Origin of the sequence: Shinella zoogloeoides (assembly GCF_020883495.1) — a bacterium.
Classification (GTDB): Bacteria; Pseudomonadota; Alphaproteobacteria; order Rhizobiales; family Rhizobiaceae; genus Shinella; species Shinella zoogloeoides.
Map to the genome: position 1 here is coordinate 2,888,701 of NZ_CP086610.1, position 55,250 is coordinate 2,943,950.

A 55,250-nucleotide genomic window follows, 5' to 3' on the forward strand; every position below is an offset into this window, starting at 1 on the left:
GTACGGTTGCTGCACTACGGGCTGCTGGCCGTGCTCTCGCTTGTCGTGGTCGGCGCGCTGAAGGCGGTCGGCATCATCCTCGCCGTCGCCATGCTGGTCGCGCCCGGCGCGATTGCCGCCCTTCTCACCCGGCGGTTTCCGAGCATGCTGATGGTTGCGGTCGCCGTCGCCGTCGGCGCATCCTTCTTCGGCATCTGGCTGAGCTTCATCCTCGACAGCGCCCCCGCGCCGACCATCGTGCTGCTCATGTCCGCGCTCTTCGTCTTCGCCTTCCTCCGGCGCATGCTGGAAAATCGCCGCCCCGCGCCGCAGATGTGAACGCCGCCGCCGTTCGGTCGACACGGGTCCGGTTTCCGTCTATCGTCCGGCGCAAACGGCCGGCCTGCTTCGGCCCAAACGAACGAAAACGGCACGGGACGGCATGGCGCATATCGGTATCGTCGGCGGTGGCCTCATGGGCTGCGCCACAGCGCTCAATCTCATGGAACAGGGCCACAGCGTCACCATCCTCGAGCGGGATGCGGGCGGCCTGCCGGCCTCGGTCGGCAATGCGGGCATCCTCGCCGTGCCCGAGATCGACCCGCTGGCCCGCGCGGACATGCTGCTTTCCATGCCGAAATGGCTGCTCGATCCACTCGGCCCGCTGACGCTGCGCTGGCAGGACCTGCCGGCGCTGACGCCCTGGCTCATCCGCTTCCTGCGCTCCGCCCGCCCCGGCACGGCGGCGGCCGGCCGCGACGCGCTGCTGACACTGATGAAGACGGCCGAGGCCGACCATATCCGCCTCGGCAATTTCGCCGGCATTTCCGGCCATATCCGCGACACCGGCGCGCTGACCGTCTTCGACAGCGTCGCCGCCCGCGACAAAACCTTCGCCCACGAAACCGAAAACGCGAAGCTGATCGGCTGCAATGTCGAGAAACTGGATGTGGAGGAAGCCCGCCGCCGCGTGCCCGCCCTGCAAGGCGCTTTCGCCGGCGCCGTCTTCAACGACGGCCACAAGACCTTCGACTATCCGCTAACCTTCCTGCGCCGGCTGCAGGCTTCGCTACGCGAGCGCGCGACGCTGGTCGACGCCACCGTCTCCTCGGTGGCGCAAGCGCAGGACGGCGTCGTCGTGCGCACCGAGGGCGGCCGGGAATTCACCTTCGACAGGCTGGTCATCGCGGCCGGCGTCTGGTCGCGCCGCTTCGTCGCCGATCTCGGCCTGAAGGTTCTGCTGGAGACCGAGCGTGGCTACAACACGACCTTCATGAACCCCTCGACCACGCTGGAAATGCCGGTCTTCTTTTCCGAACACGGCTTCGTCGCGACACCCTTCGAAAATGCCCTGCGCATCGGCGGCGCGGTGGAGCTTGCCTCGCCGGACGCCCCCGCGAACTACAAGCGCGCCGCCGCCATGCGGAAGAGGATGCGCCGCTACGTGCCCGATCTCCAGGAAGAAGGCGGCACGGAATGGATGGGTCGGCGTCCTTCGACACCCGACTCGCTCCCCGTCATCAGCCTGCATCCGCGCGACCCGCGCATTGCCTTCGCCTTCGGCCACGGCCATGTCGGCCTGACGCTTTCGGCAACAACCGGCCGCCATGTCGCGCGCCTTCTTTCCGGCGAGAGCGATGCCGCGCTCGCCCCCTTCTCCATCGCCCGCTTCCAGTAAGCACCCCAAACGACATAGAAAGAACCCACCGTGCACAAGGTCATTTTCGATACGGACCCCGGCGTCGACGACGCCATGGCGCTTCTCTTCCTGCACAATCATCCCGAAATCGACCTCATCGGCATCACCACCGTCTTCGGCAATGCCGCCATCGAGACGACGACACGCAACGCGCTGTTCCTGAAGCGCGAATGGGGCATCGGCGCGCCGGTCGCCCGCGGCGAGGGCAAGACCTACAACCCGATGCGCAACCCCACCGACTGGCCTGTGATGATCCACGGCCATGACGGCCTCGGCAATATCGACGTGCCCGAGACGATCGACCTGCCCGTCGATCCGCGCCCGGCGCACCGCTTCATCATCGAGACCGTGCGCGCCAATCCGGGCGAGGTGACGCTGATCGCCGTCGGCCGCATGTCCAACCTCGCCTATGCGCTGAAGGAAGACCCGGAGATCGCCGGCCTCGTCAAACAGGTCATCATCATGGGCGGCGCCTTCGACGTGCCCGGCAACATCACGCCCGCCGCCGAGGCCAATATCCACGGCGACCCGGAAGCCGCCGATGTGGTGATGGGCGCGGCCTGGAAGGTGGTCGTCGTCGGCCTCGACGTGACGATGAAGACGGTGATGACGCGCAAGCGCCTCGCCGAACTCACCACGAAGAACGGCAAGCACCTCAAGCTGCTCTCCGACATCTCGCAGTTCTATATCGACTTCTACGGCCAGCACGTGAAGGACGAGGGCATGGTCGTGCACGATAGCTGCGCCTGCATCTATCTCGTCGCGCCGGACCTCTTCACCACGCGCCCCGGCGCGATCCGCGTGGTCGCCGGCGGCATCGCCGATGGCCAGACCATCCAGAAACCCGACGCCCGCAGCTTCCCGCCCGGCAACTGGGACGGCCTGCCGAGCCAGCACGCCTGCATCGGCATCGATGCGGAAAAGGTTATGGCGCTGCTGGATGAGACGCTGGTGCGGTAACGGGAGCGGCACCGGCCAACCAAGCCCCTCACCTGCCTGCCGGCATCCTCTCCCCGCAAGCGGGGCGAGGAGCGATGGGCGCGCTGTTTTCCTCCGTCTCCCCGCTTGCGGGGAGAAGGTCCCGGCAGGGGGATGAGGGGCCGTTTCCTCCTTACTCCACCGTTGCCGGCAGTTGCCAGTCGATCGGCGTGCGGCCGTGCTTTTCAAGGAATTCGTTCGCCTTGGAGAACGGCCGCGTGCCGAAGAAGCCGTTATGCGCCGAAAGCGGCGAGGGATGCGGCGAACGCAGCACGAGATGGCGGCTCTTGTCGACGAAGGCCGCCTTCTTCTGCGCATAGGAACCCCAGAGGATGAAGACGACGGGCTTTTCCTGCTCGTTGACGGCGCGGATGACCGCATCCGTGAACCGCTCCCAGCCCCGGCCCTGATGGGAGGCCGCACGGCCCATCTCCACCGTCAGCACGCTGTTGAGCAGCAGCACGCCCTGCCGCGCCCAATGTTCGAGAAAGCCGTGGCGGGCCGGCGCAATGCCAAGGTCAGACTGCATTTCCTTGTAGATATTGACGAGCGAGGGCGGCGTGCGCACACCCGGCTGCACGGAAAAGCACAGGCCATGCGCCTGCCCCTCGCCGTGATAGGGATCCTGCCCGAGAATGACGACGCGCACCTCGTCGAGCGGCGTCAGGTCCAGCGCGCGAAAATATTCCGCCCCCTTCGGGAAAATGCGCCGCCCCTCCTGCTTCTGCTCCAGAAGGAAGCTCTTCAGCTCGGCCATGTAGGGGCTGGTGAATTCCGCCGCGAGCGGGGCCTTCCAGCTCTCGCCGATCTTGATATCCGTCGCTGCCATCGCTCTCTCCTTGACGAAGGAGAGTTTAGCGCCGTGCGACGGCAAGGACCGGGCAAACCGCCGGTCATCCACAGCTAATCTCAGGCGACGCCCAGCACCGTCATCAGGCTTTTCATGCGCGCGGCGGCAAGTTCCGGCCTGTCGAGCACATTCGCACGGTCGGCGAGGCGGAAGACATCGGCATAATGCACGACGCCGCGCGCCGACTGCATGCCGGCCGGCATGGTGAAATGATCCTGATGGCCGTTCAGCCAGGCAAGGAAGACGACGCCCGCCTTGTAATATTGCGTCGGTGCCTCGAAAATCTTTCGCGAGAGCGGCACGGTCGGCTCGATGACGGCGCGGAAGGTGGCGACATCGCCCGCCGCCAGCGACGCCAGCGCCTTCGAGGCCTGCGGCGCGACCGCATCGAAAATGCCGAGCAGCGCGTGGCTGTATTTCCGCCCGTCGCCCTCGATCAGTTCGGCATAGTTGAAATCGTCGCCCGTAAAGCAGAGCACGCCCTCCGGCAGGCGGTCGCGCAGCGCTACCTCACAAGCGTTGTCGAGCAGGGAAATCTTAATGCCTTCCACCTTGTCGCGGTTCTCCGCGATGATCGACAGAACCGCATCGAGCGCCGGCTCGAAGCTTTCCGAACCCCAGTAGCCCCTGAGCTGCGGATCGAACATGTCGCCGAGCCAGTGCAGCACGACCTTGTCCTTCGCCTGACCGAGAATGCGGCCATAGACCTTGCGGTAATCGTCCGGCGACTGCGCGATACGGGCAAGCGCGCGGCTCGCCATCATGATCGCCCGGCCGCCGTGTTTTTCCACGAAGCCGACCTGCTCCTCGTAGGCCTTGACGACATCGTCCAGCGAACGGGCGTCGGCAGGGTTGAGATGGTCCGTGCCCGCGCCGCAGGCAAGGCCCGCACCCGGCACCGTCTTCGCCTCGGCAAGCGAGCGGCGGATCAATTCCTGCGCGCCGGCCCAGTCGAGACCCATGCCGCGCTGGGCCGTGTCCATCGCCTCGGCGATGCGAAAGCCGAGCGACCAGAGATGATGGCGGAAGGCCATGGTGCGCTCCCAGTCGACCGCCGGCGCTTCCCATGGCCGCGTATCGCGACGCGGATCGGAAACCACGTGGGCGGCGGCATAGGCGATGCGGTTGAAATGCGGGACAGCGGCAGGGCGCTCGGTCGGCATGCCAAGAAGGGAATAGGCTTCGAGACCGCCATCGGCACGCGGCAGGGAAAGGCTGATCGGCATGAAATCCTCCCGAGGTTTTGAAGGGAAATAATTTAGATCGTTCCAAATTTCAAGCATGAATCTCGCGAGCACATCCGCTTAATAGCGCGCAATTCCCCGGAAATGGTGTGTCCAGAACAAGCTTGACAAATTTGGAACGATCCAATTTACTGCATCTCAACAAGCGGGACCGACACCCCGCAAAGGGAGGATGATCGTGAACAAGGGCCGGGTGACCGTCGTCGATATTGCGCGCGCCGCCGGCGTGTCGAAGTCGACCGTCTCGCTCGTCCTGCAGGCCAGCCCCCTCGTCAACGAGGCGACGCGGGCCAAGGTGAACGCGGTCATCCGCGAGCTTGGCTATGTCTACAATCGCGGCGCGGCGAACCTGCGCCAGTCCGCCTCCTCCCGGATCATCGGCATCATCGTCAACGACCTCACCAACTCCTTCTTCGCGGAGCTGGCCGTCGGCATGGACATGGTCATGCAGTCGGCCGGTTATGTGCAGTTCCTGTCGAATTCCGGCGAAAGCGTCGACCGCCAGCGCGAGGTCATCGCCTCCATGCGCGAGCACGGCATTGCCGGTCTCATCCTCTCGCCCGCCCGGGGCACGGAAGCGGCGGACCTGAAGCAGCTTACCGCCAGCGGCATTCCCGTCGTCGCCGTGGTGCGCAATGTGGTGGGCGCGAAGGTCTCCTCGCTCTTTTCCGACAATTATGCCGGCGCGAAGGATGCCGTGCGGCACCTCATCTCGCTCGGCCACCGCCGCATCGCCTTCCTCGGCGGCATTCCCAACACGACCGTCTTTGCCGAGCGTGTCGAAGGCTGGCGCGATGCGCTGGCCGAAGCCGGCCTCGATGCGCCGGATGCACTGGTCATCGGCACGACGGCCTCGCGCGCCGGGGGCGTTGCGGCCATCGAGCGCGCGCTGCTCTTGCCCGGCCAGCCGACCGCCGCCCTCTGCTTCAACGATGCGGCCGCCTTCGGCGTCTGCGACGGCCTGCGTGCCGGCGGCAAGGAACCGGGCCGCGATTTCGGCGTGGTCGGCTTCGACGACGTGATCGAGGCCGAGACCGCCGTACCCGCGCTGACGACCGTTTCCGTCGATCCGCAGGGCATGGGCCGGCGGGCGGCGCAGCTTCTCCTGAAACAGATCAATGCCGGCCGGGTGGAACCCGAAGCCATCGTCAGCTCCGTGCGCCTCGTCGTGCGCCAGAGCTGCGGCGCCGGCCAGAAGACGAAGAGGATGTCGGCATGACACGGTGGGGACTGATCGGGGCGAGCACGATCGCGAAGGAATGGGTGATCGGCGCGATCCGCGCGACGGGCGGCGAAGTCGTCTCCGTCATGAGCACCAGCGCCGAGCGCGGCAAGGCCTATGCGGCCGAGCAGGGCATCGCCAAGTCGGTGACGACGCTGGATGCGCTGGTGAACGACCCCGAGATCGACGCCGTCTACATCTCCACCACCAACGAGCTGCACCGCGACCAGACGCTCGCCGCCGCCAGGGCCGGCAAGCATATCCTCTGCGAAAAGCCGCTCGCCATGGCGCTCGGCGATGCGCGGGCCATGGTGAAGGCCGCCAAGGATGCCGGCGTCGTCATGGCGACCAATCATCACCTGCGCAATGCCGCCACGCATCGGGCGATGCGCGAGGCCATCAAGGCCGGCCGCATCGGCACGCCGCTTGCCGCCCGCGTCTTCCACGCCGTCTATCTCCCGCCGCATCTGCAGGGCTGGCGGCTCGACAAGCCGGAAGCCGGCGGCGGCGTGATCCTCGACATCACCGTGCACGATGCCGATACGCTGCGCTTCGTGCTCGACAGCGACCCGGTGGAGGCCATCGCCTTCGCGCAGGCCGGCGGCATGGGCCAGGCCGGGCTTGAGGATGCCGCGATGGGCGTGCTGCGCTTCGAAAACGGCGTCATCGCCCAGTTCCACGACGGCTTCACCACGAAATTCGCCGAAACGGGCCTAGAGGTGCACGGCACGGACGGCTCGCTGATCGGCCGCAACGTGATGACGCAGCGCGCCACCGGCACCGTGACGCTCCGCGATGCGCAGGGCGAACACGACCTGCCGCTCGACCACCAAAATCTCTATGAGACCGCCCTTTCCGCCTTCCACGCCGCCCTCGCCGGCAAGGGGCAGCCCTCCGCCACGGGCGAGGACGGCGTCTGGTCGCTGGCGACCGGCCTTGCCGTCGTCGAGGCGGCCCGCACGGGCAAGACCGTCCGCATCGAAACCGGATTCTGAAGCATCATGAGCAAGCATATCACCCCGCGCCAGGCCGCAGACCTCATACCCGACGGGGCCGTCGTCTCAGTCTCCTCCTCCTCCGGCCTCGGCTGCCCGGACCTGACGCTGAAGGCCATCGGCGAGCGCTTCGACGAGACCGGCCACCCGCGGAACATCACGACGCTGCACCCCATCGCCGCCGGCGACATGAGCGGTATCAAGGGCATCGACTACATCGCCAAGCAGGGACTGCTCGCCAAGGTACTGGCCGGTTCCTATCCATCCGGCCCCTCCTCCTCCGAGCCACCGCTGATCTGGCAGATGATCACCGGCAACGAAATCCCGGCCTACAACATCCCCTCCGGCATCCTCTTCGACATGCACCGCGAGGCCGCCGCCAAGCGCCCCGGCGTCATCACCAAGGTCGGGCTGGATACATTCGTGGACCCCACCCGGCAGGGCTGCGCCATGAACGACAAGGCCGGGGCGGAACCGATCGTCGAGAAGATCACCTTCGCCGGCGAGGAATGGCTGTATTTCAAGGCCATCGCGCCGCAGGTCGCCATCATCCGCGCCACCACGGCGGACGAGCGCGGCAACCTGACCTATGAACATGAGGGGGCCTATCTCGGTGGCCTCGACCAGGCACTCGCCGCGCGCAACAATGGCGGTATCGTCATCGCGCAGGTCAAGCGCCTCGCCAAGGAAGGCTCGCTGAAGCCGCATGACGTGCGCGTACCGGGCGTGCTGGTCGACTACGTCGTCGTCGATCCGGAACAGAAGCAGACGACGCAGACGCTCTACGATCCCGCCATTTCCGGCGAAATCTTCCGCCCGCTCGACAGCTTCCGCGTGCCGGAATTCAACATCCAGAAGGTCATCGCCCGCCGGGTGGCCGAGGAGCTCGAGACCGGCAGCGCCGTCAATCTCGGTTTCGGCATCTCCGCCAACGTGCCGCGCATCCTCATGGAAGAGGGCCTGCACGGGGCCGTCACCTGGGTGATCGAACAGGGTGCCGTCGGCGGCGTGCCGCTGCTCGACTTCGCCTTCGGCTGCGCCTCCAATGCCGACGCCTTCATGCCCTCGCCCTACCAGTTCACCTATTTCCAGGGCGCGGGCTTCGATGCCTCGCTGCTCTCCTTCCTGGAAATCGGCAGGGACGGTTCGGTGAATGTCTCCAAACTCTCCTTCCGCCCGCATGTGACGGCCGGCTGCGGCGGCTTCGTCGATATCACGGCACGGGCGAAGAAGGTCGTCTTCTCCGGCATGTTCAATGCCGGCGCGAAGCTCACTATTGCGGATGGCAAGCTCGTCATCGAGAAGGAAGGAAAGCTGAAGAAGCTGGTCAACGAGGTCGAGCACGTCACCTTCTCCGGCCCGCGCGGTGTGGCGCAGGGACAGGACATCACGTATGTCACCGAACGCTGCGTGATGAAGCTGACGCCCGAAGGCATCCTGCTCACCGAGATCGCGCCGGGCGTCGATCTTCAGGCGCATATCCTCGACCAGTCGGAGTTCCCCCTGATCGTCTCGCCGGACCTCAAGGTGATGGATGCGCGCCTCTTCACCGATGCGCCCATCGGCCTGACGCTGCCGGCAAAGGCGCCGCGCCGGCTTGCGGAGGCGAACCATGGCTGAGCCGCGCATCCGCATCGACATCGACGGCCCTGTCGCGACGATCACCGTCGCACGGCCGGAAAAGCTGAACGCCTTCGACATCGACATGCTGAAGGAGCTTTCCGCCGCCTGCGATACGGTGGAAGCCAATGCCAGCGTGCGCGTCGCCATCCTCACCGGCGAGGGCAAGGCCTTTTCCGCCGGCGGCGATATCCGCGCCTGGGCGGGCATGGAAGCCAATGAATTCGGCCATGCCTGGGTGCGCTTCGGCCACCGCGTCTTCGAACGGCTGGCGACGTTGCGCATGCCGCTGGTCGCCGCCGTCAACGGCCATGCGCTGGGCGGCGGGCTGGAACTGGCCGCCGCCGCCGATATCCGCATCGCCGAGACGCAGGTGAAGATCGGCCTGCCGGAAGCCGGTCTCGGCATGGTGCCCGGCTGGTCCGGCACGCAGCGGCTGGTGAAACGTTTTGGTGCGCAGGCGGTGCGACGCATGCTGCTCGGCGGCGAGGTGCTGACGGCGGCGGAGGCGGCAACGCTCGGCATTGTCGATCAGGTCGTGGAAACGGGCACGGCGGTCGAGGCCGCAAGGGCCTATGCGGCGCGCATCGCGGCGCGCGGACCGGCGGCGACGGAGATTTCCAAGCTGATGATTGCCGTGGCAAACGGCGAGGACAACGGCGCGGCGGTGGAAGCCCTCGGCTCCATCCTCGTCGCCAAGACCGGGGACCTCAAGGAAGGCGTCGCCGCCTTCACGGGAAAACGCCCCGCAGACTTCAAGGGAGAATGGTGATGACCGCGCATGTGAAACCCAAGGCGATCGACAATTTCAAGGTGCGCGATTTCCGCATGCTGATCGATGGCGTGTGGACGGAAGGTTCCGGCAACGCGCTCGAACGCGTGGCCCCCGGCCATGGCGTCGTCGTCAGCCGCTATCCGGCCGGCACGAAGGCCGATGCCGAGCGCGCCATCGCCGCTGCCCGCAAAGCCTTCGATGACGGCCCGTGGCCGCGCATGACCGGCGCGGAGCGATCCAACATCCTGCTGAAGGCCGCCGATCTCATCGCCGCGAAGGCCGACGAGCTTGCCTTCCTCGACTGCATCGAAAGCGGCAAGCCGATCAGCCAGGCCAAGGGCGAGCTTGGCGGCGCGGCCGATATCTGGCGCTATGCGGCGGCCCTTGCCCGCGACCTGCACGGCGAGAGCTACAACACGCTCGGCGAAGGCACGCTCGGCGTCGTACTGCGCGAGGCGATCGGCGTCGTCTCGATCATCACGCCCTGGAACTTCCCTTTCTTGATCGTAAGCCAGAAGTTACCCTTCGCGCTCGCCGCCGGCTGCACGACGGTCGTAAAGCCATCGGAACTGACCTCCGGTTCAACGCTGCTTCTCGGCGAAATCCTCATCGAGGCCGGCGTGCCGGCGGGCGTCGTCAACATCGTCACTGGCACCGGCCCGGAGGTCGGCGCGCCGATGACGACGCATCCCGATGTCGACATGGTCTCCTTCACCGGCTCCACCGGCGTCGGCCGCCTGACCATGGCGAATGCCGCCCAGACGCTGAAGAAGGTGTCGCTGGAACTTGGCGGCAAAAACCCGCAGATCGTCTTCCCCGACGCCAATCTCGACGAATTCATCGACGCCGCCGTCTTCGGCGCCTATTTCAACGCCGGCGAATGCTGCAATGCCGGCTCGCGGCTGATCCTGCACAAATCCATCGCGGCGGAGGTGACCGCGCGCGTGGCGGAACTCGCAAAGAAGGTGAAGGTCGGCGATCCGCTCGATCCGACGACGCAGGTCGGCGCGATCATCACGCCGCAGCATCTCGAAAAGATCGGCTCCTATGTCGATGGCGCGGCGAAGGCCGGCGCATCCGTCGCGCTCGGCGGGGCGGCGCTCGATCTCGGCCTCGGCCAGTTCATGGCCCCGACGATCCTTTCCGGCGTGAAGCCGGACATGGCGGTCGCCCGCGAAGAAGTCTTCGGCCCGGTCCTCTCCGTGCTGACCTTCGAGACGACGGACGAGGCGATCCGCATCGCCAACGCCATCGACTATGGCCTTTCGGCCGGCGTCTGGAGCCGCGATTTCGATACGTGCCTGTCCATCGGCCGCAAGGTGCGCGCCGGCACGATCTGGATGAACACCTTCATGGACGGCGCGTCGGAGCTGCCCTTCGGCGGCTACCGCCAGTCCGGCCTCGGCCGCGAACTCGGCCGCCATGCCGTGGAGGACTATACGGAGACCAAGACGCTCAACATGCATATGGGCGTGCGCACCGGCTGGTGGATGCCGCGATGAGCAAGCCCTTCCCGACAACCATGACTGGGACCGGCTCCGCCGCCCGCTCAGGGCGTCGGGAAGCTGAATTGTGGGCTCTGCAGCAGGGTGAGTTCTTCCACCGGCTCGCCGGCGATGCGCCGCAGCAGCAGCCGGCCCATGGCCTCGCCTGCCGCCGGCAGGTCCTCGTGGATGGTCTCGACCTTCGGCTGGATCTGGCTGAGCAGGCGCGAGGTCTGCTTGCCGACGATGTCATATTCGACACCGAGCGAAAAGCCGTTGTCGCTCATGCCGGTAATGGTGGCGAGCGCGGAAACCTCGCCGGGACAGGTAATGCCATCCGGCGGGTCGGGCTCGCCGCTGCGACGGCGCATGGTGTCTCGGATCGTATCGGCTGGGCTGTCGAGGTCGAGCGTATCGGGAATCTCGTAGGCGACGCCGGCCTCGCGCACGGCGGTCATGAAGCCGTGCAGCATGTGCTGGTGGAAGGTCAGGCGCCTCGGCGGCAGGATGATCGTCACCTTGCGCCGGCCCTTGGCGATCAGGCGCTTCGTCGCCTCGTAGGCGAAGGCGAAATTGTCGTAGTCGACGAAGGCATGCGGGGTGGAGAATTCCGTGCGGCCGTGGGTCACGAAGGGAAAGCCGTTTTCCAGAAGCAGCCGCACGCGCGGATCGAACGGCTCGGTGCGCGAGAAGATCAGGCCGTCGGCCATGCCGTTGCGGATGATGTAGTTGACCGCATCGACATTGCTGCCGTCGAGGAAATTCGGCGTGACGATGAGATGGTAGGGCGTCGCCTGCAGGGCGCGGGCAAGGCCATGCATGATGGACGTGCCGAAGCCGAGGATTTCCTCGTGCGGGTCGAGCAGCACGGAAATGACATTGGTGCGGCCGGTCTTGAGGCGCTGGGCCGCGCGGTCCGGCAGGTAGCCGATCTCGGCGGCGACCTCGTGCACCCGGCGGCGCGTCGCCTCGGAAATCTGCGGCGCATTGCCGAGCGCACGGGAAACCGTGGTGATGGCAAGTCCCGTCATTTCCGCAATGGTCTTCAGCGTCGGCTTGCCGGCTCGAAGCGTGCTGCGGGCGGGATCGTGGTCGGCGGGCTTGTCGATGCGGGACACGGATACGCTTCTTCGGATGGCGTCAGTCAATGGGCGGCACCATATCGGCGCACCTGGCATTCGGCAATCTTGCGCCGCACAGAATTTAAAACGATTTCAGTGCAGCGCACAAACCAGCAGAAAGCGGTGGATACGCCCGCATTCTCCGAATTTACCGCGTTTTTGAAGAGAGCCGGCGCGACATGCCGTCCCGGCTTGACTCCGCAAATTTACAACGTTTTAAATTGGCGCGGCGCTTTGAGCCATGGACCAAATTCCGACGCCCCTTCGGGCCTCGGGGAAATCGGCGGGAGGAGGCTCTCGCCCATGAACTTGCAAACGGGAGGAATACGATGCGCAAGTTTCTGACGACCACTGCAGCGATTGCGGTGCTGATGGGTATGGGCGGCACGGCCGCCCGCGCAGCCGAGAACGTGGAAGTCCTGCACTGGTGGACCTCGGGCGGTGAAGCCGCCGCGCTCGACGTGCTGAAGAAGGACCTCGAATCCAAGGGCATCTCCTGGACCGACATGCCGGTTGCCGGCGGCGGCGGCACGGAAGCGATGACCGTCCTGCGCGCCCGCGTCACGGCCGGCAACGCGCCGACCGCGGTGCAGATGCTCGGCTTCGACATTCTCGACTGGGCCAAGGAAGGCGCGCTCGGCAACCTTGACGAAGTCGCCGCCAAGGAAGGCTGGGACAAGGTGATCCCGACCGCCCTGCAGCAGTTCTCCAAATATGACGGCCACTGGATCGCCGCGCCGGTCAACGTCCACTCCACCAACTGGATGTGGATCAACAAGGCCGCGCTCGACAAGGCCGGCGGCAAGGAACCGGCGAACTGGGACGAACTCGTCGCCCTTCTCGACAAGTTCAAGGAACAGGGCATCACGCCGGTCGCCCATGGCGGCCAGCCGTGGCAGGACGCGACGATCTTCGACGCGGTCGTGCTCTCCTTCGGCAACGACTTCTACAAGAAGGCCTTCATCGATCTCGACCCGGAAACGCTGGGCGGCGCCCAGATGAAGGAAGCCTTCGACCGCATGACGAAGCTGCGCTCCTATGTGGACGACAACTTCTCCGGCCGCGACTGGAACCTGGCCTCGGCCATGGTGATCGAAGGCAAGGCCGGCGTGCAGTTCATGGGCGACTGGGCGAAGGGCGAATTCATCAAGGCCGGCAAGAAGCCGGGCGCTGACTTCGTCTGCATGCGCTTCCCGGGCACGCAGGGCTCCGTCACCTTCAACTCCGACCAGTTCGCAATGTTCAAGGTCGCGCCCGAGAAGGTTCCGGCCCAGCTCGTCATGGCCTCGGCCATCGAAAGCCCGACCTTCCAGTCGGCCTTCAACGTGGTCAAGGGTTCGGCCCCGGCCCGCACGGACGTCTCCGACGAAGCCTTCGACGATTGCGGCAAGAAGGCCATCAAGGACCTTGCCGAAGCCAACACCAACGGCACGCTGTTCGGCTCCATGGCGCACGGCCACGCAAACCCGGCCTCCGTCAAGAACGCGATCTACGACGTCGTGACCCGCCAGTTCAACGGCGAGCTGACCTCCGAGGAAGCCGTGACGGAACTGAAGGCCGCCGTCGAGGCCGCGAAGTAACCAGGGATCGAGGGGTTCGCCCCTCATCCGCCTGCCGGCACCTTTTCCCCGCAGGCGGGGAGAAGGAAGAATGCCGCACCGCCCAGTTCCCTCTCCCCGCTTGCGGGGAGAGGGTCAGGGTGAGGGGCTACCGCCCTTGAACCGCAAACCGCACACTAACGGTGGTATCGACCATGGATAGCCGAAGCCGGCTGCAGGAGCTTCTGCCGAAGCTCGTGCTGGCGCCCAGTTTCCTCATCGTGCTCGTCTTCGTCTACGGCTTCATCGCCTATACGGGCTTCCTGTCGCTGACGGACAGCAAGATGCTGCCCTCCTACAATTTCGTGGGCCTCAGCAACTATTCCAAGCTCTGGGCGCTGCCGCACTGGTGGCGGGCGATCTCGAATCTGGCGATCTTCGCCTCGCTCTATATCGTCATCTGCTCGGTGCTGGGTCTGGCGCTCGCCATCCTGCTCGACCAGAAGATCCGGGCGGAAGGCATCCTCAGGCCGATCTACCTCTACCCGATGGCACTCTCCTTCATCGTCACCGGCACCGCCTGGAAATGGTTCCTCGACCCCGGCATCGGCCTTGAGAACACCATGCATCTGTGGGGCTGGGAGAGCTTTTCCTTCAACTGGATCAAGGACCGCAACTACGCCATCTACTGCGTGGTGATCGCCGCCGTCTGGCAGTCCTCCGGCTTCGTCATGGCCATGTTCCTCGCCGGCCTTCGCGGCGTCGACAACGAGATCATCAAGGCCGCGCAGATCGACGGCGCGACGACGGGCACCATCTACCGCCGCATCATCATTCCGCTGATGCGCCCGGTCTTCCTCTCCGCCTTCGTCGTGCTCGCCCACCTCGCCATCAAGGCCTACGACCTCGTCGTGGCGCTCACCGGCGGCGGGCCGGGGCAGGCGACCGAACTGCCGGCGACCTTCATGTATTCCTACACCTTCACCCGCAACCAGATGGGCATCGGCGCGTCCTCGGCGATCATCATGCTGATCATGATCTTCTCGATCATCGTCCCCTATCTCTATTCCGAAATCCGCGGAGGCAAAGGCCGATGAGCGCGCAAAGCCCCGACAACATCATCACCCACAGCCGCCTGACACGCGCCCTCATCTACACCGCGCTCATCCTCTTCGCGATCTACTACCTGCTGCCGCTCTATGTGATGCTGGTGAACTCGCTGAAGCCACTGGAGGAAATCCGCCAGGGCGGCATGCTCAACCTGCCGCAGCAATGGACGATCGAGCCGTGGCTTTCCGCCTGGTCGACGGCGCAGATCGGCGTGCAGCCGACAGGCCTGCGGCCCTTCTTCATCAACTCGATCCTGATGGTCGTGCCGGCCGTCGCCATCTCCACGATCATCGGCGCGCTGAACGGCTACGTGCTGACCAAGTGGCAGTTCAAGGGCTCGAACGTCTTCTTCGGCCTGCTGCTGCTCTCCTGCTTCATCCCGTTCCAGATCGTGCTCATTCCCATGGCGCGCATCCTGGGCATGCTGGGGCTGGCCGGCTCCCTCTGGGGCCTCATCTTCGTGCACATCATCTACGGCCTCGGCTTCACGACGCTCTATTTCCGCAACTACTATGAGAACTTCCCGACCGAGCTGGTGCGCGCGGCGCAGATCGACGGCGCAAGCTTCTTCCAGATCTTCTACCGGATCCTGCTGCCCTCCTCCGGGCCGATCATCGTCGTCTCGGTCATCTGGCAGTTCACCAATATCTGGAACGACTTCCTGTTCGGTGCCTCCTTCTCCGGCGCGGACACGACGCCGATGACCGTCGCCCTCAACAACCTCGTCCAGTCCTCGACGGGCGTGAAGGAATACAACGTGCATTTCGCGGGCGCGATCCTCGCGGCGCTGCCCACCCTCATCGTCTACATCGTCTCCGGACGCTATTTCGTGCGCGGCCTGATGTCCGGCGCCGTGAAAGGATAACGCTCATGTCGTTCCTGAAGATCAGCAACCTGCGCAAGTCCTACGGCGCGCTCGAAATCCTGAAGGACATCAACCTGGAAATCGAACAGGGCGGCTTCCTCGTGCTCGTCGGCCCCTCCGGCTGCGGCAAGTCCACCCTGCTCAACACCATCGCCGGCCTCGAGCCGATCACCTCCGGCGATATCGCCATCGACGGACGCTCCGTCTCGGGCCTGCACCCTTCCAAGCGCGATATCGCCATGGTGTTCCAGTCCTATGCGCTCTATCCGAACATGACTGTCGCCGGGAACATCGCCTTCGGCATGGAAATCCGCGGCGTGGCGAAGGAGGAGCGCGACAAGGCGATCAAGCAGGTCGCCGACATGCTGCAGATCGGCCACCTGCTGGAGCGCAAGCCCGGCCAGCTCTCCGGCGGCCAGCGCCAGCGCGTCGCCATGGGCCGGGCGCTGGTGCGCGACCCGAAGCTTTTCCTGTTCGACGAGCCGCTGTCGAACCTCGACGCCAAGCTGCGCGTCGACATGCGCACGGAAATCAAGCGCCTGCACCAGCGCATGAAGACCACCATCGTCTATGTGACGCACGACCAGATCGAGGCGATGACGCTCGCCACCAAGATCGCCGTGCTGAAGGACGGCGTGCTGCAACAGTTCGGCTCGCCGGCCGAAATCTACAACAACCCGGCCAACACCTTCGTCGCCGATTTCATGGGCTCGCCCGCCATGAACCTGCTCAAGGGCAAGGTCGAGACCAACGGCTCCGGCCTTGCCGTCTCGCTCGCCCGTCATCAGGCCGAACCGCTGGTGCTGTCCGTGCCGAATGCGCCGGGCAGCCTGTCGGCCTATAGCGGCAAGGACGTCATCTTCGGCATCCGCCCGGAGGCGCTGACCGACCCCGATGGCGCGGACCGCAACGCCCGCACCGTGGCCGAGGGCGATTGCCTGATCGAGGTGGTGGAGCCGGCCGGCGCCGACACCTTCGCCGTCACGCATCTGGGCGGCAAGGAGATCGTGGCGCGCCTGCGCGCCGACGTGCGCATCACCGCCGGCCAGACCGCGCGTCTTGCCTTCAATCTCGACAAGGCCGTGTTCTTCGACCCGGCAAGCCAGCTTCGCATCGCCTGAGAAAGCCATGACCACGCAGCCGGACATCGTCATCATCGGATCGGGCATCGGCGGCTCTACCATGGCCGCCGCGCTTGCCCCGACGGGCGCGAGGATCGTCATCCTCGAAGCGGGCGATCACCTGCCCGACCGCCCGGAAAACCGCGACCAGCGCGCCATTTTCCAGCGCGGCCATTTCCGCCCGAAGGAGATGTGGTACGAGGCCGACGGAACCGCCTTCAACCCCGGCAACTACTACAATGTCGGCGGCAACTCGAAATTCTACGGCGCGGTGCTGGTGCGCTACCGCCACGAGGATTTCGAGGAGATGCGCCACCGCGACGGCGTCTCCCCCGCCTGGCCCTTCCCCTATGAGGAACTGGAGCCGTGGTATTCCGCCGCCGAAAAGCTCTACAACGTGCGCGGTACGCTCGGCGAGGACCCGACCGAGCCGCACCATTCCGCCCCCTACCCGTTTTCGCCCGTGCCGGACGAGCCGGCCATCGCGAAGGTCCGCGCGAAGATGAAGGCGAACGGGCTGCACCCCTATTCCCTGCCGCTCGGCGTCGATATCGACCGCTGGCTCGCCAAGGCGAAGACACCCTGGGATGCGCATCCGAACTGCAACGACGGCAAGATGGATGCAGAAAGCACGGCGCTTGCCGAAGCGCTGAAACATCCGAATATCGAGCTGCGCACCAATTGCCGGGTGACGCGGCTTGCCACCGCGCCGCACGGCCGCACCATCTCGACCGTGCACTACAGGCGCGGCGACGCGGCGGAGAGCCTTTCGCCGAAGCTGGTGATCCTCTCGGCCGGCGCAGTGCAATCGGCCGTTCTCCTGCTGCGCTCGGCTTCCGAGGCCTTCCCGAAGGGGCTTGCCAACAGCTCCGATCAGGTCGGCCGCAACTTCATGAACCATAATTCGAGCGCCGTGATCGGCCTCTCGCCCTTTTACCGCAACACCTCCGTCTACCAGAAGAGTTTTGGGTTCAACGACTACTACCTCTCGGACGGAAACGGCGGCGCGCCGCTCGGCAATGTCCAGCTTCTTGGCCGCGTTTCGGGAAAGATCCTGAAGGCCAACATGCCCTCTGTGCCGGAATGGCTGCTGGAGCAGGTCGCCGGGCACAGCATCGATTTCTACGCGATGAGCGAGGACCTGCCGCATCCCGAAAGCCGCATCATGGTGGATCGCGACCGGATCGTCATGAAATGGACCCGCACCAACTGGCAGGCCCATCTCGACCTCGTGACGAAACTGAAGAGCGCGCTCAAAAAGGCCGGCTTCCCCATCGTGCTCGCCCGCGCCTTCGACAAGCGCACGCCCTCGCATCAATGCGGCACCGTGCGCATCGGCAACGATCCGGCGAGCGCACCGCTCGACATCTGGTGCCGCGCCCATGACCACCCGAATCTCTTCGTGGTCGACGCCTCGTATCTGCCGACCTCCGCCGCCGTGAACCCGGCCCTGACGGTCGCCGCGCAGGCGCTGCGCGTCGCCGGCCACATCCAATCGAGGGACCTTGCCGCATGACGACCGCACCCCGCCCCGTCGCCATCGTCACCGGCGGCCGCCGCGGCATCGGCCTCGGCATCGCCAAGGCCCTTGCCGCCGAAGGTTTTGACATCGCCGTCACCGGCATCGGCGAGGCGGATGCCACGACCGATGCCATGCTGGCCGACCTTGAAGCGCTCGGCACCCGGGCGATCTATCTGAAGGGCGACCTCGCGGACGTTTCCGGCCACGCGGCAACCGTCGCGGCCATCGAGGATAGGCTTGGAGCCATCGGCTGCCTCGTCAACAATGCCGGCATCGCCTCCGTCGTGCGCGGCGATTTCCTCGATCTCGCGCCGGAGAATTTCGACACCATCGTCGCGACCAATCTGCGCGGCACCGTCTTCTTCACCCAGGCCGTGCTGAAGGCGATGCTGCATTCGAAGCAGGCGGCCGGCCCGCGCTCCATCATCAACATCACCTCGATTTCGGCCGGCCTCACCTCCCCCGAGCGGCTCGACTATTGCATGACCAAGGCGGGACTGGCCGCCTTCAGCCAGGGGCTGGCGCTGCGGCTCGCGGATACGGGCATCTCCGTTTTCGAGATTCGCCCCGGCATCATCCGCTCCGAAATGACGGCCGGCGTCTCGGCGAAATACGACGCGCTCATCGAAAGCGGCCTCGTGCCGATGAAGCGCTGGGGCGAGCCGGGCGATATTGGCAACGCCGCGGCGGCGCTCGCGGCCGGCAAATTCGCCTTCGCCACCGGCTCGGTGATCAATCTCGACGGCGGCCTCGCCATCGGGCGGCTCTAGGCCGCGCATTCTGAGGACAGAGCATGACCTACGACTATATCATCACCGGCGCGGGACCGGCCGGCTGCGTGCTGGCGAACCGGCTCTCGGAAGACCCTGATGTCCGCGTGCTGCTGCTGGAGGCCGGCGGCGGGGACTGGAATCCGCTGTTCCATATGCCGGCGGGCTTTGCCAAGATGACGAAGGGCGTGGCGAGCTGGGGCTGGGAAACCGTGCCGCAGAAGCACATGAAGGGTCGCGTGCTGCGCTATACGCAGGCGAAGGTCATCGGCGGCGGCTCCTCCATCAACGCCCAGCTCTATACGCGCGGCAACGCGGCGGACTATGACCTCTGGGCCAGCGAAGACGGCTGCGAAGGCTGGAGCTACCGGGAGATCCTGCCCTATTTCAAGCGCGCCGAGGACAACCAGCGCTTTGCCGACGACTACCATGCCTATGGCGGGCCGCTCGGCGTTTCCATGCCGGTCTCGGCCCTGCCGATCTGCGACGCCTATATCCGCGCCGGCCAGGAACTCGGCATCCCCTACAACCACGATTTCAACGGCCGCCAGCAGGCGGGCGTCGGCTTCTACCAGCTTACCCAGCGCAACCGCCGCCGCTCCTCCGCCTCGCTTTCCTATCTTTCGCCGATCAGGGAGCGCAAGAACCTCACCATCCGCACCGGCGCCCGCGTGGCCCGTATCGTGCTGGAAGGCACCCGCGCGGTCGGCGTCGAGGTGGTGACGGGAAACAGCATCGAAACGATCCGGGCCGAGCGCGAAGTGCTCGTCACGTCCGGCGCCATCGGCTCGCCGAAACTGCTGCAGCAATCCGGTATCGGCCCGGCCGATCACCTGCGGTCGGTCGGCGTCGAGGTGAAGCACGACCTGCCGGGCGTCGGCTCGAACATGCAGGACCATCTCGACCTCTTCGTCATCTGCGAATGCACCGGCGACCACACCTATGACGGCGTCGCGAAACTGCACCGCACGCTCTGGGCCGGCCTGCAATATGTGCTGTTCCGCTCCGGCCCCGTCGCCTCCTCGCTCTTCGAGACGGGCGGCTTCTGGTATGCCGATCCCGATGCCCGCTCGCCGGATATCCAGTTCCATCTCGGCCTCGGCTCCGGCATCGAGGCGGGTGTGGAAAGGCTGAAAAACGCTGGCGTGACATTAAACTCCGCCTATCTCCACCCCCGTTCGAAGGGCACGGTGCGCCTTGCCTCGTCCGATCCCTCGGCCGCGCCGCTGATCGATCCGAACTATTGGGAAGACCCGCACGACCGGAAGATGTCGATCGAGGGCCTGAAGATCGCCCGCGAGATCATGCAGCAGGCCGCGCTAAAACCCTATGTCATGGCCGAGCGCCTGCCCGGACCGAAATTCGTCACCGACGAGGACCTGTTCGACTACGGCTGCGCCAATGCCAAGACGGACCACCACCCGGTCGGCACCTGCAAGATGGGCACGGGGGCGGATGCGGTCGTCGGGCTGGACCTGAAGGTGCATGGGCTTGAAGGTTTGCGCGTCTGCGACAGTTCCGTCATGCCGCGCGTTCCTTCCTGCAACACCAATGCGCCGACCATCATGGTGGGCGAGAAGGGCGCCGACATCATCCGCGGCCTGCCGGCGCTGCCGGCCCAGGTCTTCTCATATGAGCGCAACGACACGCGTCCGCGTGCCCGCGCCGATATCCGATAGGGGGTTGCCATGATCCGCCACTGCGTCTTCATCCGCTTCAAGCCGACCATTTCCGTCGCCTACAAGACCGAGCTTTTCAACGAGATCGACGCCCTGAAGGACCGCTTGCCGGGCATGGTCGCCGTGCATATCGGCACCAATGTCAGCCCGGAAACGGGCATGGACAAGGGTTTCAGCGACGGCTTCATCGTCGATTTCGCCGACAGTTTTTCGCGTGACGCCTATCTGGAGGACCCGGAGCACAGGCAGACCGGCGCGCGGCTTGTCGCCGCCGCGGAAGGCGGCATTGCCGGCATTCTCGTCTACGATCTCGAAACCGACGATTAGACCCGGCCAACCCGGCGCGACAGCACACGCTCGAGCGCGGAAAAGGCATCGTAGATCAGCACCGCCAACACGGCGACCACAAGGCCGCCCTGCAGCACGAAGGCGAGGTTGTTGGATTGCAGGCCGGCGATGATGACCTCGCCGAGCGTGCGCGCCGCCACCGTCGAGCCGATGGTGGCCGTGGCGAGGCTGATCGTCACCGAAAGACGGATGCCAGCGAGAATGACCGGCAGGGCGAGCGGCAGTTCCACCTTGGTGAGCCGCTGCCAGGCCGTCATGCCCGTGCCGCGCGCCGCCTCGACAATGGCCGACGGCAGGGTGGAAAGGCCGGTCATGGAATTTTCGAAGATCGGCAGGAGGCCGTAGAGGAAAAGCGCAATCAGCGTCGGCTTCTCGCCGAAGCCAACGACGGGGACCGCAAGCGCCAGCACCGCGACGGGCGGAAAGGTCTGGCCGATATTCACGAGGCTGCGCGAGAGCGGCAGGAACTCCGCCCCGACCGGCCGCGTGACGAGGATCGCGAGGCCGACGGCCACGACGGTCGCGGCAAAAGTCGCGATAAAGACCGTGGCGAGATGCGACAGCGTCAGCGACAGGAGACTGCCCTGATTGTAGATCGCCGGAGCATTGGCCTGCACCAGCGGCTTCAGCAGCGGCTCGAACAGCATCGGCTGAACGAGGAACGCCACCAGCACGGCGAATGCCGTCAGCCGCAGCAGATGGGGCAGCTGTCGCCTCATTGCGGCCTCGCGGCGCGGCGGGCGAGGCCGGCAAGCGTGACGCGGCCGATGGGAGCGCCATCGGGGCCGACGACGGGCAGCGCCTCGCGGCCGGACCAGAGAAGAGCGGAGAGCGCATCACGCTGGCTCACCTCGGCGGCAAGCGGCTCGCCCTCGGCGGTGCCGTTTTCCGTGGCATCCCCGACAGTACCGATGGAGAGCAGCCGGAGCGGCCGTTCGCCCGCGCCGATCAAGGTCTCCACGAAATCGGTCGCCGGATTGACCAGCATTTCTTCCGGCGCGGCATGTTGCACGATCCGGCCCTTGTCCATCACCGCGATCCTGTCGGCGAGGTGGAACGCCTCTTCCATGTCATGGGTGACGAGCACGATGGTCGTGCCGAAATGCTTCTGGATAGCGAGCAGATCGTCCTGCGCCTTGGCGCGGATGACGGGATCGAGCGCGCCGAAGGGTTCGTCCATCAGGAGGATATTCGGCTCGGCGGCGAGCGCCCGGGCGACGCCGACGCGCTGCTGTTGACCGCCAGAAAGCTCGTGCGGATAGCGCGGACCGAAGGCGGTCGGGTCGAGCTGGAAGAGAGACAGCAATTCCTTGACCTTGGCCTCGATACGGCCCTTTTCCCAGCCGAGCAGCGTCGGCACGGTGGCGATGTTCTCCGCGACCGTGCGGTGCGGGAAGAGACCGTGGCCCTGGATGGCATAGCCGATGCGGCGGCGCAGTTCGTGGCCGGGGATGACGCTGTTCGGCGCGCCATCGATGCGGACCTCGCCCGAAGTCGGCTCGACGAGGCGGTTGATCATGCGCATCAGCGTCGTCTTACCCGAGCCGGACGTGCCGACGATGACGGTGATCGTGTGCGGCGCGATGGTCATCGAGACATTGTCGACGACGGTCGTATCGCCGTAGCGCTTGGTGATGCTGTCGATCTCGATCATGCGGCCCTGCCGGGTTTGGAATTGCTGAGTTCGGTCGCGGCATCGAGCACGATGGCCGCGGCGAAGGCGAGCGCGACGGTGGGCACCGCGCCGAGCAGCACGAGGTCCATGGCCGTCTGGCCGATGCCCTGGAAGACGAAGACGCCGAAACCGCCGCCGCCGATGAGCGCGGCGATGGTGGCAAGGCCGATATTCTGCACGAGCACGATGCGGATGCCGGTGAGAATGACCGGGAAGGCCAGCGGCAGTTCGACGCCGAAGAGACGCTGGCGATCCGTCATGCCGATGCCGCGCGCCGCATCATTGGCATCGCGCGGCACGCCGGCAAGGCCGACCACCGTATTGGCGACGACCGGCAACAGCGAATAGAGGAAGAGCGCAACGAAAGCCGGCGCGGCGCCGATGCCGCGAATGCCGATGGCGGCTGCCCCCGGCACATGCAGCGCGATCCAGCCGAGCGGCGCAATCAACAGGCCGAAAAGGGCGATGGAGGGAATGGTCTGGATGATGTTCAGCACATTGAGCACGCCGGCCCTTACCCGCTCCACCCGATGGCAGAGAATGCCGAGCGGCAGGCCGACAAGCGTGGCGGCAGCCAGCGAGCCGAGCGCCAGCACCACATGCCGCCCCGCTTCCAGCCAGAAGGTTTCGGCGCGGCTGCCATATTCCTTGAGGATCGACAGCCCGTCCCAAGCCCCGGACAGGAGAAGCAGCGCAGCCGCCGCGAAAACGGCGGCAAGCAGCGCGACCCGGACGAGCGGCGGCGGCTTCAGCCGCGCCAGCGCATCGGCCGTCAGCAGCGCGAAGGCGAAGCTCGCCAGCCAGAAGCCGGAGGCCGGCGAAACGCGGGCATAGGTGTTTTCCGGCGGGGTCAGATGCCCGGCGGAAAGACCGATGAGGACGGCAAGGACGCACAGCGCCGCAAGGCCGAGCACCAGCCGCAGCATGGTCGGCGTCTTCAGCACGATAAGGACGATGGAAACGGCGACGAAGACAAGCAGCGCCATACCGAGACCGGAGGGCAGCGCGTCGAGGATCGGCCGCGCCTCGCCCGGCACGATACGGTTGGCCCGGAAATTGGCGAACGGCGCCAGATACGCGCCGTAGGCCAGCAATGCGGCGATCACCACGCCCAGCTTGTCGATCCGCAACGTCATGAACGCCTTTCGGGGAAAGGCCCTCCGCCGGACGGGCGGAGGGCCGGGACGGCTTACTTGATGAAGCCGTTCTTCTTCAGGAAGTCCTCGGCGACGGCCTTGGCCGGCTCGCCGCCGACCTGGACGCGGCCATTGAGGTCCTGCAGCGTGACGAGGTCGAGCTTTTCGAAGACCGGCTTCAGGATCTCCTCGATCTGCGGATTGGCCTTCAATACCGCCTCGCGGATGATCGGCGACGGCTGGTAGACCGGCTGCACGCCCTTGTCGTCTTCCAGAACGACGAGGCCCGACGGCGCGATGCCGCCATCCGTGCCATAGACCATGGCGGCGTTCGCGCCGTTCGTCTGGTTGGCGGCGGCGGCGATGGTCGCGGCCGTGTCGCCGCCCGAAAGCGTGATGAGCTGTTCCGGCTTCAGGGTGAAGCTGTAGGTCGTCTGGAACGCGGGAAGCGCGGCCGCCGAGTTCACGAATTCGGAGGAGGCGGCGAGCACCACCTGACCGCCGCCGGAAACATACTTGCCGAAGTCCGAAAGCGTCGCGAGCTTGTTCTGCTCGGCGACATCCTTGCGTAGCGCAATCGCCCAGGTGTTGTTGGCCGGCGACGGCGTCAGCCAGACTATCTTGTTGGCGTCGAAATCGAGCGTCTTGGCAAGCTCATAGGCCTTGGTCGCATCCTTCCAGGCCGGGTCGTCGGCCTTTTCGAAGAAGAAGGCGGCGTTGCCGGTATATTCCGGATAGATGTCGATCTCGCCGGCGATGAGCGCCTTGCGCACGACCGGCGTCGCGCCGAGCTGCACGCGGTCGGTGGTCTTGACGCCGTTGGCGTTCAATACGGACAGGATGATGTTGCCGAGCACCCCGCCCTCCGTGTCGATCTTCGAGGAGACGACGACCTGGGCCTGGGCGGCGCCGGCTGCAAGGCCAAGGGCCAGAGCTGCTCCGAGGAATTTGACGACTGGGCGCATGAGATAACCTTTCGTTCTGTGCGGGAACCCGTGGCGGCATTTTCACCACGTTTGGGAAGGCCCGTCCTGGCAAAGCGTTTCATATATGGCAGGCAATCGCAAAAAATAGACCGCGCCGGCGACAGAACGCGTGCGGTTTGTTGCTCCCTTCAAAGCGCTTTCGAGATTGCGCGAAGAGCGCGGGCTTGGCAATAGAAACGCATTGCAATTGCCGACCGCATCCGACACTCTCGCAATCGGCCCTCTCTCGTTTTCCGTTCCGCATTCCATCATTCGCCGGGGACAATCACGGGCCGATGTCCGGCGCAGATTATCGCGAGGGGACAATGGGCATCTACAGTCTTGCATTGTTGATCGGCGTAGTGGCGGGCCTGCGGGCGATGACGGCGCCGGCCGCCGTCAGCATCGGAGCCGCGCTCGGCTGGCTGCCGGTTTCCGGCACCTGGGCCGCCTTCCTGGCCTATCGCTTCACGCCTTGGATCTTCGGCGCGCTGGCGCTCATCGAATTCGTCACCGACCAGCTTCCCGGAACGCCGAGCCGCAAGGTGCCGCAGCAGTTCGGCGCCCGCCTCGTCAGCGGCGGCTTCTGCGGCGCCGTCATCGGCACCGTCGGCGGCTCGCTTGCCGGCGGCTTCCTCGCGGGCGTCGTCGGCGCGGTGATCGGCACGCTCGGTGGCTACGAAGCGCGCAAACGCCTGGTCGCGGCCATCGGCGGCAAGGACCTGCCCATCGCCCTGTTGGAAGACGCGGTCGCCGTGCTGCTCGCCCTCTTCGTCGTCTCGCGGGTCGTCTGATGCGCAGGTTCGACGCCATCGTCATCGGCGCGGGGCAGGCCGGCCCTTCACTCGCCGCCCGGCTGACGGCCACCGGCAGGAAGGTCGCCCTCATCGAGCGCAAGCATGTGGGCGGCACCTGCGTCAACACCGGCTGCATGCCGACCAAGGCCATGGTCGCCAGCGCCTATGCCGCCCATCTGGCCCGTCGCGGAGCCGAGTACGGCGTGGTGACGGGCGACATCGCCATCGATTTTGCAAGGGTGATGGCGCGCAAGGACAAGGTTCGCTTCGATGCCCGCAAGAGCAACGAGGACTGGCTGGAGGGCATGGAGGGCCTCACCTTCATCCGTGGCCATGCCCGTTTCGAGAGCCCGACGGAAATCCGCGTCGGCGACGAAATCCTGTCGGCGCGGCAGTTTTTCCTCAATGTCGGCGGGCGGGCCGTGACGCCGGATTTTCCGGGCGTCGCAGACGTGCCGTATCTCGACAACGTGTCGATGATGGACCTGACCGAGGTGCCCGAGCACCTGATCGTCGTCGGTGGCAGCTATATCGGGCTGGAATTCGCCCAGATGTTCCGCCGCTTCGGCTCCCGGGTGACGGTGGTCGAGAAGGGGCCGCGGCTGATCGCGCGGGAAGACGAGGACATCAGCGCCGCGGTGCGCGATATCCTGGAGCGCGAAGGCATCGCCATTCGCACCGGCGCGCAATGCATCCGCTTCGTCAGGAGCGGCGGCGGCATAGGGGTGGGCGTCGACTGCGCGGAGGGCGCGCCGGAAATCGCCGGCTCTCACATCCTGCTCGCCACCGGGCGGCGGCCGAACACGGACGATCTCGGCCTCGACAGGGCTGGCATCGCGGTGGACCAGCGCGGCTACATCACCGTCGACGAGCGGCTGGAAACCAATGTGCCCGGCATCTTCGCCCTCGGCGACTGCAACGGACGCGGCGCCTTCACGCATACATCCTACAACGACTTCGAGATCGTCGCCGCGAACCTTCTCGACAACGAGCCGCGCCGGGTGAGCGACCGTATCCAGACCTATGCGCTCTATATCGACCCGCCGCTCGGCCGCGCCGGCATGAGCGAAACGGAAGCGCGCAGGACCGGCCGCAAGCTGCTGATCGGCACGCGCCCCATGACGCGCGTCGGCCGCGCGAAGGAAAAGGGCGAAACGCTCGGTTTCATGAAGGTGATCGCCGATGCGGACACGCAGGAAATCCTCGGCGCCGCGATCCTCGGCACGGGCGGCGACGAGGCGGTGCAAAGCATTCTGGACGTGATGTATGCCGGCAGGCCCTACACGACCATCACCCACGCCATGCACATCCACCCGACCGTCTCGGAACTGATCCCGACCGTATTCGGCGAAATGCGGCCGGCGGAGTGAGCAGCGGGCGGCCTGCAACCTTAAGAACAGGCCTCCGTCTCGTCAGTAAATGTTAAGCTGCGTCTGCCATCGTCTGCCGGCAACCGCACCCGGATTCCCATCCGGCCAAGGCGCAAGTGCGCGCAGACGAACGGGCCCAGATGAACAATCGGCATGCACAGCTTTCGTTCCGGGGATTGGGGTACTACGCTCCCGCCATCGTCGTGGCCGTCGCCGTGCTGATCGCAGCTTTCCTCGCCGATGTGCAGAAGCGCCGGCTGGAGGAGGAGTATCTGCGCTCCTATACGACGGAACAGCTCGGCATCCTGCGCTCGCGGCTGCAGGGCAACATCCTCGGCAACATCAAGCTGGCGCAGGGCCTCGTCGCGACGGTCTCGACCGAGCCGCACATGTCGCAGGAGCGCTACGCCGCTCTCGCCAGCCGCATCTTCAGCGAGGACAACCAGCTTCGCAGCCTTGCCATCGCGCCGGACTTCGTCATCTCCCTGGTCTACCCCCTGAAGGGCAACGAGCGCAGCCTCGGCCTCGACTACCGCACGAACGACCGGCAGCGCGCCGCCGCCTTCCAGGTCCGCGAGCGCGACCGGATGATCGTCACCGGCCCCGTCGATCTCGTGCAGGGCGGGCGCGGCCTGATCGCGCGCTATCCGCTTCATGCCGGCGCGGACAACGCCTTCTTCGGCATCGCCTCGGCGGTGATCGACCTCGACACGCTGCTCAAGGGCAGCGGCTTCAAGGGCGACCTCAGGATCGCGGTTTCGATTTCCAGCCGCGCGCATGACGGCGGCGAGGCCAGGCCCGTCTTCCACACCGCAACGCCCGTCGACGCGGACCCCGTGGTCATGTCGATCGATATCGGCCACGAGGTCTGGACCATGTCGGCCGCGCCGCTGAAGGGCTGGCGCCAGCCGTCCGCCGATCTCGGCGTCTTCCGCACGGGCCTTGCGGCGCTTGCCGTCATCATCCTCGTGCCGATGTTCTGGGTCGGCTACCTGATGAAGGACCGCCACCGTCATATCCTTGCCCTGCAGGACCGGGAAGAGCGGCTCGAAACCGTCTCGCAGCGCCTCCAGCTTGCGCTCGACGCCTCGAGGGTCGGCGTCTTCGAATACGATCCGGGAACCGGCGCCCTTTCCTGGGATGCCGGCATGCGCACGCTCTACGGCGTCCCTACGACGCGGCAAATCTGCGGCTACGAGGACTGGCGCGGAGCCTTGCATCCCGACGATGTCGAGGAGGCCGAACGGCTCTTCGCCATCGCCATCGAGACGGAAAAGCCCTACATCACCGAATTCCGCGTGCTGACCGAAGGCGGCGGCATTCGCCATGTGCGCGCCCACGGCATGACCTATCGCACCGCATCGGGCGCCAAGCGCATCGTCGGCGCCAACTGGGACGTGACGAAGGACCTCCAGCTTCAGGACGAGCTGCTGAAGGCCAAGCTGACGGCCGAGGCGCAGAACCGGGCGCTGGAAGACGCCCGCCGCGCCATGGAGCACAACTCCCTGCACGACGCGCTGACGCGCCTGCCCAACCGCCGCTTCCTCGACCAGCAGCTCGCCCTTGCCGGTGATGGCGGCCGCCCGCTGACCCTGCTGCATATCGACCTCGACCGCTTCAAGGACATCAACGACACGCTGGGCCACGCTGCCGGCGACCAGGTGCTGAAACAGGCGGCCGGCGTGCTGCGCGCCCATGTGCCGGCGGAGGACTTCATCGCCCGCATCGGCGGCGACGAATTCGTGCTGCTCTCGCACCGCGACCCGTCCACCGCCGATTTTCCCGCCCTTTCCGCCCGCCTCGTCGAGGCGATCAGCGAACCGATGGCGATCGAAGGCCACGATTGCCGCATCGGGGCGAGCATCGGCATCGCCACGCGCAACGACGCGGAAGAATCCGCCGAGCAGCTTCTCGTCAATGCCGACATCGCGCTCTACGAGGCCAAGCGTCGCGGCCGCAACCGCGTCGAGGCCTTCAACGACGAGCTGCGCCAGCGCACGGTCGAGGTGAAGCGCCTCAGCGACGAAATCCTGCGCGGCCTCGAGCGCCAGGAATTCCGCCCCTTCTTCCAGCCCCAGTTCGACGCCGAGACGCTGGAGATCGTCGGCGTGGAGGCGCTGGCCCGCTGGGAGCACCCCACGCGCGGCTTTATCATGCCGGACACGTTCCTGCCGGTCGCCGAAAGCCTCAATGTGGTGGCGCAGATCGACGAGGCGATCCTCGATCAGGCGCTGTTCCAGATCGTTCGCTGGCAGGGCCAGGGCCTCGACGTTTCGCGTGTTTCCGTCAATGTTTCGTGCCAGAGGCTGCGTGACGAGAACCTCGTCGCCAAGCTGAAGGCGATGGCCATCCGGCCGGGCATGCTGACCTTCGAGCTTCTGGAATCCATCTCTTTCGATACGGCCGACGAGGGCCTGAAGCAGGCCATCGAGGAGATCAAGGCGCTCGGCATCGATATCGAGATCGACGATTTCGGCAGCGGCCATGCCTCCATCGTCAGCCTGCTGGAACTCTCGCCCAAACGGCTGAAGATCGACCGCCGGCTGGTGCAGCCGCTACTCGAATCGACCGCGCAGCAGGATCTCGTGCGGTCGATCATCGATATCGGCAAGATGCGCGACATCGAGATCGTCGCGGAAGGGGTCGAGACGATGGCGCATGCCGAGCTGCTGCGCCGCCTCGGCTGCCATATCCTGCAGGGCTATGCGCTGGCGCGGCCGATGCCGGCGGACGACGTGCTAGCCTTCGCCACGGCGCGCACCTGGCTGCCGGCCGGAAAACTCACGACGGCAAAAGCGAGCTGAGCACATCGGCGACGGCCCGGCCGTCATGATGGCCGCGCTGCCAGGGATCCTCGAACTCGCCGATCACCGCCTCCGCGCCGATGCGCGCGCAGGCCTCCTCCAGCGCCCCGTTGCCGAGATAGGCGAAGGCGCCCACGGTCTTTTCGAAGGGCAGGAGCTGGCGGTTCGCCAGCACATGGGTGAAGGGCCGCGCCCCCGCCCCACCGCGTTCCTGCCAGAGGCCGGCGGCGATATCGAGCATGCGCGCCAGATCGACCCCGCGCGTCTCCCGGCATTGCAGGATATTGCCGATGAAGACGCGGCGGGCATGCACATTGCGCGCGATGGCCGGCACGATGCCGTCCACGAGCAGATGCGGCAGCACGCTGGTGAAGAAGCTGCCGGGGCCGAACACGATGGCATCGGCGCTTTCCAGGCTTTCGAGCGCGGCGTCGTTGGCGGGCACGCCTCCGTCCCCCGCCGCAAGCTCGATCTGCCTTATGCCGATGCGGCCCGGCTCCTCCTCCAGCGTCGTCACACGATGCTGGCCCGTCACGTGCGTATCGTCGTTCAGCACGGCCGAAAGCGTGACCCCGGCGGCTTCCGTCGACGGCCAGACATGGCCTGCAATGTCGCAGAGCTTGCGGAAGACGAAGATGGCGGTGTTGATGTCGCCGTCATGGGCGAGATGTGCGCCGGTGAGGATGAAATTGCCGATGCTGCCGTTGCGGAAGTCGAAACCCGGCCCGATAGCCGCGCGGAAGATGCGCAGATAGTTGAGGATCGCGCCGCGCAGGCCCGGCTCCATGCGTTCGAGAAGCGGATGCCGTGCCTCGGCATAAAGCGCGAACTCGGCCTGCGCATCGGCCTCGCTGCCGCTGGTCAGGCGCGCATTGCAGACCTTCACCACATCGCCCGCCCGGCCCTCGCCATGCGCCATGGTCATCAGCGCCTGCCGGATATCGCCGACCGCCAGAACGCCGAGATTCTCGCGGATCACCTTGGAACTGCCGCCGCTGTCCCAGGCGGGCACGATGCGGGTCAGCCGCACCGGCTTGGATAGCAGCGCCAGATTGGTCGAGCGACAGGCGCTGCCGCCCGAGAAAAGCACGATATGCGGCAAGCGGCTTTCAGCCATCCGTCCTCCAGAATTCTCGCGGCTCACGGCCCCGCAATGCGGGCCGCGCCGATCAGCGTTCCTGTATAGTCCTCCCGGGCCGCGCTGGAAATGGCATCCATCGCGACCGGCGCAGACTCCCCCCGAAAATCCGCGGATGCGCGAAGCAGAGAAAAATATTTGCATTTGCGGGAGCAAATCGCAGTTTTCTGCCCATCGTTCCGCGCCGATTTCTGCGATTGATCGCCCATCGAACATGCAAGCCAGAAACGGAGTCCCAAGATGAACTGGTTGAAGACCCTCGCCGCCGCCGCCGCTCTCCAGGCGGCCGTTCTCGCCCCCGCCCATGCCGGCGAGAACCTTTCCGCCGTCAAGGCGGCCGGCGCGCTGAAGATCGGCACCGAAGGCACCTATGCGCCCTTCACCTACCATGATGCGGACGGCAAGCTGGTCGGCTTCGACGTGGAAATCGGCGAGGCGATCGCCAAGAAGCTCGGCGTGAAGGCCGAGTTCCTCGAAGGCAAGTGGGACGGCCTGATCGCCGGCCTCGACGCCAACCGCTACGACGCCGTGATCAACCAGGTCGGCATCACCGAGGCGCGCAAGCAGAAATACGACTTCTCCGAGCCCTACATCGCCTCCAAGGCCGTGCTGATCGTGCGCGCCGACGACGACAGCATCAAGGGCTTCGCCGACCTGAAGGGCAAGAAAGCCGCCCAGTCGCTGACCAGCAATTTCGGCAAGCTTGCTGAAGGGTCGGGCGCCGAACTCGTCGGCACCGACGGCTTCGACCAGTCGATCCAGCTCGTGCTGACCGGCCGCGCCGACGCGACCATCAACGACAGCCTGTCCTTCCTCGATTTCAAGAAGCACAAGCCCGACGCCAATGTGAAGATCGTCGCCGAACAGGAAAACGCCGACTATTCCGGCGTCATCATCCGCAAGGGCGAGCCGGAGCTTCTGGAAGCGATCAACAAGGCGCTCGTCGACATCAAGGCCGACGGCACCTATCAGGCGATCTCGGACAAGTATTTCGGCCAGGACGTTTCCAAGTAAGCCTGCCCGGCCAAGTCCTGCCGGGGCCGGCTTCGCGCCGGCCCTTTCCTCGCCTATAGATAGACTTGAGAACTGGCCGGGCCTCTTCCCGGCCAGCCGCATTTCGGAGGATGCTCCCCGTGCCGCCGTGGCTTCAACTGATGCTGGATTCGCTCGCCCCCCTGCTGTGGGCCGCGCTCGTCTTCACCATTCCGCTCACCCTCGCCTCCTTCGTGCTCGGCCTTGCGCTCGGCCTCGTCACCGCCGTCGTGCGGCTGTTCGGTCCGCGGCCCTTTTCCGCCATCGCGCGCTTCTATGTCTGGGTGATCCGCGGCACGCCGCTGCTGGTGCAGCTCTTCGTCATCTTCTACGGCCTGCCGAGCGTCGGCATCCTGCTCGATGCCTTCCCGGCGGCCCTCATCGGCTTCACGCTGAATGTCGGGGCCTATACGTCGGAGATCATCCGCGCCGTCATCGCCTCCGTGCCGCGCGGCCAGTGGGAAGCGGCCTATTCGATCGGCATGAGCTGGTCGCAGGCCATGCGCCGCACCATCCTGCCGCAGGCCGCGCGCGTCGCCGTGCCGCCTTTGTCCAATACCTTCATCTCACTGGTGAAGGATACCTCGCTCGCCGCCGCCGTCACCGTGCCGGAGCTGTTCCAGACCGCGCAGCGCATCGTCGCCACCACCTATGAGCCGCTGATCCTCTATATCGAGGCGGCACTGATCTATCTCGCGCTCAGTTCCGTTCTTTCGGCCCTTCAGGTGCGGCTGGAAAAACGCTTCTCCCGCTATGGCGGCTTCCTGGAGGCCCGCACATGATCGAACTTTCCCATATCGAAAAGCGCTTCGGCGACAACCACGTCCTGCGCGACATCAGCCTGCGGCTTGCCGAAGGCTCGGTGACGGCGCTGGTCGGGCCTTCCGGCGGCGGCAAGAGCACGCTGCTGCGCTGCATCAACCTGCTCGAAACGCCGACCTCCGGCACGATCCGGCTCGGCGGGGAAACCATCGATTTTACGCCCGGCCGCAAGGTCGGCTGGGATGCGATCCAGAAGCTGCGCCGCCAGACGGGCATGGTCTTCCAGAATTTCCAGCTCTTCCCGCACCAGACGGCCATCGCCAATGTGATGGAAGGCCTCGTCACCGTCTTGAAATGGCCGGCCGACAAGGCCCGCGCCCGCGCGCTCGAACTGCTCGAGAAGGTCGGCATGGCGCACAAGGCCGACGCCTGGCCCGCCACCCTTTCCGGCGGCCAGCAGCAGCGCGTCGCCATCGCCCGCGCGCTCGCCCCCTCGCCGCGCGTGCTTCTGTGCGACGAGCCGACCTCGGCGCTCGATCCGGAACTGGCCGAGGAAGTGGTCGAGGTGCTGAGCCGGCTTGCCCGCGAGGGCACCACGATGGTCATGGCGACGCACGACCTGCGCCTTGCCTCGCGCGTCGCCGACACCGTGGTTTTCCTCGATGGCGGCGTCGTCGTGGAACAGGGCCCGCCCCGCGCCGTCTTCTCCGCGCCGGAGCGCGAGCGCACGAAAAAATTCATCGCCTCGCTCAGCGCGCCGCACAGCTACGACATCTAGGATGCACCCCGCCACACGCTGAGGCGGCAGGGAATTCGGCCCCTCGGCAGTTGCATCGCACCGGCGATTCAAGCAAAATAAAGGGATATTCGCATCTCGCCATGCCCCGGCATGTCCAACAGGGGAGAAAGTCCCATGAACAAGAAAACACCGAACCCGATCGACGTTTTCGTCGGTTCCCGCGTCCGCCTGCGCCGCCTCATGGTGGGCATGAGCCAGGAAGCGCTTGCCGACCGTCTCGGCGTGACCTTCCAGCAGGTTCAGAAATACGAGAAGGGCACCAACCGCATCAGCGCCAGCCGTCTTCAGGCGATTTCCGACGTTTTCCGCGTGCCGCCGAGCTTCTTCTTCCAGGACGACGACAGCGCCCAGCCGGCCGCCGGCGCCGGCCATGAGACGGGCGACGTCTCCTCCTTCGTTTCCTCCAAGGAGGGCCTCGACCTCAACCGCGCCTTCCTGAAGATCGACGACGCCGGCGTCCGCAAGTCGATCATCGCGCTCGCCACCGCGCTGTCCAAGGCCGGAGCCAACGCCGCCGAGGCCGGCGACCGGGCCGAAAGCGCAGCGGAACTGCGGATCTGACGCAAAATGCCGGCACGGCTGCAGTCGTTCGGCCATCTGCGCCTGCTTGACGAGGGCGGCGGCGATATCGCCTTTCCCGAGAAGGCGCTCCTCATCCTCTGCTATCTGCACGCCCGCGGCCTGCCGGACATGTCCCGGGCCGACGCGGCGGGCCTTTTCTGGGACGATGCGAACACGGCGGCGGCCTATGCCAGCCTCCGGCAGACGGTATCGCGTGTGCAGAAGCGCCAGCGGGATCTCGGCCGGACCTATCTGACCTTCACCGAAACCGGCATCGTCCTCGGACCGGACCCCATCGAGAGCGATATCGATCTGGTCCGGGAAGGTGCCGGCCTGGAGGTCCTTGCCGACCTGCTCGGCGACGAATTCCTGAAACACGTCAAGCCGGGCCAGCCCGCGCTCGCGGGCTGGGTCGCGCTGCAACGCACCGCGCATGTCGCGCTTCTTCGCCGCATCCTGCTCCAGGAAACGGCACAGGGCGGCAACAGCGCGCGGCAGGCACGCTCGGCCGCCGCGCTTCGCCTGCTGGAAGCCAATCCCGAGGACGAGGAGGTGCGCGCCGTACTGACCGGCCAGCCGGCCGCCCCCACGGCGCTCGTATCCTTCCCCCAGGCAGAAGCCGACACCGGGCTTCCCATGGAAGCCATACTCCCGCGTCAAAGCCTGCCGCGCCTCCTGTTGCTGCCGCCAGCCGCCATCAACGCATCACGCATTGCCGCACGCTTTTCCGAAGCGCTGATCGAGGACGTCACAATCGGGCTTTGCGCCCTGCGTTCGATTTCGATCATCGCCCCGCATACCGCCGCGCAGATATCGCTCCAGGCGGACCGCGCCGCCACCTATGCGCGGCACAGGATCAGCTACATCCTGGAAACGCGCCTGCGCGACGACGGCGACCGGCACTCGCTCTTCGCCCAGCTCCTCTTCTTCGGCGGCGACGAGGTCATCTGGGCCGAGCGCTTTCCCCTGTCGGCCGAGGGGCTGGCGCGCTCGAGGCAGGTGATCGCCCGCCAGATCGCCGGCGCCATCGCAACCGAGATCGAGCGCAACGAACTGGTCCGCCGCGACTATGAGCGGGATGCCGACGCCTATCGCAGCTTCCTCATCGGCCAGGGACATCTCAAGAATCTCGACCTGCGCGACATCCGCCGCGCCCGCAAGAGCTTCCGCGACGCCCTGCAGGTGAGCGCCGGCTTCGCGCCCGCCATGAGCGGTCTTGCCCGCAGCTTTTTCCTCGAATGGCTGGTCACGGCGAGAGGCGATGGCGACCTGCTGAGCCAGGCCCAGCACCACGCCGAGACGGCCATCCGGGCCGACGAGCACCTGCCAACCGGCTATCGCGAACTCGGTGTGGTCAAGCTCTATGCCCGCCAATTCGACGAGAGCCTGGCCTATCTCGATCGCGCCGAGGCGCTAAGCCCGCACTACGCCAATGTGATCGCCAGCCATGCCGATACACTCGTGCAGGCGTCGCGGCCGGATATCGGCCTGGAGAAGATCAAGCACGCAATCGACCTCAACCCGCTGCCGCCCGACGAATATTTCTGGACAGCGGCCGGGGCCGCCTACGCGATCGGCAGATATGAGGAAGCGCTGGCCTATATTGCCCGGATGAAGGACAAGGAACCTGTCCACCGGCTATCGGCCGCATGCTGGGCCATGTTGGGCGATATCCGGAAGGCCCGCCTGTTCATGCGCCGCACCTATGAAAGCAATCCCAACTTCGATCTCGAAGCCTGGATGAAGATCATTCCCTTCAGGGAAGAGTGGCAGCGGCAGCATTATTACGAAGGCCTCAAGCGCGCCGGCTTCTGATGACCGGATTACATCGGAACAAGAGCTACTTTTACGTGCAATTACAATGGGAATTGGAAGCGCACCGAGACAGGCGCGCCGTAGCACATCCTCGCGGCGCTTCCGCCGGAAAATCCTGAGCGGCCGGGAATCCGGCATTCCACATCACACCCAACGGACCTGTCGCGGCAAGGCAACCGGCAACGCAGGAATCCGAGCAATTTCCCATTGCACGTGTGTCACGCTCAAGTCACGCGCGAAGCCGCGGAGTCACGCCTATATTGGAGCCGGGGCTAATGTTGTGGGGCACGAACTATGAAAATCGAAACCGACGATCGGGGCAAGGAACTGTTGGCATTGGCGCGTCTTGTCGCCTTCGCGCTGGAATCCGCGAAGTCGCTCGACGCCGAAGTCGTCGAATTCTGTCTGGACAAGGCGCTGCGGGCGGTGCTCGACCAGATCGACGACCCCGCGCGCATGACGCTGACGGCAAACGACATCACACTGATGAACCGGTCCCCCCTCTGCTGAGCACGGGGGCCTGACATTTTCCGCCGCCGGCTGCCGGAAACGGCAGCAAGGGCTTTCCTGCCGCCGCGACAACGGATAGCGGAAAGGCATGACAGCCAAGCCGGCATCCGGGCGGAGAACGATATGAGCGAGCGCACAGGCCGGCATAGGCCCGGCGGTAGCCGGGCCATGCGCGGATGAGCGCGCTTGCCGCCTATGGCGGCCTCTTCCTCGCCGCCTTCGCCGCCGCGACCATCCTGCCCGCCCAGTCGGAAGCCGTGCTCGCCGGCCTGCTGGCGGCGGGCAGCCACGCACCGGCCCTGCTGATCCTTATCGCCGGCACCGGCAATGTGCTCGGTTCGGTCGTCAACTGGCTGCTCGGGCGCGGCATCGAGCGCTTTCGCGGCGCGCGCTGGTTTCCCGTCAGCCAAAGACAGCTCGACCGGGCCGGGAGCTGGTATCGGAAATACGGCTGGTGGAGCCTGCTTTTGAGCTGGGTGCCGGTGATCGGCGATCCGCTGACGGTTGCGGCAGGCGTCATGCGCGAGCCGTTCGCCCGCTTCCTGCTCGTCGTTTCCATCGCCAAGTTCGGCCGTTACATCGTCCTTGCCGCCCTTGTCCTCTCCTGGACTTGAAATTTTTTCCGGCCGCGATGGAATGCGCGCCGCCCGGCTCTCGTATACTGGGGCATGAACGCAAAGACACCCGGCTTCAACGTGATCGGACAGCTTGCGGCGCTGAGGCGCTACGCCCTGTCGCTCGTCCGCAATCCGGACGAGGCCGAGGATCTGGTGCATGACGCGCTGGTGAAAGCCTATGAGCGGCAATCGACCTTCCGCACCGGCGCGAATGTGCGCAACTGGCTGATGTCGATCCTGCACAACGCCCATATCGACCGCCTGCGCCAGCGCCGCTCCCAGGAGCGCCGCCACGACGCGGCGGCCGAGATCGCCGAGACGGCGATTGCCGCCAACCAGGACCATTCGGTGCGCCTGACGCAGCTTCGCAACGCCTTCTTCGACCTGCCGGAAGAGCAGCGCGCAGCGCTGCATCTCGTCGCCATCGAGGAGCTTTCCTATCAGGAAGCGGCCGAAGCACTCGGCATTCCGGTCGGCACGCTGATGTCGCGCGTCGCCCGCGCCCGCCAGCGGCTGCGAACCTTCGAACAGGGCGGCAATGCCGCGCCCGTCACCCATCTCAAGATTGTCGGAGGCACCGGCGATGACAAGCAATGACCCCATCCTCGAAACCGACCTCAACGCCTATGTCGACGAGCAGCTGGCCGTCGGCCGGCGCATCGAGGTGGAGGCCTATCTTTCGGAGCGGCCGGACGTCGCCGCGCAGGTCATGCAGGACCTGCGCGTGCGCGACGAACTGCGGCTTGCGCTTGCCGACCACCGCACTGTGACGCGGCAGGAGACGCGGGAAGCCGCGCGCCTGCTGGAACGCTCGCTTTCGCGCCGCCGCATCTTCTCGCTCTTCCGCCGCGCCGCGACCATCGCGCTCTTCGTCGCGGCCGGCTGGACGGCCCATGCCGTGCTCGGCCCCTTCGGTGCGACGGAGGTCGTGGCCTCCACGCCGCCGCCGGCCTTCGTGGAAGAGGCCGTGCGCGCGCACCGCACCACGCTGCTGCGCGACAGCATGACCTCTCAGCCGGAAACCGAGACTTTCGACCCGGCCGAAATCCGCTCCGCGACGGCCATCGTGCTGCCGGACCTGCCGAAGGGATGGAGCGTCATCGACACGCAGGTCTTCCCCTCCGCCTATGGCCCGAGCGTCGAACTGGTGCTTGAACCCGTGAAGGGTGAGCGCCTGTCGCTCTTTGCCGTGCGGCCCGGCTCCTTCGCCGTGCAGCACGCCCTCGTCTTCCACGCCGACAATGCCCGTGCCGCCTACTGGCAGATCGGCGATGTCGCCTATGCGCTGGTGTCGGAAAGCCGCAAGGCCGACGACCTGGCGGACACCGCGCGGGACCTTTCCCGCACGCTCTACTGATCAACCGCTTCCAGACCGAAGGAGATTTCCATGGAACCCGTACAACAGCGTTTCGGCTACGGCGCGCAGGCGCAGTCGGCCGCCCTCTTCGACGAGGGCCTGCGCCAGCACATGCTGCGCGTCTACAACTACATGGGCGCCGGCCTCGTCATCACCGGCCTCATCGCCTTCATCGTCGGCTCGACGCCGGCCCTCTACGTGCCGATCTTCTCCTCGCCGCTGAAGTGGGTGGTGATGCTTGCGCCGCTCGCCTTCGTCTTCTTCTTCTCGTTCAAGATCCAGACGATGTCGGCCAGCACCGCGCAGATGACCTTCTGGGTCTTCTGCGCCGTCATGGGCCTGTCGCTCGCCTCGGTGTTCCTCGTCTTCACCGGCATGAGCATCGCCCGCACCTTCTTCATCGCCGCCACCATGTTCGGCGCGACGAGCCTCTACGGCTATGTGACGAAGCGTGACCTCTCCAAGTTCGGCTCGTTCCTGATGATGGGCCTCATCGGCGTCGTCATCGCCTCCATCGTCAACATCTTCCTCGGCTCCAGCGCCCTGCAGTTCGCCATCTCGGTGATCGGCATCGTCGTCTTCGTCGGTCTCACCGCCTGGGACACGCAGAACATCAAGGAGCAGTATGCGGAAAATATCGGCCACGAGTCGCAGCAGAAGATGGCCGTGTTCGGCGCGCTGTCGCTCTATCTCAACTTCGTCAACATCTTCCAGCTTCTGCTGAATTTCACGGGCGAACGCGAGTAGTTTTCGCAAGCGATTTCAAAGGGAACGGCGGGCAATATCCCGCCGTTTTCTTCTGTACGCATCGCAATAAAACGTAAGAATTCACTTACATAAATTACCCCCGTTGACAAATCTCCCCGCAGCGTCTTTGCTTGAGACATTCACCAGGGGGGTCCCGACAAGGGGCTGAGATACTGCTGGCTTTCGCAGCGCAGTGACCCGTTGAACCTGATCCAGTTCATACTGGCGTAGGGACGGTGCAAGCGCTGTGGCAGGCAATCCGCAACCCGGATTCCGTCTCCCGCGTTCTTCCATCATTCCGGCTCTAGGACTGGGTCTCCAAACGCAACTTGGAGCCTCACGATGAATATTGCCGCCCAGAAACTCACCCCCACCGTCACGACCGGGGCGCTTCCCGCCTCGCGGAAAATCCACATTCCCGGCGAACTGCACCCGGATATCCGCGTGCCGATGCGCGAGATCGCCCTGCACCCGACGTCGGGCGAACCGCCGGTCACGGTCTACGACGCCTCCGGCCCCTATACCGACCCCGCCCATGTCGTTTCCATCGAGGGCGGCCTGCCGCGTCTTCGCGAAAGCTGGGTCGCCGCCCGCGGCGATACGCAAGCCTATGAGGGCCGCCATATCCGCCCGGAGGACAACGGCTTTGCCACCGGCGAGCGGCTGACGCCGGAATTCCCGGTGCTGAGCCGCCCGCGCCGGGCGACCGACGGCAAGGCGGTGACGCAGCTCGCCTATGCCCGCGCCGGCATCGTCACGCCCGAGATGGAATTCATCGCCATCCGCGAAAACCTCGGCCGCAAGGCCGCGCAGGAAGCCCTTGCCCGCGACGGCGAAAGTTTTGGCGCGCATATTCCGGACTTTGTCACGCCGGAATTCGTCCGGCAGGAAGTGGCGAGCGGCAGGGCGGTCATCCCAGCCAACATCAACCACCCGGAGGCCGAGCCGATGATCATCGGCCGGAACTTCCTCGTGAAGATCAACGCCAATATCGGCAATTCCGCCGTCACCTCCTCCATGGCGGAAGAGGTGGAGAAGATGGTCTGGGCGATCCGCTGGGGCGCCGATACGGTCATGGACCTGTCGACCGGCCGCAACATCCACAATATCCGCGAATGGATCATCCGCAATTCGCCGGTCCCCATCGGCACCGTGCCGCTCTACCAGGCGCTGGAGAAGGTGAACGGCATTGCCGAGGACCTGACCTGGGAGGTCTACCGCGACACGCTGATCGAGCAGGCGGAACAGGGCGTCGACTATTTCACCATCCATGCCGGCGTGCGGCTGCACTACATTCCGCTGACCGTGAACCGTGTCACGGGCATCGTCTCGCGCGGCGGCTCGATCATGGCCAAGTGGTGTCTGCACCATCACCGCGAGAGCTTCCTCTACGAGCATTTCGAGGAAATCTGCGATATCTGCCGCGCCTATGACGTCACCTTCTCGCTCGGTGACGGCCTGCGCCCCGGCTCGATTGCCGACGCCAACGACGCCGCGCAGTTCGCCGAACTCGAAACGCTCGGCGAGCTGACGCAGATCGCCTGGGCGAAGGATTGCCAGGTCATGATCGAAGGCCCCGGCCATGTGCCGATGCACAAGATCAAGGAGAACATGGACAAGCAGCTTGCAACCTGCGGCGAGGCCCCCTTCTACACGCTCGGCCCGCTGACGACGGACATCGCCCCCGGCTACGATCACATCACCTCGGGCATCGGCGCGGCGATGATCGGCTGGTTCGGCACGGCGATGCTCTGCTACGTCACGCCCAAGGAACATCTCGGCCTGCCCGACCGCAACGACGTGAAGGTCGGCGTCATCACCTACAAGATCGCCGCCCATGCAGCCGATCTCGCCAAGGGACATCCGGCGGCGAAGATTCGCGACGACGCGCTGTCGCGCGCCCGTTTCGAATTCCGCTGGGAGGATCAGTTCAACCTCTCGCTCGATCCGGAAACCGCCCGCGCCTTCCACGACGAGACCTTGCCCAAGGAGGCGCACAAGGTCGCGCATTTCTGCTCCATGTGCGGCCCGAAATTCTGCTCCATGCGCATCTCGCACGACATCCGCGCCGAAGCGCAGAAGGAGGGGCTGGAGGCCATGGCCGCGAAATTCCGTGAGGGCGGTGACCTCTACATGCCGCTGGCTGGAGAATGACCATGCGCATCCTCGTCAAGGGCGCCGGCGTCGCCGGCCTTGCCACCGCCTGGCAACTCTACCGCCATGGCTTCGATGTCACGATCACGGACCGCGCAGAAAGGGTGGCGAGCGGCGCGTCCGGCCTTGCCGGCGGCATGCTCGCCCCGTGGTGCGAGCGGGAAAGCGCCGAGGAGCCGGTGCTGACGCTCGGCCGCACGGCTGCCGACTGGTGGGAAGCAGCCCTGCCCGGCCATGTGCATCGCAAGGGCACGCTGATCGTCGCCGCCGGCCGCGACGCCGGCGAACTCGACCGCTTCGCCGGCCGGACAAGCGGCTGGGAATGGCTGGACGCGGAAAGCATCGCCGCGCTGGAACCGGACCTTTCGGGACGGTTCCAGAAGGCGCTGTTCTTCCGGCAGGAAGCCCATCTCGATCCGCGCCTCGCCCTTTCCGCCCTCGCCGCCGGGCTGGAGGAGGCGCGCATGCGCTTCCTTCTCGGCGTCAGGGACAAGGGCGGCTATGACAGGGTGATCGACTGCACCGGCGCGGCGCGTATCGGCCATCTGCCGATGCTTCGGGGCGTTCGCGGCGAAATGCTCACCCTCGAAACCGGCGAAATCCGCCTGTCCCGCCCCGTCCGCCTGCTGCATCCCCGCCACCCGCTCTACATCGTGCCGCGGGAGGGCAATCGCTTCATGGTCGGCGCGACCATGATCGAAAGCGACGACGACGGCCCCGTTACTGCCCGCTCGCTGATGGAACTGCTGAACGCCACCTATGCCCTGCACCCGGCCTTCGGCGAGGCTCGGCTTGTCGAGACCGGCGCGGGCCTGCGCCCCGCCTATCCCGACAACCTGCCGCGCGTGACGGAGGACGGCGACACCATCCATGTCAACGGCCTCTACCGCCACGGCTTCCTGCTCGCCCCCGCCATGGCGGGAGAGGTCGCCCGCATCCTCCTGCGCCAGCGGCAGCCGGAAAGGAAAGCCTCATGACCTTCATCATCAATGGCGAGGAACAGGAGGTCGCCGCCGCAACGCTCGCCGACCTGCTGGCCGCGCTCGACTATGACGGCGACTGGCTGGCGACGGCCGTCAACGGCGAACTGGTGCATCGCGAGGACCGCGACGCCTTCGCGCTCGGCGCGCGCGACCGCATCGAAATCCTTTCGCCCATGCAGGGAGGCTGACATGCTGAAACTTTACGACGTCGAAGTCGGCTGCCGCCTGCTGCTCGGCACCGCGCGCTATCCTTCCCCGGCCATTCTCGCGGATGCGGTGCGGCGCTCGAAGACGGAGATCGTCACGGTCTCGCTGCGCCGGGAAAGTGCGGGCGGCAAGGCGGGCGGCGCGTTCTTCGAGATGATCCGGGACCTCGGCGTGCGCATCCTGCCCAACACCGCCGGCTGCCACAGCGTCAAGGAAGCCGTGCTGACGGCGAAGATGGCGCGCGAGGTTTTCCGCACCGACTGGATCAAGCTGGAGGTGATCGGCCATCACGACACGCTCCAGCCCGACGTCTTCGGCCTCGTCGAGGCAGCCCGCATCCTCACCGGCGAGGGTTTCCAGGTCTTCCCCTATACAACCGACGACCTCGTCGTGGCGGAACGGCTGCTGGAGGCGGGATGCCGCGTGCTGATGCCCTGGTGCGCGCCGATCGGCTCGGCCATGGGGCCGATCAACCCGATGGCGCTGCGCACCTTCCGCACCCACTTCCCCGAAATCCCGCTGATCGTCGACGCAGGTATCGGCCGTCCCTCGCATACCGCAAGCGTCATGGAACTCGGCTACGACGCCGTGCTGCTCAACACCGCCGTCGCCGGGGCCGGCGACCCTGCCTCCATGGCGGAAGCCTTCGCCCATGCCATCGAGGCGGGCCGCATGGCGCACCGCGCCGTGCCATTGGAGCCGCGCGACATGGCCGTTCCCTCCACCCCCGTCATCGGAAAGGCCGTCTTTTCATGAAGCTCGATCCCTTCTATCTCATCGTCGACAGCGCCGGCTGGATCGAACGGCTCGTACCTCTCGGCGTGAAACTCGTGCAGCTTCGCATGAAGGACCTGCCGGAAGACCGGCTGCGCGCGGAAATCCGCCGGGCGAAAGCCGTCTGCGCCGAGCACGGCTGCCAGCTCATCGTCAACGATTACTGGCGGTTCGCCATCGAGGAGGGCTGCGACTTCGTGCATCTCGGGCAGGAGGACCTCGCCGTTGCCGATGTGCCGGCGATCCGCGCCGCCGGCATGAAGCTCGGCCTCTCCACCCATGACGAGACGGAGCTGGAAACGGCGCTCGCCGTAACGCCGGATTACGTGGCGCTCGGCCCCGTCTGGCCGACGATCCTGAAGAGGATGAAATGGGCCCCGCAGGGTGTCGAGCGACTGGGTATCTGGAAAGCGCGCATCGCCCCGCTTCCCCTCGTCGCCATCGGCGGCCTCAACCCGGAGCGCCTGCCGGCCGTCTTCGAGAACGGCGCGGATAGCGCCGCCGTCGTGACCGACATCACGTTGAACGCCGACCCCGAGGCGCGCACCCGCGAATGGATCTCCCATACGGCGCGCTGGCGATAGATCAGGCTTTCGGCGCGATCTTCCAGAGCCGCCAGGCATTCTCGGAGAAGACGCGCCGCTTGTCCTCAAGGCTGACGCCGGACAGCAACGCCTGGGTCGCGCCGATCCAGGTGGAAAGGCCACCGCCGAGCGTGCAGACCGGCCAGTCGCTGCCCCAGACCATGCGCTCGAAGCCGAAACATGCCGCGACATGGCCGAAATATGGCTTCAGGTCCTCCAGCGTCCAGTCGTCCGCGCCATAGGCGGGAATGCCGGACAGCTTGACCGTGACATTCGGCCGGCGGGCGATCTCCGCAACCGGCCCCTTCCACAAGTCGAAGCCGCCGCCCTTGATATCCGGCACGCCGCAATGGTCGAGCACGAAGGAAACATCGGGAGCAAGATCGGCGAGCGCAATCGCCTTCCCGATCTGGTGCGGCAGAACGCAGAGGTCGAAATTGAGGCCGGTGCCGGCCAGTCGGCTGATATTCTCCCGGAACAGCGCGCCTTCGGAAACATCGTCCGGCACCACATGCAGGACGCGACGGAAGCCGCACACGAAAGGATCGGCGAGCACCCGCTCCAGATAGGCGGGAAAATCCGGCTCTTCCGGCCGGCAGGCGGCAATGGCCCCGACGAGCAGGCTCCCCGCTTCCCCGGCCAGCGCCTCGACCATCGCCGTCTCTCGCGCAATATCCGCCTCCGCGACATCCACTTCCATATGCAGCGCCGCGACGATGCCGAGCCGGCGCGCCTCCCGCGCATAGGCCGCATGGGTGAAATCGGCGTCGAGCGGCGGGACATTCGCCAGCCAGGGATAGGACAGCCGGTCCCGGTAGATGAGGTGCAGATGCGTATCGACGATCATGGTGCGTCCTCGCTGGTGAAGCCCGCGCCGGTCATGTCCGAGAGCCGGGCCGTCGCTTCGACGACGAGCCGGGTGGTCGCGGCAATATCGGGGGCCGTGGGTGCGTTGATCAGCGTGATATAGGGCACGGTCAGCGCTGCGATGGCGGTGCCGTCGGCCCCGAGCACCGGGGCGGACAGGTTGACGACGCCCGCCGTCTGGGCGCTCGGCATCGTCTCGTAGCCACGGGCGCGGATGAGATCGAGACGGGCCAGGAATTCCGGCGTCACCCGCCCGTCCGCATCGCCATCGCCGAGATGTTCGGCGATCATGCGCGCGCGCTCAGGCGGTGCGCGGAACGCCAGAAGCACATGGCCCGAGCCGGTGTCGAATAGGCCGATGCGCGAGCCGACGCGGATGGAAATGCCCCAGTAGCCCGGCGCTTCCTGCTGGGCGATGACCACCGGGTTACCGCGGTCGAAGACGACGAGCTGGTTCGCCTGCCGGGACGCCTCGGCAAGCTCGCGCATCACCGGCACCGCGAAGGAGGCGAGACGGCGCGGCGGGGCGTGAAGCTGGGCGAGGCCGAAGAGTTTCAGCGTCAGCGAGAAACGGTCGCCATCGATGCGGGTGACATAGCCGCGCCTCACGAGGCGGTCGAGCATGCGGTAGAACTCGTTCGGGCTGCGGCCGAGCCGCTTGGCGATCTCGGCCTGCGTGAGACCGCCATCCACCCCGGCCAGAAGCTCCAGGATATCCAGCCCCTTGTCGAGCGCCGGCGCGCGGTAGCGATCGTTGTCCTCGTCCGACACGGCTTCTCCCTCGAAATCGGTAGCTTCGATGCGGCAAGCCCCGAACAGGATTGGGCTTGACGAAACGGCCTGATTGACCTGTATATAAATGATCTACTTATTAATGAGCAATAGCCATATCGTCAGGGGACCCCATGACCAGGATCACCAGCCTCCGCTCGATAGACCTGCGCTTCCCCACCTCGCAGAAGCTGGACGGCTCGGACGCGATGAACCCCGACCCGGACTATTCGGCCGCCTATGTCGTGCTCGGCACGGATACGGCGGGGCTGGAGGGCCATGGCCTCACCTTCACCATCGGCCGCGGCAACGAGATCTGCTGCGCGGCCATCGACGCGATGAAGCACCTCGTCGTCGGCCTCGACCTCGACTGGATCCGCGAGAATCCCGGCCGCTTCTGGCGGCATGTGACGAGCGACAGCCAGCTCCGCTGGATCGGCCCGGACAAGGGCGCGATGCACCTCGCCACCGGCGCGGTGGTCAATGCCGTCTGGGATCTGCTGGCCAAGCAGGCCGGAAAGCCCGTCTGGCGTCTCGTCGCGGAGATGAGCGCGGAGGACATCCTTTCCATCGTCGACTTCCGCTACCTGACGGATGCGCTGACGCCCGAGGAGGCGCTGGCCATCCTGAAGAAAGCGGAGGCCGGCAAGGCGGAGCGCATCGCAACGCTCGAGGCGGAAGGTTATGCCTGCTACACGACCTCGGCCGGCTGGCTCGGCTATGACGACGAGAAGCTGCGGCGGCTCTGCCGGGAGGCGGTCGCGGAAGGTTTCACCCATATCAAGATGAAGGTCGGCCGCGACCTGGAGGACGACAAGCGCCGCCTGCGCATCACCCGCGAGGAGATCGGCGACGAGCGCTTCCTGATGATCGACGCCAATCAGGTCTGGGAGGTCGGGCAAGCCATCGACTGGGTGAAGGAATTGCAGCCCTACAGGCCCTTCTTCATCGAGGAGCCGACCAGCCCCGACGACATTGCCGGCCACAAGGCGATCCGCGAGGCGATCCATCCGGTGAAGGTCGCGACCGGGGAAATGTGCCAGAACCGCATCGTCTTCAAGCAGATGATCGCCGGCGGCGCCATCGATATCGTGCAGATCGACAGTTGCCGCATGGGCGGCCTCAACGAGGTGCTGGCCGTGCTGCTGATGGCGGCGAAGTACGGCCTGCCCGTCTGGCCCCATGCCGGCGGCGTCGGGCTTTGCGAATATGTGCAGCACCTGTCGATGATCGACTATGTCGCCGTCTCGGGCACGAAGGACGGCCGGGTGATCGAATATGTCGACCACCTGCACGAACATTTCCTCGATCCCTGCCGCATTGAGAACGCCGCCTACATGCCGCCGGTGCGGCCCGGCTTCTCCATCGAGATGAAGCCGGAATCGATTGCGGCCTATACGTTCCGCCCCTAGGAAAACGGGCGGCGCACTTTCAAATCCTGGACCGGACTGCTAGTTTCGCGGCTCCAACACAGGAGAATTCCCATGAAAATCAGCGCCCGCAACCGCCTCAAGGGCAAGATCGTCGAAGTCATCCTCGGCGCGACGACCGCCCATGTCCGCATCGATGTCGGTGGCGGCTCGATCATCACCGCCGCGATCACCAACGAAGCGGTGAACGAGCTAGGCCTTGCCGCCGGGCAGGAAGCCTATGCCGTCGTCAAGGCGTCCGACGTGATGGTCGCCATCGACGATTAACCGTCGATCTTCTTGCACATATGCACCTGGCCGGTCTCGAAATCGCCCGGCTGGGGCGGCGCAATCGGCTTGAAGAGCGTCCGATCCGGCTTCAGGTCGATCAGCGGCGTGCCGTCGAGGCAATCGAGGCCGCGCACGAAGAGGCGATTGCCCTCGATCTTTTCCAGAGCGACGATGGACGTGCCGATCGGGTTGGGCCTGACGGGCGAGCGGATGGAGAAGGTGCCATGCACCTCGCCGTTCGAGGCCGGACTTTGCAGCACGAGGTCGCGGCGCGACTGGTGCAGCCAGTAGAGCACTTCCAATCGCTCGAAACGTTCGACGCCCTTCAGCGCCGCCACCCATGGCTCGAATATCTCGATGGTGCAGACCGGCCCGTCCGGGCGGCCCTGCCGGGGCGTTTCCAGACGCGAGGTCCAGGGCGTCGAAATCCGCCCGATGAAGACGAGCGCGGCATCCTCCGCCTGCGGCGGCGCAATCGCCACCTCGTTGTCACGGATTTCATTCAGCCGGACCATGCCCATCTCCATCGCTATATTCCACTGGATACGACGATAACGGCCGGAGGATGCTTTTGAAAGATGCAAATCTCACCGGCGACAGGCGACGGCCTATTCCTCGCCGCCGCCCTTGCCGTCGAGCTTGAGGGCGGCAAGCTCCTCCAGCATGTCGAGAAGCGCATCGACCCGCTGCGTCCCGAAGCGTGCATCGATATCCGCATAGACACGGCGGGAATCCGGCATCACCTCGTCGATCACCGCCTGTCCGGCCGGGGCGAGTTGCAGCAGCACGCGGCGGCCGTCGTCCTTGTCCTTGTGCCGCAGGATCAGGCCCCGCTCCTCCAGCGAGCGCAGCATGCGCGTCAGGCTCGGCGCAAGGATGAAGGCCTTTTCCGCAAGCTCCGATGCATCGAGCGTACCGGCCTCCGCCAGGACGCGCAGCACCCGCCATTGCTGCTCGGTGACGTCATGGTCGGCGAGGATCGGCCGGAAATGGCTCATCACCGCCTCGCGCGCCTTCAAGAGGCCGATTGCCAGCGAGCGCCGGCGTTCACGCGGGGACCCGTCGTTCGTCTTGTCGGGATTGTCCATGTCCGAAGGCGCACCGTTCATCGTCCTGCCTCTATCCGCGATTTTCCCGGCCCGCGCAATGGAAAGCCGGGAAGAACGGTTCGCCTGTCGCCGCCGGCATGCTAGCGTCCACGCCGCAAACAGTCTCTCGAAAGCGCAGCACGCCATGACAGCCGAAAACGCCCCGCCCGCACACACCTACATCTTCGCCCCGCCCGCCGTTCCCGCCCTGCCGGTCAAGGGCATGTCCGCGCTCTTTCCGGTGCATCGCATCTATTGCGTCGGCCGCAACTTCGCCGACCACGCCATCGAGATGGGGCACGACCCGGTGCGCGAGCCGCCCTTCTTCTTCCAGAAGAACCCGGATACGCTCACCGCGCCCGAAAACGGCTTTCCCTATCCGCCCGCAACCAGCGACGTGCATCACGAGGTCGAGCTGGTCGTGGCGCTGAAAAGCGGCGGCAGCGACATCGCGGCGGAAAACGCGCTCGACTGCGTCTACGGCTATGCCGTCGGGCTGGACATGACGCGCCGCGACCTGCAGGCCGAAGCCAAGAAGCACGGCCGCCCCTGGGAGATCGCCAAGGCCTTCGAGCATTCCGCCCCCTGCGGGCCGATCCACCCCGTCGCCAAGATCGGCCATCCGGCGCGCGGCGCGATCCGGCTTGCCGTCAACGGCGCGGTGCGGCAGGACGGCGACCTCGGCCAGATGATCTGGAAGGTGCCAGAGATGCTCGCCCACCTCTCCCGTCTCTTCGTTCTCGCACCGGGCGACCTCATCTTCGCCGGCACGCCCGCGGGCGTCGGCGCGATCCGGAAAGGCGACGTGATGGAGGCCCATATCGACGGGCTGGACGGCATCGCCGTGACGGTCGTCTGACGGGGCCATCCCTGCGACAGGACGCCACGCACATTCCCCGCCTTGTTTGATCAATGTCAAAGAAGGAAGCCCTTCGCGAGCCTACTCCTTTGTGCATGAACGATTGACGTTCGTCAGAAGGAGAATTCCAGTGCGTACCATGGCAAAGAGCATCGTCGGCGCGGCAGCAGTCATTCTGGCCCTCGCGCTTCCGGCAGCGGCGGCGGATTTTGAAGTGCATATGCTGAACAAGGGCGCCGAAGGCGCCATGGTGTTCGAGCCGGCCTTCGTGAAGGTCGCCCCCGGCGATACGGTCACCTTCATCCCCACCGACAAGGGTCACAATGTCGAGACGATCAAGGACATGATCCCCGAGGGCGCGGAAGCCTTCAAGAGCAAGATGAACGAGACCTACAAGGTCACCTTCGACAAGGCCGGCGCCTATGGCGTGAAATGCACGCCGCATGTCGGCATGGGCATGGTGGGTGTTGTCATCGTCGGCGATGCGCCGGCGAACCTCGATGCCGTCAAGACCGGCAAGCTGCCGAAGAAGGCACGCGAGCGTCTGGATGCCGCCATCGCGGCAGCCGGTCTCTGATACGCAATACGTCCTTACGGGGCGGGGGCCGGAAACCCGGGGCGGAGCGATCCGCTCCGGGTTTTCTTCGTCAATCCGCCCATTCGGGATCGGTGGTGAAGGCGATGGTCAGCCAGCGGTCCGGGCCCTCGTCACCGATGGCGATGCCGACCTCGTCGCGGATCGCATCCCAATCCTGCAATTTGCGCGCCGGGAGATCCGCCGGCACGATGAAGAAAAGCTCGATCTGCCGGCCGCGGCCGACGCGGGCGACATAGGCCCGGTAGGAAAGGAAGCCGTGCCGCTCGACGATGGTTTCCGCCACGGCGTCGACATGGCTCTTCAGGTCGGCCGGGGTGACGAGCAGGATATCGGCAAGCGCCTGCCGGATCGTGCCGGCCGGAATGGGGATGATGACGAGGCAGACGAGCGCCAGCGCGACCGGGTCGATATAGGGCGACATCCATTCGTGCTTGGTGCCCTGGATCAGCGCACCGCCGATAAAGGCGACGAGCAGGGCGCCGGTAAGACCGGAGGACATGATCCAGGACTTGACGTCGAGCGCGACGAATTCCGACTTGATGGTGCGGTTCGCCCGCGCGCTGACGATGGCCATGGTGATCGTGATCGCAAGCGTCACGACGGAATAGGTGATCGCCGCGCCGAAATCGAACAGCCGCCCGCCGTTCATGATACTGCTGACGGCGTTGATCAGCGCATAGGTCGCCGCGCCGGTGAGCAGGATGCCGTTGAGGCCCAGCACCATCGGCTCCAGATGCCAGAAACCCATGGTGAAATGCTTGACGAGCGGGTTCTTCCCGTCGGTCGCCGAGGAGGCGATGAGGTTCGAGACCACGAGCGCCAGAACCGTCATCGACGCATCCGTCATCGCATAGATACCGTCGAAGACGATGGCGAAGGAACCGGAGAGAATACCGAACAGAATGCCGACGCCCGCCAGGAGGATGGTGACGGCGATGGAGACGCGCAGCAGCCCCTGTTCCGTTTTCATCATGAGACAGCCCCTTTGTCGATCGAGAAGGCGCCCGTTATAGCGGCCCGCCGCACCGAATTCCATCTTCTGCATGGTACGGATTTACACATTTAATTTTCTAATGGTGCGGTCGCCTGTTAATTTCATCCGCACACGCTCACGGGATGGCCCATGCTGAAACTTGCCCTGCTTTCGACCTGGCTTCTCCTTGCGCTGCCCTCCCTTCCCCTCCTTGCCGCCGAGCATACGATGACCCAGTTGCACAAGGCCGCCGCTGCCGGCGACACCGCCGCCATCCGGGCCTTGCTCGCCGGGGGCGCGGACATCGAGGCGCGGGACGCCAGCGGCGCGACCGCGCTGCTCGTCGCCACCCATGCCAACAAGGTGGAAGCGGCCCGCGCGCTGATCGAAGCGGGCGCGAATGTCAACGCCAAGGACGATATCCAGGACAGCCCCTATCTCTATGCCGGCGCGCGCGGCCATCTCGATATCCTCAAGCTGACGCTCGCCCATGGCGCGGACCTCAAAAGCATCAACCGCTATGGCGGCACCTCGCTGATCCCGGCCTCCGAGCGCGGCCTTGTCGAGACGGTGGACACGCTGATCAAGGCGGGCGTCGCCATCGACCATGTCAACCGGCTCGGCTGGACTGCGCTTCTGGAGGCGATCATCCTCGGCGACGGGGGCAAGCGTCATCAGCAGATCGTCGGCCTTCTGATCGCGGCCGGCGCCAATGTGAACCTCGCCGACAATGACGGCGTGACGCCGCTGCGCCATGCCCGCGACCGCGGCTTCGACGAAATCGCCGCCCTGCTCGAAAAGGCAGGGGCGAAATGAATAACGGAAACACTCAAGACAAAGGGCCTGAGACGATGCAAAGAAGCTACTACTCCTCCCTCGGCGGCCACCCGCCGCAGACCGACCTGCTGACCGGCCGCGCCGTTTTCACGGAGGCCTATGCGGTGCTCCCCAAGGGCACGATGCAGGACATCGTCACCAGCTTCCTGCCCTTCTGGGACAACACGCGCTGCTGGGTCATCGCCCGCCCGCTTTCTGGCTTTTCCGAGACCTTCTCGCAATATGTCATGGAAGTCGCCCCCGGCGGCGGCAGCGACCGGCCGGAGCAGGACCCGGAGGCCGAGGGCGTTCTCTTCGTCGTCGACGGCGAAGTGGAGCTGACGCTGCCGGCCGGCAAGCACACGCTGACGCCGGGCGGCTACGCCTTCCTGCCGCCGGGCCTGAAGTGGTCGCTGCGCAACCGCTCGGGCGCCCATGCCCGCTTCCACTGGATCCGCAAGGCCTATGAGGCCGTGGACGGTCTCGACCATCCCGAGCCGCTGATCCTCAATGAGAAGGACATCACCCCCTCCGTCACGCCCGATACGGACGGCGGCTGGGCGACGACCCGCTTCGTCGACCCGAACGACCTTCGCCACGACATGCATGTGACCATCGTCACGCTGATGCCCGGCGCCGTCATTCCCTTCGCCGAGACCCACGTCATGGAACACGGCCTCTACGTGCTGCAGGGCAAGGCCGTCTACCGTCTCAACCAGGACTGGGTGGAAGTGGAAGCCGGCGACTTCATGTGGCTGCGCGCCTTCTGCCCGCAGGCCTGCTATGCCGGCGGCCCCGGCCCGTTCCGCTACCTGCTCTACAAGGACGTCAACCGTCACATGGCGCTGAGGCCCTTCGGCGCACGTCGCTGAGCGGATCGGTTGCTCACCACGAAACCCGCGCCCCACCGGCGCGGGTTTTTTGTTGTCGATTGGGCCTATCCGGCTACCGGCATCGCCACCGGATAGGAGCGAGGGTCGAAGCGCAGATAAAGCAGCGCCGTCACCAGCACGCAGCCGAGATGCAGATACCAGCCGGCCGCAAAGCCGCCCGTCCAGTCGTGCAGCACCGCCATCGCATAGGGGCCGATGGCCGCGATGAGGAACCCGCCGCCCTGCATCAGCGCGGCGAGCGCGCCGGCCTGCTCGGGGCTCGGCAGATGATCGAGCGCAGTGACGATGGCGAGCGCGAAGCTGCCGCCGAGACCCGCCCCGCAAAGCCCCGCCCAGAGCGCCGGCGCCAGCTCGGGAAAGCGCGCGAGACCGAAGAAGCCGATAATCTGGAAAGCGATGGTCAGCCAGAGCCAGCGGCGGCGGTCGACATTGCCGCGGGCGAGGAACGGCAGACCCAGCGCCGCGGCGGCCTGACAGGCCGCCATGACAGCAACGAGGCCGCTGCCGTCCGCGCTCGTCCAGCCCTGCGCCTGATAATAGGGCGCAAGCCAGGCGATCATCGAGCTGTAGCCGGCATTGATCAGGCCGAAGGCCGCCATCAGCGCCCAGGTGCGCGGACGCCGCAGCAGCCGGCGGGTGAGCGTGCCGTCCGGCTTCTTCGCCTCGACGTCGGACAGGATGCGCCAGGCGGCGGCCAGCGCCAGAGCCACCGGCAGGGCCAGCCAGGCGAGCGCCGCCCGCCAGCCGAAGCCGGCATGCACGAGCACCGGCATCAGCCGCGCCCCGAAGGCCCCGCCGGCCATGATGACGGCGGAGTAAAGCCCCGTGACGACCGGCACGCTGGTCGGGAACCGCGCCTTGATGATGCCGGGAAAGGCGGCCTGGATGAAGGCGACGCCGATGCCGCAGAGCGCCGCCGTCGCGATCAGCGTCAGCCCGTCATGGGCGAAGAGACGCAGCGCCGAGCCGGCGAGCAGGATGGCGAGCGCGGCAAGCAGGCCGCGCCGCGTGCCGGTGCGCACCTGCAGGCCGGGCGCCACGAAGGCGCCAACCCCCATCAGGAACATCGGCAGCAGCGTCAGCATGGCGATCCCGCCATAACCGAGGCCTGTATCGGCGACGATCTCGGCGAGAATGGGCGCCGGCGCGGCGATGAAGGGCCGGAGATTGAGGCCGACCAGAACGACCAGTGCGAGCATTGCCCAATCGCGGCCGGGGCGCATATCCGTCATCATGCTTCTCTCGTGCTGAAAATACCTGTCCGCGCGGGCATGACGGCCCGGCGATCATGCGCCTATGGCTATCACTCGCTTGAATCATGCGCAAATTAGATGTTTAGATAGCCATCATTCTGAATCTGGATGGAGGGATCGTGCTCGACCCGCGCCTGCTCCGGGCCTTCGTGGCGATTGCCGACGCCGGCAGCTTCACCGCCGCCGCCGACCGCCTGCACATGACCCAATCGACCATGAGCCAGCAGATCGCCCGTCTTGAGGATGCGATCGGCCGCGCGCTGGTGGACCGCGCCGCCCGCCCGGTGCGCCTGACGGTGACCGGGGAACGCCTGCTCGGCCACGCCCGGCGCATCCTCGCCCTGCAGGACGAGGCGCTGACGCTGGTGGCGGAAACCTCCGGCACCACCTCGGTCCGGATCGGCATGCCAGACGACATCGCGACCCCGGAAATGGCCCGGGCCTTCGCCGCCTTCACCCGGCGTCACAAGGAGGCCCGCCTCGACGTCACCACCGGCCTGCGCTCCGATCTTGCCCGCCGCTACCGCTCCGGCGAACTCGATATCGTGGTGCTGAAGGAGGATGCGCCGGGAGAGGACAGCCTGGCGAGCTTCGAGGAGCCGATCGCCTGGTTCGCCGCGCCCGGCGCGGCCGGAAGCCTGCCCGACCCGGTGCCGCTCGTTACCTTCCCGCCCGGCGGGCTTTATCGCGACGCCATGTTCGAGCGGCTGGAGCGCGAGCGCCGCCGCTGGTACATCGCCTTCACCTCCGCCAGCCTGCGCAACGTGCTGATGGCCGTGGAAGCGGGCCTCGGCCTCTCGCTGCTGCCGGTCGACGCCACGAAAGGCTGGCGGATCGAGCCGCTCGCCGGCTTCGCGGGCGAACCGCCGGTCTTCGCCTCGCTCTATTCCTGGGAGAAAAGCGGCTTCGTCGGCGAGCTGGCCGACGAAGTGCTCGACATCCTCAGGCGGCATTTCGCGCGTATCTAGGACCCATCGAGCTTCAGTTCAGGCTGAGCCGAAAATGGTGCTTTTGCGGGACCCGGAGCGCAGCGTACTTTCGGTACGTGAGCACCGGAAGCTCGCAAAAGCACCATTTGCAGGCCGGCATGGGCTGAAGTCGATGGTCCTAGCCCTTGTAGATATCCGCATAGGTCTCGCGCAGCACGTTCTTCTGCACCTTGCCCATCGTGTTGCGCGGGAGGTCTTCGACGAAGAGCACGCGCTTGGGCTGCTTGTAGCGCGCCAGCCGGTTCTGCAGGGCGGCGAGCACGGCCGGCTCGTCGAGCGCCGCTCCTGCCGCCCGCACCACGACCGCCGTCACCCCCTCGCCGAAATCGGGATGCGGCACGCCGATGACCGCGCTTTCCACGACGCCGGGCATGGCGTCGATCTCCATCTCCACTTCCTTCGGATAGATGTTGTAGCCGCCCGAGATCACGAGGTCCTTGCCGCGGCCGACGATATGCACATAGCCGCGCTCGTCGATCTTGCCGAGGTCGCCCGTGATGAAGAAGCCGTCCATGCGGAATTCGGCGGCCGTCTTTTCCGGCATGCGCCAGTAGCCCTTGAAGACGTTCGGCCCCTTCACCTCGATCATGCCCGTCTCGCCGTCGGGCAGAGATTTTCCGGTCTGCGGATCGGCGACGCGCAGCAGGACGCCCGGCAGCGGGAAGCCCACCGTGCCCGCCACCCGGTCGCCGTCATAGGGGTTCGAGGTGTTCATGTTGGTCTCGGTCATGCCGTA

The 55,250-nt window shown here is 65.9% G+C and carries 56 protein-coding genes and 1 riboswitch (2 of these 57 only partly in view); of the genes, 41 read left to right on the top strand and 15 right to left on the bottom strand.

The genetic code is table 11. The features are described from left to right. The 3 genes from K8M09_RS14290 to K8M09_RS14300 all read left to right on the top strand — a co-directional run. Positions 1–318: the end of a metal ABC transporter permease gene (locus K8M09_RS14290; protein WP_160785152.1), read on the top strand. Its footprint begins 525 nt before the window's first position; only the last 318 of its 843 coding nucleotides appear in the window; its start codon lies off the left edge, out of view; the stop codon is at positions 316–318. Positions 319–421: 103 nt separating this feature from the next. Beyond that, positions 422–1,657 carry an NAD(P)/FAD-dependent oxidoreductase gene (locus K8M09_RS14295; protein ID WP_160785151.1) on the top strand — a complete coding sequence of 412 codons (1,236 nt, stop codon included), beginning with the start codon at positions 422–424 and terminating at the stop codon, positions 1,655–1,657. A gap of 30 nt (positions 1,658–1,687) precedes the next feature. Then, positions 1,688–2,638 (top strand): nucleoside hydrolase, encoded by a 951-nt coding sequence (locus K8M09_RS14300; RefSeq protein ID WP_160785150.1) that lies wholly within the window; start codon positions 1,688–1,690, stop codon positions 2,636–2,638. A 151-nt stretch (positions 2,639–2,789) separates the two neighbouring features. Here K8M09_RS14300 and ung read toward each other — a convergent pair whose 3' ends face one another. After that, a complete protein-coding gene (gene ung, locus K8M09_RS14305; protein ID WP_160785149.1) occupies positions 2,790–3,485 on the bottom strand; it encodes a uracil-DNA glycosylase in 696 nt (231 codons plus the stop codon). An 80-nt stretch (positions 3,486–3,565) separates the two neighbouring features. Further along, positions 3,566–4,732, bottom strand: coding sequence for a dihydrodipicolinate synthase family protein (locus K8M09_RS14310; protein ID WP_160785148.1), 1,167 nt, complete (start codon positions 4,730–4,732; stop codon positions 3,566–3,568). A gap of 196 nt (positions 4,733–4,928) precedes the next feature. Here K8M09_RS14310 and K8M09_RS14315 point away from each other — a divergent pair, with 196 nt between their 5' ends. From K8M09_RS14315 to K8M09_RS14335, 5 genes are read left to right on the top strand one after another with little or no spacing between them, the layout of a single operon-like run. Continuing rightward, on the top strand, positions 4,929–5,969 hold the full coding sequence (locus K8M09_RS14315) for a LacI family DNA-binding transcriptional regulator (protein WP_160785147.1): 1,041 nt from the start codon (positions 4,929–4,931) through the stop codon (positions 5,967–5,969). Further along, positions 5,966–6,967, top strand: a complete 1,002-nt coding sequence (locus tag K8M09_RS14320; RefSeq protein WP_160785146.1) for a Gfo/Idh/MocA family protein — start codon at positions 5,966–5,968, stop codon at positions 6,965–6,967. The genes K8M09_RS14315 and K8M09_RS14320 overlap by 4 nt, the downstream gene beginning before the upstream one ends. 6 nt (positions 6,968–6,973) lie before the next feature. Beyond that, a complete protein-coding gene (locus K8M09_RS14325; protein ID WP_160785145.1) occupies positions 6,974–8,587 on the top strand; it encodes an acyl CoA:acetate/3-ketoacid CoA transferase in 1,614 nt (537 codons plus the stop codon). Then, positions 8,580–9,359: an enoyl-CoA hydratase/isomerase family protein gene (locus K8M09_RS14330; RefSeq protein ID WP_160785144.1), complete on the top strand. Its 780-nt coding sequence runs from the start codon at positions 8,580–8,582 to the stop codon at positions 9,357–9,359. Before K8M09_RS14325 ends, K8M09_RS14330 begins: the two co-directional genes overlap by 8 nt. After that, complete coding sequence (locus K8M09_RS14335) at positions 9,359–10,864, top strand: aldehyde dehydrogenase family protein (RefSeq protein ID WP_160785143.1); 1,506 nt, start codon at positions 9,359–9,361, stop codon at positions 10,862–10,864. Before K8M09_RS14330 ends, K8M09_RS14335 begins: the two co-directional genes overlap by 1 nt. A gap of 47 nt (positions 10,865–10,911) precedes the next feature. On the opposite strand, the gene K8M09_RS14340 is transcribed toward K8M09_RS14335, so the two are convergent. Then, a complete protein-coding gene (locus K8M09_RS14340) occupies positions 10,912–11,877 on the bottom strand; it encodes a LacI family transcriptional regulator (protein WP_229342386.1) in 966 nt (321 codons plus the stop codon). 419 nt (positions 11,878–12,296) lie between these two features. Between K8M09_RS14340 and K8M09_RS14345 the strand changes: the two genes are divergently transcribed. From K8M09_RS14345 to K8M09_RS14380, 8 genes are all read left to right on the top strand, one after another. Beyond that, the gene (locus tag K8M09_RS14345) at positions 12,297–13,547 is read left to right on the top strand and encodes an ABC transporter substrate-binding protein (RefSeq protein WP_160785141.1); all 1,251 of its coding nucleotides are present in this window, start codon (positions 12,297–12,299) and stop codon (positions 13,545–13,547) included. A 173-nt stretch (positions 13,548–13,720) separates the two neighbouring features. Then, positions 13,721–14,602 carry a carbohydrate ABC transporter permease gene (locus tag K8M09_RS14350; RefSeq protein WP_160785140.1) on the top strand — a complete coding sequence of 294 codons (882 nt, stop codon included), beginning with the start codon at positions 13,721–13,723 and terminating at the stop codon, positions 14,600–14,602. Next, the gene (locus tag K8M09_RS14355) at positions 14,599–15,480 is read left to right on the top strand and encodes a carbohydrate ABC transporter permease (protein WP_160785139.1); all 882 of its coding nucleotides are present in this window, start codon (positions 14,599–14,601) and stop codon (positions 15,478–15,480) included. Before K8M09_RS14350 ends, K8M09_RS14355 begins: the two co-directional genes overlap by 4 nt. 5 nt (positions 15,481–15,485) lie before the next feature. Then, positions 15,486–16,601, top strand: coding sequence for an ABC transporter ATP-binding protein (locus K8M09_RS14360; protein WP_160785138.1), 1,116 nt, complete (start codon positions 15,486–15,488; stop codon positions 16,599–16,601). 7 nt (positions 16,602–16,608) lie between these two features. Next, positions 16,609–18,117, top strand: coding sequence for a GMC oxidoreductase (locus tag K8M09_RS14365; RefSeq protein ID WP_160785137.1), 1,509 nt, complete (start codon positions 16,609–16,611; stop codon positions 18,115–18,117). Further along, entirely contained in the window at positions 18,114–18,893 is a 780-nt protein-coding gene (locus K8M09_RS14370) for a 3-ketoacyl-ACP reductase (RefSeq protein WP_160785136.1), read from the top strand. The genes K8M09_RS14365 and K8M09_RS14370 overlap by 4 nt, the downstream gene beginning before the upstream one ends. Positions 18,894–18,916: 23 nt before the next feature. Next, complete coding sequence (locus K8M09_RS14375) at positions 18,917–20,572, top strand: GMC family oxidoreductase (protein WP_160785135.1); 1,656 nt, start codon at positions 18,917–18,919, stop codon at positions 20,570–20,572. A gap of 9 nt (positions 20,573–20,581) precedes the next feature. After that, positions 20,582–20,899 (top strand): Dabb family protein, encoded by a 318-nt coding sequence (locus K8M09_RS14380; RefSeq protein ID WP_160785134.1) that lies wholly within the window; start codon positions 20,582–20,584, stop codon positions 20,897–20,899. On the opposite strand, the gene K8M09_RS14385 is transcribed toward K8M09_RS14380, so the two are convergent. The 4 genes from K8M09_RS14385 to osmF are packed head-to-tail and all read right to left on the bottom strand — an operon-like array spanning position 20,896 to position 24,696. Further along, positions 20,896–21,639 (bottom strand): ABC transporter permease, encoded by a 744-nt coding sequence (locus tag K8M09_RS14385; protein WP_160785133.1) that lies wholly within the window; start codon positions 21,637–21,639, stop codon positions 20,896–20,898. The genes K8M09_RS14380 and K8M09_RS14385 overlap by 4 nt on opposite strands. Beyond that, the gene (locus tag K8M09_RS14390) at positions 21,636–22,574 is read right to left on the bottom strand and encodes an ABC transporter ATP-binding protein (RefSeq protein ID WP_160785132.1); all 939 of its coding nucleotides are present in this window, start codon (positions 22,572–22,574) and stop codon (positions 21,636–21,638) included. Before K8M09_RS14390 ends, K8M09_RS14385 begins: the two co-directional genes overlap by 4 nt. Further along, the gene (locus K8M09_RS14395; protein ID WP_160785131.1) at positions 22,571–23,731 is read right to left on the bottom strand and encodes an ABC transporter permease; all 1,161 of its coding nucleotides are present in this window, start codon (positions 23,729–23,731) and stop codon (positions 22,571–22,573) included. The genes K8M09_RS14390 and K8M09_RS14395 overlap by 4 nt, the downstream gene beginning before the upstream one ends. Before the next feature lie 53 nt (positions 23,732–23,784). Continuing rightward, positions 23,785–24,696: a glycine betaine ABC transporter substrate-binding protein OsmF gene (gene osmF, locus K8M09_RS14400; RefSeq protein ID WP_160785130.1), complete on the bottom strand. Its 912-nt coding sequence runs from the start codon at positions 24,694–24,696 to the stop codon at positions 23,785–23,787. A 326-nt stretch (positions 24,697–25,022) separates the two neighbouring features. Here osmF and K8M09_RS14405 point away from each other — a divergent pair, with 326 nt between their 5' ends. From K8M09_RS14405 to K8M09_RS14415, 3 genes are all read left to right on the top strand, one after another. Further along, on the top strand, positions 25,023–25,490 hold the full coding sequence (locus K8M09_RS14405) for a DUF4126 domain-containing protein (protein WP_160785339.1): 468 nt from the start codon (positions 25,023–25,025) through the stop codon (positions 25,488–25,490). Continuing rightward, positions 25,487–26,863: an FAD-containing oxidoreductase gene (locus K8M09_RS14410; protein ID WP_160785338.1), complete on the top strand. Its 1,377-nt coding sequence runs from the start codon at positions 25,487–25,489 to the stop codon at positions 26,861–26,863. Before K8M09_RS14405 ends, K8M09_RS14410 begins: the two co-directional genes overlap by 4 nt. A gap of 140 nt (positions 26,864–27,003) precedes the next feature. Beyond that, a complete protein-coding gene (locus tag K8M09_RS14415; protein ID WP_160785129.1) occupies positions 27,004–29,667 on the top strand; it encodes a bifunctional diguanylate cyclase/phosphodiesterase in 2,664 nt (887 codons plus the stop codon). Here the strand turns inward: K8M09_RS14415 and K8M09_RS14420 are convergent. Next, a complete protein-coding gene (locus tag K8M09_RS14420) occupies positions 29,645–30,784 on the bottom strand; it encodes a gluconeogenesis factor YvcK family protein (protein WP_229341905.1) in 1,140 nt (379 codons plus the stop codon). The genes K8M09_RS14415 and K8M09_RS14420 overlap by 23 nt on opposite strands. A 261-nt stretch (positions 30,785–31,045) precedes the next feature. Between K8M09_RS14420 and K8M09_RS14425 the strand changes: the two genes are divergently transcribed. The 15 genes from K8M09_RS14425 to K8M09_RS14495 all read left to right on the top strand — a co-directional run bounded on the left by K8M09_RS14425 (position 31,046) and on the right by K8M09_RS14495 (position 43,707). Beyond that, on the top strand, positions 31,046–31,819 hold the full coding sequence (locus tag K8M09_RS14425) for an amino acid ABC transporter substrate-binding protein (RefSeq protein ID WP_160785128.1): 774 nt from the start codon (positions 31,046–31,048) through the stop codon (positions 31,817–31,819). Positions 31,820–31,938: 119 nt separating this feature from the next. After that, complete coding sequence (locus K8M09_RS14430; RefSeq protein ID WP_160785127.1) at positions 31,939–32,619, top strand: amino acid ABC transporter permease; 681 nt, start codon at positions 31,939–31,941, stop codon at positions 32,617–32,619. Then, complete coding sequence (locus tag K8M09_RS14435; protein ID WP_160785126.1) at positions 32,616–33,377, top strand: amino acid ABC transporter ATP-binding protein; 762 nt, start codon at positions 32,616–32,618, stop codon at positions 33,375–33,377. The genes K8M09_RS14430 and K8M09_RS14435 overlap by 4 nt, the downstream gene beginning before the upstream one ends. A 135-nt stretch (positions 33,378–33,512) precedes the next feature. Next, positions 33,513–33,959 carry a helix-turn-helix domain-containing protein gene (locus tag K8M09_RS14440; RefSeq protein ID WP_160785125.1) on the top strand — a complete coding sequence of 149 codons (447 nt, stop codon included), beginning with the start codon at positions 33,513–33,515 and terminating at the stop codon, positions 33,957–33,959. A 6-nt stretch (positions 33,960–33,965) separates the two neighbouring features. After that, positions 33,966–35,774 (top strand): hypothetical protein, encoded by a 1,809-nt coding sequence (locus K8M09_RS14445; protein ID WP_160785124.1) that lies wholly within the window; start codon positions 33,966–33,968, stop codon positions 35,772–35,774. Positions 35,775–36,068: 294 nt separating this feature from the next. Further along, complete coding sequence (locus tag K8M09_RS14450) at positions 36,069–36,284, top strand: hypothetical protein (RefSeq protein ID WP_160785123.1); 216 nt, start codon at positions 36,069–36,071, stop codon at positions 36,282–36,284. A gap of 176 nt (positions 36,285–36,460) precedes the next feature. Continuing rightward, positions 36,461–36,898, top strand: coding sequence for a YqaA family protein (locus K8M09_RS14455; RefSeq protein WP_160785122.1), 438 nt, complete (start codon positions 36,461–36,463; stop codon positions 36,896–36,898). 54 nt (positions 36,899–36,952) lie between these two features. Beyond that, positions 36,953–37,498 (top strand): sigma-70 family RNA polymerase sigma factor, encoded by a 546-nt coding sequence (locus tag K8M09_RS14460; RefSeq protein WP_160785121.1) that lies wholly within the window; start codon positions 36,953–36,955, stop codon positions 37,496–37,498. Then, a complete protein-coding gene (locus K8M09_RS14465) occupies positions 37,485–38,258 on the top strand; it encodes an anti-sigma factor family protein (protein ID WP_160785120.1) in 774 nt (257 codons plus the stop codon). Before K8M09_RS14460 ends, K8M09_RS14465 begins: the two co-directional genes overlap by 14 nt. A 30-nt stretch (positions 38,259–38,288) precedes the next feature. After that, positions 38,289–39,005: a Bax inhibitor-1/YccA family protein gene (locus K8M09_RS14470; protein ID WP_160785119.1), complete on the top strand. Its 717-nt coding sequence runs from the start codon at positions 38,289–38,291 to the stop codon at positions 39,003–39,005. A gap of 135 nt (positions 39,006–39,140) precedes the next feature. Next, a riboswitch (TPP riboswitch) is annotated at positions 39,141–39,257 on the top strand. Between the two features lie 90 nt (positions 39,258–39,347). Continuing rightward, on the top strand, positions 39,348–41,159 hold the full coding sequence (gene thiC / locus K8M09_RS14475) for a phosphomethylpyrimidine synthase ThiC (protein ID WP_160785118.1): 1,812 nt from the start codon (positions 39,348–39,350) through the stop codon (positions 41,157–41,159). 2 nt (positions 41,160–41,161) lie between these two features. Then, positions 41,162–42,136 (top strand): glycine oxidase ThiO, encoded by a 975-nt coding sequence (thiO, locus tag K8M09_RS14480; protein WP_206366652.1) that lies wholly within the window; start codon positions 41,162–41,164, stop codon positions 42,134–42,136. Beyond that, positions 42,133–42,330, top strand: a complete 198-nt coding sequence (thiS, locus tag K8M09_RS14485) for a sulfur carrier protein ThiS (RefSeq protein ID WP_160785116.1) — start codon at positions 42,133–42,135, stop codon at positions 42,328–42,330. The genes thiO and thiS overlap by 4 nt, the downstream gene beginning before the upstream one ends. Before the next feature lies 1 nt (position 42,331). Further along, a complete protein-coding gene (locus tag K8M09_RS14490) occupies positions 42,332–43,105 on the top strand; it encodes a thiazole synthase (protein WP_160785115.1) in 774 nt (257 codons plus the stop codon). After that, positions 43,102–43,707 (top strand): thiamine phosphate synthase, encoded by a 606-nt coding sequence (locus K8M09_RS14495; RefSeq protein ID WP_160785114.1) that lies wholly within the window; start codon positions 43,102–43,104, stop codon positions 43,705–43,707. Before K8M09_RS14490 ends, K8M09_RS14495 begins: the two co-directional genes overlap by 4 nt. A 1-nt stretch (position 43,708) precedes the next feature. Here the strand turns inward: K8M09_RS14495 and K8M09_RS14500 are convergent, their stop codons facing one another. After that, positions 43,709–44,554, bottom strand: coding sequence for an amidohydrolase family protein (locus tag K8M09_RS14500; RefSeq protein ID WP_160785113.1), 846 nt, complete (start codon positions 44,552–44,554; stop codon positions 43,709–43,711). Beyond that, positions 44,551–45,345, bottom strand: coding sequence for an IclR family transcriptional regulator (locus K8M09_RS14505; RefSeq protein WP_160785112.1), 795 nt, complete (start codon positions 45,343–45,345; stop codon positions 44,551–44,553). Before K8M09_RS14505 ends, K8M09_RS14500 begins: the two co-directional genes overlap by 4 nt. Positions 45,346–45,479: 134 nt before the next feature. Here K8M09_RS14505 and K8M09_RS14510 point away from each other — a divergent pair, with 134 nt between their 5' ends. Further along, the gene (locus tag K8M09_RS14510; RefSeq protein ID WP_160785111.1) at positions 45,480–46,757 is read left to right on the top strand and encodes an L-fuconate dehydratase; all 1,278 of its coding nucleotides are present in this window, start codon (positions 45,480–45,482) and stop codon (positions 46,755–46,757) included. Positions 46,758–46,829: 72 nt separating this feature from the next. After that, positions 46,830–47,042, top strand: coding sequence for a TOBE domain-containing protein (locus tag K8M09_RS14515; protein ID WP_160785110.1), 213 nt, complete (start codon positions 46,830–46,832; stop codon positions 47,040–47,042). Here the strand turns inward: K8M09_RS14515 and tsaA are convergent. Continuing rightward, on the bottom strand, positions 47,039–47,560 hold the full coding sequence (gene tsaA, locus K8M09_RS14520) for a tRNA (N6-threonylcarbamoyladenosine(37)-N6)-methyltransferase TrmO (protein WP_160785109.1): 522 nt from the start codon (positions 47,558–47,560) through the stop codon (positions 47,039–47,041). The two genes, K8M09_RS14515 and tsaA, sit on opposite strands and share 4 nt — an antisense overlap. Positions 47,561–47,653: 93 nt before the next feature. Beyond that, complete coding sequence (hpaR, locus tag K8M09_RS14525) at positions 47,654–48,154, bottom strand: homoprotocatechuate degradation operon regulator HpaR (RefSeq protein WP_206366651.1); 501 nt, start codon at positions 48,152–48,154, stop codon at positions 47,654–47,656. 124 nt (positions 48,155–48,278) lie between these two features. Between hpaR and K8M09_RS14530 the strand changes: the two genes are divergently transcribed. Further along, positions 48,279–48,992 carry a fumarylacetoacetate hydrolase family protein gene (locus K8M09_RS14530; RefSeq protein WP_160785108.1) on the top strand — a complete coding sequence of 238 codons (714 nt, stop codon included), beginning with the start codon at positions 48,279–48,281 and terminating at the stop codon, positions 48,990–48,992. A 139-nt stretch (positions 48,993–49,131) separates the two neighbouring features. Next, the gene (locus tag K8M09_RS14535; RefSeq protein ID WP_170299430.1) at positions 49,132–49,569 is read left to right on the top strand and encodes a pseudoazurin; all 438 of its coding nucleotides are present in this window, start codon (positions 49,132–49,134) and stop codon (positions 49,567–49,569) included. Positions 49,570–49,639: 70 nt separating this feature from the next. Here the strand turns inward: K8M09_RS14535 and K8M09_RS14540 are convergent, their stop codons facing one another. Beyond that, the gene (locus K8M09_RS14540; RefSeq protein WP_160785335.1) at positions 49,640–50,560 is read right to left on the bottom strand and encodes a cation diffusion facilitator family transporter; all 921 of its coding nucleotides are present in this window, start codon (positions 50,558–50,560) and stop codon (positions 49,640–49,642) included. A 231-nt stretch (positions 50,561–50,791) separates the two neighbouring features. On the opposite strand from K8M09_RS14540, the gene K8M09_RS14545 reads away from it, so the two are divergent. Together K8M09_RS14545 and K8M09_RS14550 are read left to right on the top strand one after the other, a co-directional pair. Then, the gene (locus tag K8M09_RS14545; RefSeq protein ID WP_380734477.1) at positions 50,792–51,379 is read left to right on the top strand and encodes an ankyrin repeat domain-containing protein; all 588 of its coding nucleotides are present in this window, start codon (positions 50,792–50,794) and stop codon (positions 51,377–51,379) included. Between the two features lie 35 nt (positions 51,380–51,414). Next, positions 51,415–52,251: a bifunctional allantoicase/(S)-ureidoglycine aminohydrolase gene (locus K8M09_RS14550; RefSeq protein WP_160785105.1), complete on the top strand. Its 837-nt coding sequence runs from the start codon at positions 51,415–51,417 to the stop codon at positions 52,249–52,251. Between the two features lie 65 nt (positions 52,252–52,316). Here the strand turns inward: K8M09_RS14550 and K8M09_RS14555 are convergent, their stop codons facing one another. Continuing rightward, a complete protein-coding gene (locus tag K8M09_RS14555) occupies positions 52,317–53,507 on the bottom strand; it encodes a cyanate transporter (protein ID WP_206366650.1) in 1,191 nt (396 codons plus the stop codon). Between the two features lie 137 nt (positions 53,508–53,644). Between K8M09_RS14555 and K8M09_RS14560 the strand changes: the two genes are divergently transcribed. Next, the gene (locus tag K8M09_RS14560) at positions 53,645–54,493 is read left to right on the top strand and encodes a LysR family transcriptional regulator (protein ID WP_160785104.1); all 849 of its coding nucleotides are present in this window, start codon (positions 53,645–53,647) and stop codon (positions 54,491–54,493) included. A 139-nt stretch (positions 54,494–54,632) separates the two neighbouring features. Here the strand turns inward: K8M09_RS14560 and K8M09_RS14565 are convergent, their stop codons facing one another. Further along, on the bottom strand, positions 54,633–55,250 hold the end of the coding sequence (locus tag K8M09_RS14565) for a malonate--CoA ligase (protein ID WP_160785103.1). Its footprint extends 894 nt past the window's final position; 618 of the gene's 1,512 nt are visible here — the last part of the coding sequence; its start codon lies beyond the right edge, outside the window; it ends in the stop codon at positions 54,633–54,635.

What these genes read in the sequence shown, in the direction of transcription:
- K8M09_RS14360 (WP_160785138.1), top strand. Translation starts at nt 15,486, where the DNA reads ATGTCGTTCCTGAAGATCAGCAACCTGCGCAAGTCCTACGGCGCGCTC.
- K8M09_RS14470 (WP_160785119.1), top strand. Translation starts at nt 38,289, where the DNA reads ATGGAACCCGTACAACAGCGTTTCGGCTACGGCGCGCAGGCGCAGTCG.
- K8M09_RS14555 (WP_206366650.1), bottom strand. Translation starts at nt 53,507, where the DNA reads ATGATGACGGATATGCGCCCCGGCCGCGATTGGGCAATGCTCGCACTG.
- K8M09_RS14295 (WP_160785151.1), top strand. Translation starts at nt 422, where the DNA reads ATGGCGCATATCGGTATCGTCGGCGGTGGCCTCATGGGCTGCGCCACA.
- K8M09_RS14545 (WP_380734477.1), top strand. Translation starts at nt 50,792, where the DNA reads ATGACCCAGTTGCACAAGGCCGCCGCTGCCGGCGACACCGCCGCCATC.
- K8M09_RS14375 (WP_160785135.1), top strand. Translation starts at nt 18,917, where the DNA reads ATGACCTACGACTATATCATCACCGGCGCGGGACCGGCCGGCTGCGTG.
- K8M09_RS14345 (WP_160785141.1), top strand. Translation starts at nt 12,297, where the DNA reads ATGCGCAAGTTTCTGACGACCACTGCAGCGATTGCGGTGCTGATGGGT.
- K8M09_RS14355 (WP_160785139.1), top strand. Translation starts at nt 14,599, where the DNA reads ATGAGCGCGCAAAGCCCCGACAACATCATCACCCACAGCCGCCTGACA.
- K8M09_RS14385 (WP_160785133.1), bottom strand. Translation starts at nt 21,639, where the DNA reads ATGAGGCGACAGCTGCCCCATCTGCTGCGGCTGACGGCATTCGCCGTG.
- K8M09_RS14500 (WP_160785113.1), bottom strand. Translation starts at nt 44,554, where the DNA reads ATGATCGTCGATACGCATCTGCACCTCATCTACCGGGACCGGCTGTCC.
- thiC (WP_160785118.1), top strand. Translation starts at nt 39,348, where the DNA reads ATGAATATTGCCGCCCAGAAACTCACCCCCACCGTCACGACCGGGGCG.
- K8M09_RS14390 (WP_160785132.1), bottom strand. Translation starts at nt 22,574, where the DNA reads ATGATCGAGATCGACAGCATCACCAAGCGCTACGGCGATACGACCGTC.
- K8M09_RS14535 (WP_170299430.1), top strand. Translation starts at nt 49,132, where the DNA reads ATGGCAAAGAGCATCGTCGGCGCGGCAGCAGTCATTCTGGCCCTCGCG.
- K8M09_RS14445 (WP_160785124.1), top strand. Translation starts at nt 33,966, where the DNA reads ATGCCGGCACGGCTGCAGTCGTTCGGCCATCTGCGCCTGCTTGACGAG.
- K8M09_RS14340 (WP_229342386.1), bottom strand. Translation starts at nt 11,877, where the DNA reads ATGACGGGACTTGCCATCACCACGGTTTCCCGTGCGCTCGGCAATGCG.
- K8M09_RS14455 (WP_160785122.1), top strand. Translation starts at nt 36,461, where the DNA reads ATGAGCGCGCTTGCCGCCTATGGCGGCCTCTTCCTCGCCGCCTTCGCC.
- K8M09_RS14420 (WP_229341905.1), bottom strand. Translation starts at nt 30,784, where the DNA reads ATGGCTGAAAGCCGCTTGCCGCATATCGTGCTTTTCTCGGGCGGCAGC.
- ung (WP_160785149.1), bottom strand. Translation starts at nt 3,485, where the DNA reads ATGGCAGCGACGGATATCAAGATCGGCGAGAGCTGGAAGGCCCCGCTC.
- K8M09_RS14330 (WP_160785144.1), top strand. Translation starts at nt 8,580, where the DNA reads ATGGCTGAGCCGCGCATCCGCATCGACATCGACGGCCCTGTCGCGACG.
- K8M09_RS14435 (WP_160785126.1), top strand. Translation starts at nt 32,616, where the DNA reads ATGATCGAACTTTCCCATATCGAAAAGCGCTTCGGCGACAACCACGTC.
- thiS (WP_160785116.1), top strand. Translation starts at nt 42,133, where the DNA reads ATGACCTTCATCATCAATGGCGAGGAACAGGAGGTCGCCGCCGCAACG.
- K8M09_RS14460 (WP_160785121.1), top strand. Translation starts at nt 36,953, where the DNA reads ATGAACGCAAAGACACCCGGCTTCAACGTGATCGGACAGCTTGCGGCG.
- tsaA (WP_160785109.1), bottom strand. Translation starts at nt 47,560, where the DNA reads ATGGTCCGGCTGAATGAAATCCGTGACAACGAGGTGGCGATTGCGCCG.
- K8M09_RS14515 (WP_160785110.1), top strand. Translation starts at nt 46,830, where the DNA reads ATGAAAATCAGCGCCCGCAACCGCCTCAAGGGCAAGATCGTCGAAGTC.
- K8M09_RS14405 (WP_160785339.1), top strand. Translation starts at nt 25,023, where the DNA reads ATGGGCATCTACAGTCTTGCATTGTTGATCGGCGTAGTGGCGGGCCTG.
- K8M09_RS14495 (WP_160785114.1), top strand. Translation starts at nt 43,102, where the DNA reads ATGAAGCTCGATCCCTTCTATCTCATCGTCGACAGCGCCGGCTGGATC.
- K8M09_RS14365 (WP_160785137.1), top strand. Translation starts at nt 16,609, where the DNA reads ATGACCACGCAGCCGGACATCGTCATCATCGGATCGGGCATCGGCGGC.
- K8M09_RS14415 (WP_160785129.1), top strand. Translation starts at nt 27,004, where the DNA reads ATGAACAATCGGCATGCACAGCTTTCGTTCCGGGGATTGGGGTACTAC.
- K8M09_RS14325 (WP_160785145.1), top strand. Translation starts at nt 6,974, where the DNA reads ATGAGCAAGCATATCACCCCGCGCCAGGCCGCAGACCTCATACCCGAC.
- K8M09_RS14425 (WP_160785128.1), top strand. Translation starts at nt 31,046, where the DNA reads ATGAACTGGTTGAAGACCCTCGCCGCCGCCGCCGCTCTCCAGGCGGCC.
- K8M09_RS14530 (WP_160785108.1), top strand. Translation starts at nt 48,279, where the DNA reads ATGACAGCCGAAAACGCCCCGCCCGCACACACCTACATCTTCGCCCCG.
- K8M09_RS14335 (WP_160785143.1), top strand. Translation starts at nt 9,359, where the DNA reads ATGACCGCGCATGTGAAACCCAAGGCGATCGACAATTTCAAGGTGCGC.
- K8M09_RS14310 (WP_160785148.1), bottom strand. Translation starts at nt 4,732, where the DNA reads ATGCCGATCAGCCTTTCCCTGCCGCGTGCCGATGGCGGTCTCGAAGCC.
- K8M09_RS14370 (WP_160785136.1), top strand. Translation starts at nt 18,114, where the DNA reads ATGACGACCGCACCCCGCCCCGTCGCCATCGTCACCGGCGGCCGCCGC.
- K8M09_RS14350 (WP_160785140.1), top strand. Translation starts at nt 13,721, where the DNA reads ATGGATAGCCGAAGCCGGCTGCAGGAGCTTCTGCCGAAGCTCGTGCTG.
- K8M09_RS14380 (WP_160785134.1), top strand. Translation starts at nt 20,582, where the DNA reads ATGATCCGCCACTGCGTCTTCATCCGCTTCAAGCCGACCATTTCCGTC.
- K8M09_RS14395 (WP_160785131.1), bottom strand. Translation starts at nt 23,731, where the DNA reads ATGACGTTGCGGATCGACAAGCTGGGCGTGGTGATCGCCGCATTGCTG.
- K8M09_RS14465 (WP_160785120.1), top strand. Translation starts at nt 37,485, where the DNA reads ATGACAAGCAATGACCCCATCCTCGAAACCGACCTCAACGCCTATGTC.
- K8M09_RS14440 (WP_160785125.1), top strand. Translation starts at nt 33,513, where the DNA reads ATGAACAAGAAAACACCGAACCCGATCGACGTTTTCGTCGGTTCCCGC.
- osmF (WP_160785130.1), bottom strand. Translation starts at nt 24,696, where the DNA reads ATGCGCCCAGTCGTCAAATTCCTCGGAGCAGCTCTGGCCCTTGGCCTT.
- K8M09_RS14450 (WP_160785123.1), top strand. Translation starts at nt 36,069, where the DNA reads ATGAAAATCGAAACCGACGATCGGGGCAAGGAACTGTTGGCATTGGCG.
- thiO (WP_206366652.1), top strand. Translation starts at nt 41,162, where the DNA reads ATGCGCATCCTCGTCAAGGGCGCCGGCGTCGCCGGCCTTGCCACCGCC.
- K8M09_RS14510 (WP_160785111.1), top strand. Translation starts at nt 45,480, where the DNA reads ATGACCAGGATCACCAGCCTCCGCTCGATAGACCTGCGCTTCCCCACC.
- K8M09_RS14320 (WP_160785146.1), top strand. Translation starts at nt 5,966, where the DNA reads ATGACACGGTGGGGACTGATCGGGGCGAGCACGATCGCGAAGGAATGG.
- K8M09_RS14540 (WP_160785335.1), bottom strand. Translation starts at nt 50,560, where the DNA reads ATGAAAACGGAACAGGGGCTGCTGCGCGTCTCCATCGCCGTCACCATC.
- K8M09_RS14550 (WP_160785105.1), top strand. Translation starts at nt 51,415, where the DNA reads ATGCAAAGAAGCTACTACTCCTCCCTCGGCGGCCACCCGCCGCAGACC.
- K8M09_RS14490 (WP_160785115.1), top strand. Translation starts at nt 42,332, where the DNA reads ATGCTGAAACTTTACGACGTCGAAGTCGGCTGCCGCCTGCTGCTCGGC.
- hpaR (WP_206366651.1), bottom strand. Translation starts at nt 48,154, where the DNA reads ATGAACGGTGCGCCTTCGGACATGGACAATCCCGACAAGACGAACGAC.